General features: G+C 55.5%; 40 protein-coding genes and 1 pseudogene (1 of these 41 running past the window's edge). 22 read left to right on the top strand and 19 right to left on the bottom strand.

Annotated elements, in window-relative coordinates; genetic code table 11:
- Window positions 1–142: 142 nt before the first annotated feature.
- The gene (xthA, locus tag HA43_RS04740; RefSeq protein WP_094111096.1) at window positions 143–949 is read left to right on the top strand and encodes an exodeoxyribonuclease III; all 807 of its coding nucleotides are present in this window, start codon (window positions 143–145) and stop codon (window positions 947–949) included.
- A gap of 33 nt (window positions 950–982) precedes the next feature.
- On the opposite strand, the gene HA43_RS04735 is transcribed toward xthA, so the two are convergent.
- The 3 genes from HA43_RS04735 to HA43_RS04725 all read right to left on the bottom strand — a co-directional run bounded on the left by HA43_RS04735 (window position 983) and on the right by HA43_RS04725 (window position 3,896).
- Window positions 983–1,282 (bottom strand): YnjH family protein, encoded by a 300-nt coding sequence (locus HA43_RS04735; protein WP_094111095.1) that lies wholly within the window; start codon window positions 1,280–1,282, stop codon window positions 983–985.
- A complete protein-coding gene (locus HA43_RS04730) occupies window positions 1,279–3,198 on the bottom strand; it encodes a DNA topoisomerase III (protein ID WP_039384680.1) in 1,920 nt (639 codons plus the stop codon). Before HA43_RS04730 ends, HA43_RS04735 begins: the two co-directional genes overlap by 4 nt.
- A 146-nt stretch (window positions 3,199–3,344) precedes the next feature.
- Window positions 3,345–3,896 (bottom strand): NAD(P)H nitroreductase, encoded by a 552-nt coding sequence (locus HA43_RS04725; RefSeq protein WP_039384682.1) that lies wholly within the window; start codon window positions 3,894–3,896, stop codon window positions 3,345–3,347.
- Window positions 3,897–4,067: 171 nt separating this feature from the next.
- On the opposite strand from HA43_RS04725, the gene sppA reads away from it, so the two are divergent.
- From sppA to pncA, 3 genes are all read left to right on the top strand, one after another.
- A complete protein-coding gene (gene sppA, locus HA43_RS04720; protein ID WP_094111094.1) occupies window positions 4,068–5,924 on the top strand; it encodes a signal peptide peptidase SppA in 1,857 nt (618 codons plus the stop codon).
- 84 nt (window positions 5,925–6,008) lie between these two features.
- Window positions 6,009–7,022: an asparaginase gene (gene ansA / locus HA43_RS04715; protein ID WP_039384688.1), complete on the top strand. Its 1,014-nt coding sequence runs from the start codon at window positions 6,009–6,011 to the stop codon at window positions 7,020–7,022.
- A gap of 15 nt (window positions 7,023–7,037) precedes the next feature.
- Window positions 7,038–7,646: a bifunctional nicotinamidase/pyrazinamidase gene (pncA, locus tag HA43_RS04710; RefSeq protein WP_039384690.1), complete on the top strand. Its 609-nt coding sequence runs from the start codon at window positions 7,038–7,040 to the stop codon at window positions 7,644–7,646.
- A gap of 30 nt (window positions 7,647–7,676) precedes the next feature.
- Here the strand turns inward: pncA and HA43_RS04705 are convergent, their stop codons facing one another.
- Window positions 7,677–7,958 (bottom strand): YeaC family protein, encoded by a 282-nt coding sequence (locus HA43_RS04705; protein ID WP_094111093.1) that lies wholly within the window; start codon window positions 7,956–7,958, stop codon window positions 7,677–7,679.
- Between the two features lies 1 nt (window position 7,959).
- Window positions 7,960–8,370 (bottom strand): peptide-methionine (R)-S-oxide reductase MsrB, encoded by a 411-nt coding sequence (gene msrB / locus HA43_RS04700; RefSeq protein WP_094111092.1) that lies wholly within the window; start codon window positions 8,368–8,370, stop codon window positions 7,960–7,962.
- Between the two features lie 338 nt (window positions 8,371–8,708).
- Here msrB and gapA point away from each other — a divergent pair, with 338 nt between their 5' ends.
- Together gapA and HA43_RS04690 are read left to right on the top strand one after the other, a co-directional pair.
- Window positions 8,709–9,707 (top strand): glyceraldehyde-3-phosphate dehydrogenase, encoded by a 999-nt coding sequence (gapA, locus tag HA43_RS04695; protein ID WP_039384694.1) that lies wholly within the window; start codon window positions 8,709–8,711, stop codon window positions 9,705–9,707.
- 72 nt (window positions 9,708–9,779) lie between these two features.
- Complete coding sequence (locus HA43_RS04690; RefSeq protein ID WP_094111091.1) at window positions 9,780–10,664, top strand: D-hexose-6-phosphate mutarotase; 885 nt, start codon at window positions 9,780–9,782, stop codon at window positions 10,662–10,664.
- Here HA43_RS04690 and HA43_RS04685 read toward each other — a convergent pair.
- Complete coding sequence (locus HA43_RS04685) at window positions 10,661–11,509, bottom strand: aldo/keto reductase (RefSeq protein WP_425298523.1); 849 nt, start codon at window positions 11,507–11,509, stop codon at window positions 10,661–10,663. The genes HA43_RS04690 and HA43_RS04685 overlap by 4 nt on opposite strands.
- A 61-nt stretch (window positions 11,510–11,570) precedes the next feature.
- Window positions 11,571–12,320 carry a MipA/OmpV family protein gene (locus HA43_RS04680; protein WP_094111089.1) on the bottom strand — a complete coding sequence of 250 codons (750 nt, stop codon included), beginning with the start codon at window positions 12,318–12,320 and terminating at the stop codon, window positions 11,571–11,573.
- A 412-nt stretch (window positions 12,321–12,732) separates the two neighbouring features.
- Between HA43_RS04680 and yeaG the strand changes: the two genes are divergently transcribed.
- The 6 genes from yeaG (at window position 12,733) to HA43_RS04650 (ending at window position 21,452) form a co-directional block, all read left to right on the top strand.
- A complete protein-coding gene (yeaG, locus tag HA43_RS04675; RefSeq protein WP_065649162.1) occupies window positions 12,733–14,667 on the top strand; it encodes a protein kinase YeaG in 1,935 nt (644 codons plus the stop codon).
- Window positions 14,668–14,755: 88 nt separating this feature from the next.
- Window positions 14,756–16,033: a YeaH/YhbH family protein gene (locus HA43_RS04670; RefSeq protein ID WP_039384703.1), complete on the top strand. Its 1,278-nt coding sequence runs from the start codon at window positions 14,756–14,758 to the stop codon at window positions 16,031–16,033.
- A gap of 227 nt (window positions 16,034–16,260) precedes the next feature.
- Window positions 16,261–17,988, top strand: coding sequence for a potassium/proton antiporter (locus tag HA43_RS04665; RefSeq protein WP_039384705.1), 1,728 nt, complete (start codon window positions 16,261–16,263; stop codon window positions 17,986–17,988).
- A 76-nt stretch (window positions 17,989–18,064) separates the two neighbouring features.
- A complete protein-coding gene (locus HA43_RS04660) occupies window positions 18,065–18,298 on the top strand; it encodes a DUF1480 family protein (protein WP_039384706.1) in 234 nt (77 codons plus the stop codon).
- A gap of 375 nt (window positions 18,299–18,673) precedes the next feature.
- Window positions 18,674–20,140 (top strand): undecaprenyl-phosphate galactose phosphotransferase WbaP, encoded by a 1,467-nt coding sequence (gene wbaP, locus HA43_RS04655; RefSeq protein ID WP_094111088.1) that lies wholly within the window; start codon window positions 18,674–18,676, stop codon window positions 20,138–20,140.
- 118 nt (window positions 20,141–20,258) lie between these two features.
- Window positions 20,259–21,452, top strand: coding sequence for a multidrug effflux MFS transporter (locus HA43_RS04650; RefSeq protein WP_039384710.1), 1,194 nt, complete (start codon window positions 20,259–20,261; stop codon window positions 21,450–21,452).
- On the opposite strand, the gene dadX is transcribed toward HA43_RS04650, so the two are convergent.
- Window positions 21,445–22,515: a catabolic alanine racemase DadX gene (gene dadX, locus HA43_RS04645; protein WP_094111087.1), complete on the bottom strand. Its 1,071-nt coding sequence runs from the start codon at window positions 22,513–22,515 to the stop codon at window positions 21,445–21,447. The two genes, HA43_RS04650 and dadX, sit on opposite strands and share 8 nt — an antisense overlap.
- A 21-nt stretch (window positions 22,516–22,536) precedes the next feature.
- Complete coding sequence (locus HA43_RS04640) at window positions 22,537–23,838, bottom strand: D-amino acid dehydrogenase (protein WP_094111086.1); 1,302 nt, start codon at window positions 23,836–23,838, stop codon at window positions 22,537–22,539.
- Between the two features lie 489 nt (window positions 23,839–24,327).
- Between HA43_RS04640 and HA43_RS04635 the strand changes: the two genes are divergently transcribed.
- Entirely contained in the window at window positions 24,328–25,863 is a 1,536-nt protein-coding gene (locus HA43_RS04635) for a SpoVR family protein (protein ID WP_039384715.1), read from the top strand.
- 35 nt (window positions 25,864–25,898) lie between these two features.
- Here HA43_RS04635 and fadR read toward each other — a convergent pair whose 3' ends face one another.
- Entirely contained in the window at window positions 25,899–26,618 is a 720-nt protein-coding gene (gene fadR, locus HA43_RS04630) for a fatty acid metabolism transcriptional regulator FadR (RefSeq protein ID WP_039384716.1), read from the bottom strand.
- A gap of 285 nt (window positions 26,619–26,903) precedes the next feature.
- Between fadR and dsbB the strand changes: the two genes are divergently transcribed.
- Window positions 26,904–27,434 carry a disulfide bond formation protein DsbB gene (gene dsbB / locus HA43_RS04625; RefSeq protein WP_039384717.1) on the top strand — a complete coding sequence of 177 codons (531 nt, stop codon included), beginning with the start codon at window positions 26,904–26,906 and terminating at the stop codon, window positions 27,432–27,434.
- An 11-nt stretch (window positions 27,435–27,445) separates the two neighbouring features.
- Here the strand turns inward: dsbB and HA43_RS04620 are convergent, their stop codons facing one another.
- The 3 genes from HA43_RS04620 to HA43_RS04610 all read right to left on the bottom strand — a co-directional run bounded on the left by HA43_RS04620 (window position 27,446) and on the right by HA43_RS04610 (window position 29,156).
- The gene (locus HA43_RS04620) at window positions 27,446–27,892 is read right to left on the bottom strand and encodes a YcgN family cysteine cluster protein (RefSeq protein WP_039384718.1); all 447 of its coding nucleotides are present in this window, start codon (window positions 27,890–27,892) and stop codon (window positions 27,446–27,448) included.
- Between the two features lie 65 nt (window positions 27,893–27,957).
- Entirely contained in the window at window positions 27,958–28,617 is a 660-nt protein-coding gene (locus HA43_RS04615) for a fumarylacetoacetate hydrolase family protein (protein ID WP_039384719.1), read from the bottom strand.
- 263 nt (window positions 28,618–28,880) lie between these two features.
- Window positions 28,881–29,156, bottom strand: coding sequence for a YcgL domain-containing protein (locus HA43_RS04610; RefSeq protein ID WP_039384721.1), 276 nt, complete (start codon window positions 29,154–29,156; stop codon window positions 28,881–28,883).
- Between the two features lie 155 nt (window positions 29,157–29,311).
- Between HA43_RS04610 and minC the strand changes: the two are divergent.
- The 3 genes and pseudogenes from minC to minE all read left to right on the top strand — a co-directional run bounded on the left by minC (window position 29,312) and on the right by minE (window position 31,136).
- A pseudogene (gene minC, locus HA43_RS04605) lies at window positions 29,312–30,017 on the top strand (septum site-determining protein MinC).
- 33 nt (window positions 30,018–30,050) lie between these two features.
- Entirely contained in the window at window positions 30,051–30,863 is an 813-nt protein-coding gene (gene minD / locus HA43_RS04600) for a septum site-determining protein MinD (RefSeq protein WP_039384727.1), read from the top strand.
- Window positions 30,864–30,866: 3 nt separating this feature from the next.
- Entirely contained in the window at window positions 30,867–31,136 is a 270-nt protein-coding gene (gene minE, locus HA43_RS04595; protein ID WP_039384731.1) for a cell division topological specificity factor MinE, read from the top strand.
- Window positions 31,137–31,191: 55 nt separating this feature from the next.
- On the opposite strand, the gene rnd is transcribed toward minE, so the two are convergent.
- From rnd to yoaA, 5 genes are all read right to left on the bottom strand, one after another.
- Window positions 31,192–32,313, bottom strand: a complete 1,122-nt coding sequence (gene rnd, locus HA43_RS04590; RefSeq protein ID WP_094111100.1) for a ribonuclease D — start codon at window positions 32,311–32,313, stop codon at window positions 31,192–31,194.
- A gap of 99 nt (window positions 32,314–32,412) precedes the next feature.
- Entirely contained in the window at window positions 32,413–34,089 is a 1,677-nt protein-coding gene (gene fadD, locus HA43_RS04585; RefSeq protein ID WP_128083781.1) for a long-chain-fatty-acid--CoA ligase FadD, read from the bottom strand.
- A 205-nt stretch (window positions 34,090–34,294) separates the two neighbouring features.
- Window positions 34,295–34,888, bottom strand: a complete 594-nt coding sequence (locus HA43_RS04580; RefSeq protein ID WP_071668868.1) for a Slp family lipoprotein — start codon at window positions 34,886–34,888, stop codon at window positions 34,295–34,297.
- Window positions 34,889–34,949: 61 nt separating this feature from the next.
- Window positions 34,950–35,648 (bottom strand): tRNA (adenosine(37)-N6)-threonylcarbamoyltransferase complex dimerization subunit type 1 TsaB, encoded by a 699-nt coding sequence (tsaB, locus tag HA43_RS04575; protein WP_094111084.1) that lies wholly within the window; start codon window positions 35,646–35,648, stop codon window positions 34,950–34,952.
- Between the two features lie 52 nt (window positions 35,649–35,700).
- The gene (gene yoaA / locus HA43_RS04570; protein WP_039384744.1) at window positions 35,701–37,611 is read right to left on the bottom strand and encodes a DNA repair helicase YoaA; all 1,911 of its coding nucleotides are present in this window, start codon (window positions 37,609–37,611) and stop codon (window positions 35,701–35,703) included.
- Window positions 37,612–37,735: 124 nt separating this feature from the next.
- Between yoaA and HA43_RS04565 the strand changes: the two genes are divergently transcribed.
- Window positions 37,736–38,080: a RidA family protein gene (locus HA43_RS04565; RefSeq protein WP_094111099.1), complete on the top strand. Its 345-nt coding sequence runs from the start codon at window positions 37,736–37,738 to the stop codon at window positions 38,078–38,080.
- Between the two features lie 12 nt (window positions 38,081–38,092).
- On the opposite strand, the gene HA43_RS04560 is transcribed toward HA43_RS04565, so the two are convergent.
- Window positions 38,093–38,278, bottom strand: a complete 186-nt coding sequence (locus HA43_RS04560) for a YoaH family protein (RefSeq protein WP_039384746.1) — start codon at window positions 38,276–38,278, stop codon at window positions 38,093–38,095.
- A gap of 111 nt (window positions 38,279–38,389) precedes the next feature.
- On the opposite strand from HA43_RS04560, the gene pabB reads away from it, so the two are divergent.
- The 4 genes from pabB to HA43_RS04540 form a co-directional block, all read left to right on the top strand.
- Window positions 38,390–39,748, top strand: coding sequence for an aminodeoxychorismate synthase component 1 (gene pabB, locus HA43_RS04555; RefSeq protein ID WP_094111083.1), 1,359 nt, complete (start codon window positions 38,390–38,392; stop codon window positions 39,746–39,748).
- Window position 39,749: 1 nt separating this feature from the next.
- A complete protein-coding gene (locus tag HA43_RS04550) occupies window positions 39,750–40,316 on the top strand; it encodes a CoA pyrophosphatase (protein WP_039384751.1) in 567 nt (188 codons plus the stop codon).
- Window positions 40,317–40,504: 188 nt separating this feature from the next.
- Window positions 40,505–41,869 (top strand): L-serine ammonia-lyase, encoded by a 1,365-nt coding sequence (locus HA43_RS04545; protein WP_039384754.1) that lies wholly within the window; start codon window positions 40,505–40,507, stop codon window positions 41,867–41,869.
- Between the two features lie 229 nt (window positions 41,870–42,098).
- A protein-coding gene (locus tag HA43_RS04540) for an EAL domain-containing protein (RefSeq protein WP_039384755.1) crosses the window boundary here: on the top strand, window positions 42,099–43,045 show its 5' portion. Its footprint extends 613 nt past the window's final position; the window shows 947 of its 1,560 coding nt (coding positions 1–947); its start codon is at window positions 42,099–42,101; the stop codon falls past the right edge of the window.

Genomic DNA, 43,045 nt, shown 5'->3' with positions numbered 1-43,045 from the left:
CCTGTTCCGTTCGCTACATCCTGAAAAAACTCAGTTTGCTCTTCCCCTCTGATACTGTGCTGCCTGCTCCGCTTCGGGCATGACTTTTTGCCAAAAAGCCGTTACCATCGCGCCGCATACAGGTTATTAAAATGGCAGCGATATGAAATTTGTTTCATTCAACATCAACGGGTTGCGCGCCCGCCCTCATCAGCTGGCCGCGCTGGTGGAACAGCATCAGCCTGAGGTTATCGGCCTGCAGGAAACCAAGGTTCACGATGAGATGTTCCCACTGGAAGAGGTCAGCCAGCTCGGCTACCACGTCTTCTATCATGGGCAAAAAGGTCACTACGGCGTCGCGCTACTTACCAAAAACGCACCGGTACGGGTCATGCGCGGTTTTCCGGGCGATGACGCTGACGCCCAGCGACGCCTGATTATGGCGGAGATACCGAGCCCGGCAGGTAACATCACCGTTATCAACGGCTATTTCCCGCAGGGTGAAAGCCGCGACCACCCGCTTAAATTCCCGGCTAAAGAGAAATTCTACCGCGATCTGCAGAGCTATCTGATGGAGCACGCTGCCGCTGACAAGCCGGTGCTGATCATGGGCGACATGAATATCAGCGCCACTGACCTGGATATCGGGATTGGTGAGGAGAGCCGCAAGCGCTGGCTGCGTACCGGAAAATGCTCGTTTCTGCCGGAAGAGCGTGAGTGGATGGATCGGCTGCTGAAGTGGGGTCTTACCGATACCTGGCGCGCCAGAAACCCGACGACAAACGATCGCTTTTCCTGGTTCGACTACCGCTCGCGCGGATTTGATGACAACCGCGGACTGCGCATCGATCTGCTGCTGGCCAGTCAGCCGCTGGCCGCGCGCTGCGTCGATGCCGGTATCGATTACGCCATTCGCGGCATGGAAAAACCTTCTGACCATGCTCCCGTCTGGGCGACATTCGATCTGTAAACGTCAGGCGTGGCGCCGGCGCGCCACGCTTAACTATTTAATGATTTTCCACAGCAGCGGATTGGTCCCCAGCACCTTTTCATCCCGCGAGCACTGCAGCAGTACCCCTTCGGCCTTAACCACTGCGCCTTCTGAATAGCTGCGGTTTTCATAAATGCAGCACTGAAGGCAGCTGTTTTGCTGACGATTCTGGCCCTGCGTCCAGACTTCCGCCGGCATATCCACCACCACATCCGTATTACCCGTCCGCCCCGGCTCCGGCATCCGGTTTGCCAGCGCCGTAGTGCTGCAGACCAGCAGCGCCAGCGCCACTCCTGTTGTATACCCGCTCATTGCGTCTCCTTTGGCTTTCGCCGCTGTTTTTTGGCTTTCGCGCGCGCTGGCGAAGCGGCGGCCAGCCCTTTGAACGCCTGCAAAGAAGGTCGCTGCCGCGCCTCGCCAATCAGCGTGGTCAGCGTTGACACCAACGGCTGCATAAACTCATCATAGCGGCAGCTTTTTTCGCTAATGCGCGTCAGGGTTGACTCCCACTGCGCCGTCATATCCGGCCGCGCCGCCATTTCCGGCAGCGCATGGATCAGGGCTCTGCCCGCCTCCGTTGAGTGGATATAGCGCCCTTTTTTAACCAGGAAGGTGCGGCGAAACAGCAGTTCAATAATGCCGGCCCGCGTCGCCTCCGTTCCTAAACCATCGGTCGCACGCAGCACTTTCTTTAATTCTTTATCCTGCACAAAGCGCGCAATGCCGGTCATGGCGGATAACAGCGTGGCATCAGTAAACGGCCGCGGCGGCTGGGTCTGCTTCTCCAGCAGTTCACCGCGCTCGCACAGCAGGGTATCGCCTTTAGCGACGACCGGCAGCGGCGTGCCGTCATTCTCTTCGTCACGCTCTTTATTCCCGAGCAGCGCGCGCCACCCCGCTTCCGCCAGAAACCGCGCTTTTGCAACAAACCGGCCACCACCGATCTCCAGATCGATAACGCATTTGCGGAACTGCGCATCCGGGCAGAACTGCATCAGATATTGCCGGGCAATCAGCGCATAGATCCGGGCCTCATTGTCGCTGAGTGCGACTTTGCCGGTACGCGCGGTGGGAATGATAGCGTGATGCGCATCGACCTTTTTATCGTCCCAGCAGCGGTTTTTCTGTTCCGTATTGAAGTCAGCAGGTGGCGTGAGATCGGGCTGATGCACAGCGATCGCTTTCAGCACCGCATGACGACCGGCGTAGTGCTCATCAGGGAGATAGCGGCTATCCGAACGCGGATAAGTAATAAGCTTATGCGTCTCATAGAGGCGCTGACAGCAGTCCAGCACGCTCTGCGCGCTCAGCCCGTAACGCTTTGCGGCTTCAATCTGCAGGCTGGAGAGCGAAAACGGCAGCGGTGCGGTTTCCGATTCACGCCTGTCGTTATAGCCGGTCACCTGTGCGGGCTGTCCCTGAATACGCGCCAGCACATGCTCTGCCAGCGGCCGGTGCAGGACGCGCCCCTCTTCATCCTGCCAGGGCTCACAGGCGTCGCTTGGCACCCAACTGGCAACGAAGCGCTCCTCTTTTGGCGTGACGACATGCGCTTTCACTTCGAAATAGTCTTTGGGCACAAAGTGCTCAATCTCTTCATCCCGCCGCACGACCAGCCCGAGCACCGGCGTCTGCACGCGTCCCACCGACAGAACGCCATCATAGCCCGCGTTACGCCCCAGCAGGGTCCAGGCGCGCGTCATATTAATGCCATACAGCCAGTCAGCGCGTGAACGCGCCAGCGCTGAGACGCAAAGCGGGATGAATTCGCGGTTTTCGCGCAGCCGGCTCACCGCACGCTCAACGGCCGCCGGATTAAGATCGTTGATCAGGCAGCGCTGCACCCGCTGGCGCTTTCCGGCCGGCAGCTGCAGATAGTCCAGCACCTCATCCACCAGCAGCTGACCTTCGCGATCCGGATCGCCGGCGTGCACAATTTCGCTGGCCTGCTGCAGTAAGCCTTCTATGGCTTTCAGCTGTTTCGCTACCGAGGGGCGCGGCTGCAGACGCCACTTTTCAGGAATAATAGGCAGATCGGCCAGGTTCCAGCGGGCATAGCGGCTGTCGTAGCTATCAGGCTGCGCCTGCTCCAGCAAATGCCCGACGCACCAGGTCACCACCTGATCGTTGCCGCAGGCGATATAGCCCTCTCCGCGGCGATGCGGCTTTGGCAAAACATCTGCGATGGCGCGCGCCAGGCTCGGTTTTTCAGCAATAAATAGACGCATGGAAGGCGCAAATCCTTTCTTTTAGCTTTAACGAAAACAGTGAAACGATGGTAGCCTGGCGGTCTGCTGGAGGTAAGCTTTCTCTGCACGGATGCGGCGCTTTTGCGCACGACGCCTGCAATTCTGCCAGATTGCAGGCGAGAGAATCAAAACCAGGAGACAAACTCTGTGGTATCCGGTGCGACAACCGTGGTGCTGGCTTTAAGCTGCGGCGTGCCGAGATAGAGAAAGCCCACAATGGCATCTTTTTCTTTGCAGTTGAACGCCGCCCGCACGTGAGGATGGTCGGTCCAGGGGCCACTGCGCCAGATGCCGTTATACCCCTGAGCCAGCGCGGCCATCTGCATCGCCATAACGGCACAGCCCGCAGAGACAACCTGCTCCCACTGCGGCACTTTTTCAGAGGGCTTGTAGTCTGCAATTACCGTTATCACCATGGGCGCACGAAACGGCGCCGCCGCCGCTTTCGCGATGGCTTTTTCATCCAGCGCGCTCTCGCGGGCGGCCTGCTCCAGCACGCGGCTTAGCCGGTCCCGTCCCTCATTCTCCGCAATAACGAAACGCCACGGGCGCAGCGTACCGTGGTCGGGTGCCCGCATACCGGCATGCAGAATATTTTGCAGCACCTCACCTGCCGGAGCGGGTTCAGTCAGTCGCGAAGCTGAGCGGCGATTGGTTAATAACTCCAGTGCATCCATAAGGGTTCTCCTGTGCCTTTTGATGATGTGCTAATCCTGGCACAGCGCGATCTTTTGTAACAGTCTGGTGCGAATTCCTGCTGACTTTTCAGCCGCTGCTCTTTAGGATGATGCCGATATCGGGGTCCGCACGCCTGCTGCCGGCCCTGGCTACGTGAATATGGAGAGTTTATGCGCACATTGTGGCGAATGATTACCGGTCTGTTCCGCTGGAGCTGGCGGGTTCTGAATTTTATCCGGGAATTTATCCTTAACCTGTTTCTGATTGTCCTGATCCTGGCCGGTGTCGGCATCTGGCTGCAGCTGTCGAGCGCCGGCAACAGTGAACCGGTCCAGCAGGGAGCATTAAAAGTTGATCTTAGCGGTATGCTGGTGGATAAACCTTCAGTGAGTAACCGTCTGAGCCGCATCAGCCGTCAGCTGCTGGGCGCGAACAGCGATCGCCTGCAGGAAAACTCCTTATTTGATGTGGTTGATGCGATTCGTCAGGCTAAAACTGACAGCAATATCACCGGTATCGTGCTGGATCTGCGCGATTTTGCCGGTGGCGATCAGCCCTCTCTGCAGTATGTCGGTAAAGCGCTGCGGGAGTTTCGCGACAGCGGTAAACCGGTTTATGCGCTGGGTGACAGCTACAGTCAGGCGCAGTATTACCTGGCCAGCTTCGCGAATAAAATCTGGCTCTCCCCTCAGGGTACGGTTGACCTGCACGGCTTTGCGACCAACGGCCTCTATTACAAAACGCTGCTGGAAAAGCTGAAGGTCTCTTCCCACGTTTTCCGCGTAGGCACCTATAAGTCAGCCGTTGAACCGTTCCTGCGCGACAATATGTCACCGGATGCACGCGATGCGGACAGCCGCTGGATCACTCAGCTATGGCAAAATTATCTCAATACGGTGTCGGCCAACCGTCAGATTACGCCAGAGCAGCTCTTTCCCGGTGCGGCAGGCGTGATCAGCGGACTGGAGGCGGTACAGGGTGACACCGCTAAATATGCGCTGAATAACAAACTGGTGGATACGCTGAGCTCACGCGCGGCGGCTGACCAGGCGCTGGCGAAAACCTTTGGCTGGGACAAAGCGAATAATGACTGCCGCTATGTCAGCATCTATGACTACCGTCTGAAACAGCCAGCGCAGCAAAAAGGCAACATCGCGGTGATCCTCGCCAGCGGTGCGATCATGGATGGAGAAGAGAGCGCAGGCAATGTCGGCGGTGATACGACGGCCGCACAGATCCGTGAAGCACGCCTCGATCCCGCCATTAAAGCTATCGTGCTGCGGGTAAACAGCCCGGGCGGCAGCGTCACCGCATCGGAAGCGATTCGTGAAGAGCTGGCCGCCGCGCATGAAGCCGGTAAGCCGGTGGTGGTCTCCATGGGAGGCATGGCCGCATCGGGAGGTTACTGGATTTCAACGCCGGCAGATTACATCATCGCCGCGCCTTCTACGCTGACCGGTTCAATTGGCATTTTTGGCGTGATTAATACGGTCGAAAACAGCCTGGACGCAATCGGTGTACATACGGATGGCGTAGCCACCTCACCGCTCGCTGATGTGGCTACCACCAAAACGCTGCCTGCAGAGGTACAGCAGCTGATGCAGCTGACGATTGAGAATGGCTATCGCAATTTCATCGGTCTGGTCGCTGCGTCGCGCCATAAGACACCTGAGCAGATTGATGCGATTGCACAGGGCCATGTCTGGACCGGCAGCGATGCCAAAGGCAATGGTCTGGTTGACGCGCTGGGTGATTTTGATGACGCCGTGGCGAAAGCTGCCTCGCTGGCCAGCGTGAAACAGCCTGCGCTGAACTGGTATCAGGATGAACCCGGTATGCTTGATCTGCTGCTTAATCAGATGAACGCCTCGGCGCAGGCGGTACTGCCCGACGCGCTGAAAATCTGGCTGCCCGCACCGGTGCAGGATGTTGTCAGCGCCATGCAGTCGCAGCCGGGCCTGCTCGGTAAGCTTAACGATCCGCAAAATCGTTACGCCTTTTGTCTGAATTGCGGCAGCGTTCGCTAATTTTACAGCCCGGCCGCTGGTCGGGCTGCTTTTCCCTGTCAATCCCCTTATACTGCGCGTTTTACGGCAAGTCTGAGTACACTCATGCAAAAGAAAAATATCTATGTAGCCTACACGGGCGGTACTATCGGGATGCAGCGCTCTGCGCAGGGCTATGTACCGGTATCAGGCCACCTTCAGCAGCAGCTGGCCAATATGCCTGAGTTTCACCGGCCGGAGATGCCGGATTTTACGATTCATGAATACGCCCCGCTTATCGACTCCTCTGATATGACGCCGCAGGACTGGCAGGCAATCGCAGATGATATCCGCCAGAATTATGACGCCTATGACGGTTTTGTTATTCTGCATGGAACCGATACCATGGCTTTCACCGCATCGGCTCTCTCCTTCATGCTGGAAAATCTGGCAAAACCGGTCATCGTCACCGGATCGCAGATCCCGCTGGCGGAACTGCGCTCTGACGGTCAGCAAAATCTGCTGAACTCCCTCTACGTGGCGGCTAACTATCCGATCAATGAAGTGGCACTGTTTTTCAATAACACCCTGTTCCGCGGCAACCGTACCACCAAAGCGCACGCCGACGGCTTTAACGCCTTCGCCTCGCCAAATCTGTCGCCGCTGCTGGAAGCGGGTATCCATATCCGCCGTCTGAACACCTCTCCCGCGCCACAGCAGACGGGCGAGCTGGTAGTTCATCCCATTACCCCGCAGCCTATTGGCGTGGTCACCATTTATCCGGGTATCTCTGCAGACGTGGTGCGCAACTTCCTGCGCCAGCCGGTTAAGGCGCTGATTCTGCGCTCTTATGGCGTGGGCAATGCGCCGCAAAATGCGGAGTTCCTGCATGAGCTGCAGCAGGCGAGCGAGCGCGGAATTATCGTGGTTAACCTGACGCAGTGCATGTCCGGCAAAGTAAATATGGGCGGCTATGCCACCGGCAATGCGCTGGAGCATGCTGGCGTGATCAGCGGTTTTGATCTCACCGTTGAGGCTACGTTGACAAAACTGCACTATTTATTGAGTCAGGACCTTAGCCCCGATGAAATTCGTGCCAGAATGCAGCAGAACTTACGTGGCGAACTGACTGAAGACTGAACGGAGCAAAATGATATGAAGCGGGCATTGGTAATTATCGATATCCAGAATGATTTTTGCCCCGGCGGTCCGATGGCCGTGCGCGAAGGCGATCAGACTGTGGCGGTAGCGAATCGCTATGCGCGTGAGTTTCGCCAGCGCGGCGAATGTGTTGTGGCCCTGCAGGACTGGCATCCGGCAAATCATGGCAGCTTTGCCTCAGTGTCCGGTGAGCCTGTCTACACGCTGGGTGAGCTTAACGGGCTGGCGCAAATCTGGTGGCCGGACCACGGTATCGAAAACAGCCCGGGTGCAGATTTTCATCCCGACCTCGATCGCTCCCTGATTGACGCCGTATTTCACAAAGGTGGAGACGTTGATGTCGACAGTTACAGCGCCTTTTTCGATAACGGACACCGGCGCAAAACTGAACTGGATAACTGGCTGCGCGAACGCGATATCACGCATCTGGTTATGCTGGGGATTGCGACTGACTACTGTGTGAAATATAGCGTGCTGGATGCGCTGGAGCTCGGGTATCACGTTCAGGTCGTTAAAGAGGGCTGCCGCGGCGTGAATCTCAATCCGGAAGACAGTGACATTGCGCTGGCGCAAATGCAGGCGCAGGGTGCGGAAATAATCTGAAAAACAGGCTGGACATTCCAGCCTGTTTTCTTAGTGCAGATTGATGCGCGTGACATCCGGCTCGATGCCAAACTCTTCTTTCAGCTGCTTTTTAGATTTCGTCACAATATCTCCCCCTTTGGCAATGCTCATATGCTGAGGTGAGTCGTTATGACGCGCCTGCCACAGCATGACCAGCTGCAGACAGTGCTCGCGCTGCTCCTGCGTTAATGCAACACCATCAGGCCATTTACCCGTCTCAACGGCGGTTGCCAGACGTGCATAGATCTCAGGCGTCATCGCTTCCAGCATCGCATTCAGTTCCTGATTCATTCTATCCCTCCTGCTGTTTGCCCTGTTCGTCAGTAAAGCTCAGCGAGGCGGAGTTAACGCAATAGCGCTCACCGGTAGGCTGCGGGCCATCCGGAAAAACATGCCCCAGATGCGCGTCACAGCTGCCGCAGCGGATCTCAACCCGGTGCATGCCGTGCGAGTCATCTTCCAGGTAGCGTATCGCCTCATCGCTGACCGGCTGGTAGAAACTGGGCCAGCCACAGCCTGAATCATATTTGCTTTCTGACAGAAACAGCGGTGCCTGACAGACCAGACAGTGATAAATGCCCTCCTGCTTGTTGTGCAGCAGCGCGCCGGTAAAGGGCGGCTCGGTACCCCGATGCTGCGTGACGTAGCGCTGCATTTCCGACAGCTGGCCGATTTTTGCTTCAGATGCGGTATCTTTTGCCATTTTTGCTTCCAGAGTATCTTTCTGTAGAAATCAGCTACTATTCTAACAAACGGACAACATTGCCCGACGTTTTTTTTGTGCGAACTTTTCTGCCCTGGTCGCTGCAGCGTGGTTTTGTGATGACGATCACTCTTTGTGACAAACTTCCCTTTTCACACGCTAATCAGCGTAAGATAGACGCGCTGTAAAATCGGCGCGCAAGCGGTTGCAATACAGATTATTCCTGGCGTTGGAATTGACCTGTCGCAACAATTGACACGATTCCGCTTGACGCCTGGTAAGGTTTTTGTAATTTTACAGCCAACCTTTTATTCACTAACAAATAGCTGGTGGAATATATGACTATCAAAGTAGGTATCAACGGTTTTGGCCGTATCGGTCGCATCGTTTTCCGTGCTGCTCAGCAGCGTTCAGACATCGAAATCGTCGCGATCAACGATCTGCTCGACGCCGATTACATGGCTTACATGCTGAAGTACGATTCTACCCATGGTCGTTTTGACGGCACCGTAGAAGTACAGGATGGCGCGCTGATTGTTAACGGCAAAAAAATCCGTGTTACCGCTGAGAGAGACCCGGCTAACCTCAAGTGGGACGAAGCAGGCGTTGACGTTGTTGCTGAAGCAACCGGGATCTTCCTGACTGACGAAACCGCACGTAAGCATATCTCTGCCGGTGCAAAGAAAGTGGTTCTGACCGGTCCATCTAAAGATGACACCCCGATGTTTGTACGCGGTGCCAACTTTGATAAATATGCTGGCCAGGATATCGTGTCTAACGCATCCTGCACCACCAACTGCCTGGCACCGCTGGCAAAAGTCATCAACGATAAATTCGGTATCGTTGAAGGCCTGATGACCACCGTTCACGCCACCACTGCTACCCAGAAAACCGTTGATGGTCCGTCACATAAAGACTGGCGCGGCGGCCGCGGTGCAGCACAGAACATCATCCCATCGTCTACTGGCGCAGCAAAAGCGGTTGGTAAAGTACTGCCAGAGCTGAACGGTAAACTGACCGGTATGGCTTTCCGCGTTCCTACGCCTAACGTCTCTGTGGTTGACCTGACCGTTCGTCTGGAAAAAGCAGCGACCTACAAAGAGATCTGTGAAGCTATCAAAGCGGCTTCAGAAGGCGAAATGAAAGATGTACTGGGCTATGTTGAAGATGACGTGGTTTCTACTGACTTCAACGGCGAAGTACTGACTTCAGTATTCGATGCCAAAGCAGGTATCGCGCTGAATGATAACTTTGTGAAACTGGTTTCCTGGTACGATAACGAAACCGGTTATTCCAACAAGGTTCTCGACCTGATTGCTCTGGTTGCTGCTAAATAAGCGACCAGGCTATATCAATAAGGGTGACTTCGGTCGCCCTTTTTTTTCGACCAGATAAACAGAGGCTGAACGATGCCAAATACGCTTTTTACACTGCCTGTGACAGAGCAGATAACCCCTTACCTGTCGCTGCGTCAGCAGGATGATCTGCCGGTCGTGGTTATCAGTCATCCGAAAGTTCGTGCGGCTATCGCGCTTCAGGGCGCGCATCTGCTCGCCTGGCAGCCCAGCGGTCAGCAGCCTGTTCTCTGGCTGAGTGATAAAAGTGCATTTAAAGCAGGTAAAGCGATTCGCGGCGGCGTGCCGATCTGCTGGCCGTGGTTTGGCCCTGCCGGTGAACCGGCTCACGGATTTGCCCGCACCCAGCCATGGACGCTGACAGCACACGATGAAAATGACGATGCCGTCATGCTGACCTTTACGCTGGAAAGTAACAGCCAGACCAAAAAGCTCTGGCCTCACGACTTTACGCTGCTGGCCCGTTTCCGGCTGGCCGATCAGTGCGAGATTGAACTTGAAGCCTGGGGCGATTTCGACGCGACAGCCGCGCTGCATGCTTATTTTAGCGTAGCGGATATCGCTGAGACCGCAGTCAGCGGGCTGGGTAAGACGTTTATCGATAAAGTGGCGGATAACTCACCGGGTGAAAACAGTAGCGGCGTACAGCGCTACCCGGGACGGATTGACCGTATTTATACTGCGCCTGACGAGTGCAGCGTGATCAAAGACAGCAGCGGCGGCAGGCAGATTGAAGTTTATCATCACTATCAAAGTGACGTTGTCACCTGGAACCCGGGTCCTGAACTCTCCTGCAGCATGGCGGATATGCCGAATGATGGCTACAAGAGCATGGTCTGCGTCGAGACGGCGCGCATCACTAAGCCGCTAAAAAGCGCGGGCGAAACACCTGCCCGCCTGGGGACAACCTTACGCGTGCGCAGCGCTAAGCCAGCTTAAACCACATCCAGCGGCACGCGCTGCTGCGGAGCAGGAAACAGCTGGTCGAGCAACGCGATCTCTTCAGCGCTGAGCGTGATGCTCAGCGCCGCAGCGTTTTCCTGAACGTGCGCGACGCTGCCTGCTTTAGGTATCGCTATGAGACCCTCATGCCGGATCGCCCAGCTCAGCAGCAGCTGCGCCACGCTAATCTGCTTATCCCGTGCCAGCGCCAGCAGCTGCGCATTATCAAACAGCGCCTGGCGCAGCCGCCCCGCCTGGGCCAGCGGGCAATAAGCCATTACCGGCATGGCGCGCTGCTGGCAGAGCGGCAGCAGCGTATGCTCAATGCCGCGGGATGCAAGATGATACAGTACCTGGTTCGTCGCGCAGGAGAAGCCGCCCTCTTCTGCCCACAGCTCTTCCATATCATCGCTGTCAAAATTTGATACGCCCCAGCTACGTATCTTTCCCTGCGCCACCAGCTTCTCCATGCCGCGAAGGGTCTCCTCCAGCGGGATATTACCGCGCCAGTGCAGCAGATAAAGATCGAGGTAGTCGGTTTTAAGTCGCTGCAGGCTGCGCTCACAGGCTCCGGTGATATCAGCTTCGCTGGCGTTCCACGGATAGACTTTGGAAACCAGCCAGGCGCTATCACGTCGTCCCTGCAGCGCTTCACCCACCACTCTCTCAGCTTCCCCGTCAGCGTACATTTCGGCCGTATCTATCACCTGTAATCCGGCAGCAAGCCCCGCCTGCAGCGCAGCGATCTCCTGAGCACGCAGCGCGGGGTTTTCCCCCATATACCAGGTTCCCTGCCCGATAGCGGGCAGCGAAGCACCATTGATCCAGACGTTTTGCATCATCCCTCCTGCGCGGTACGGCTATAAAAAAACAACGCCTGATATCAGGCGTTGGGATAGTGCATCAGAAGCTGTAGCTGAGGCCGGTCCAGAGCGTGACCTGGCCGTTTTTATCGACCATCGGGCTGTCTTTAACCTCATCATCAAAGCGCGTGTAGCGCCCGGAAAAACTGGCGTTCCAGTTTTGGGTAAGCTGGTAGCTGGCGTTCAGCTCGACATAGGGCGACCAGCTGTCATCGGGCCGGTAGGTGGCGATACCGCTACGGGCACTCTCATGCGAAGAGACGCCATAGTAGTAACGGTTTTGATTTGCGCTGTTCCACAGGGCCCCGATACCGGGCGTCAGGCTGAATGCGCCAAACTCAAAGCGGTAGAGATACGTCAGATCCCAGATGATGCCATTACTGTTATTCAGCACATCACCCAGTAATGCCGTGCGCAGGATCCCCCACTCTGCAACATGACGATAGGTGCCACCCGCCATTAGCGTCATCCGGCGCTTATCCAGAGATTTCATATCGCCAAGATCGTTATCATCCGGGTCATACTGCTGTGGCGAACCGAGCAGCGTCAGCGACAGCTGATTCTGCGGGTCTTTCCACAGGTAATAGCCGCCCTGCAGGCTGCGAAACCAGAAGTTTTCGCCTTCATAGTTGATAACCGGTACGGGCAGATAGCGATCCTGTCCGCCACGATAAGGCGATTGAGCATAGATAACAGAGGCGCCCAGCGACAGCGGGTCAGCATGAGCAGTAAATGCGGTCACCAGCGCGGGCGACAGCAGCATAAGCGCAGAAAGTTTAAAGGTGTTCACTATATATTTTGCCTGTTAAGTCACTAATTGCTTTTGCAGTCTAGCGAATATTTTGCAACAGAGGCAATCTGCTGTTAACCGTAATGGCTAATTCTGCCACTCTTCACATCTTGCAGAAATTTACGCAGCTTATACCGAACAGAGTTGTTGGCATCTTTACAGGCCGTCTCCCATCCTTACAGGCGAATATTTCGCAAAACGATCGTGGCTTAAAACAATATGCGGAAATTTGCGCGTTTTTTGTGCGCTAATCGTTTAATCCTGCGCCACTTACTACTTGATCTTTATCCGATACACGCTCATAACAATAGAGAAGCAGAGAGATTTATATCCTTAAAATTGAGAGGTTGGCACCACTGTTTGTAAGGTTACGCTTATTGTTCCCAACAATTCTAACAGGACGGGCATCGCTATGAATATATTCGATCACTATCGTCAGCGTTATGAAGCTGCCAAGGACGAAGAGTTCACACTGCAGGAATTTCTTACTATCTGTAAGCAGGATCGCAGTGCATACGCCAATGCGGCAGAACGACTGTTAACGGCTATTGGTGAGCCCGTTATGGTTGATACCGCTCAGGAGCCACGCCTTTCCCGTATCTTCTCGAATCGTGTTATTGGCCGTTACCCGGCGTTTGAAGAGTTCTACGGTATGGAGGAAGCGATTGAACAGATCGTCTCTTACCTGAAACATGCGGCGCAGGGGCTGGAGGAGAAGAAGCAGATCCTCTATTTACTCGGTCCGGTGGGCGGCGGTAAATCCTCTCTCGCTGAACGTTTAAAAGCGCTGATGCAGCGCGTGCCTATCTATGTACTGAGCGCCGATGGCGAACGCAGCCCGGTTAACGATCATCCTCTGTGCCTGTTTAACCCGCAGGAAGATGCCAATATTCTGGAGAAAGAGTATGGCGTACCGCGGCGTTACCTTGGCACCATTATGTCGCCGTGGGCAGCAAAACGTCTGCATGAGTTTGGTGGCGATATCACCCGCTTTAAAGTGGTAAAAGTATGGCCATCGATTCTGGAACAGTTGGCTATCGCTAAAACTGAACCCGGTGATGAAAACAACCAGGATATCTCCGCGCTGGTAGGTAAGGTTGATATTCGCAAGCTTGAGAATCATGCGCAAAACGATCCGGATGCCTATGGTTACTCTGGTGCGCTCTGCCGCGCGAACCAGGGCATCATGGAATTCGTAGAGATGTTCAAAGCGCCGATTAAGGTGCTGCACCCGCTGCTGACTGCTACGCAGGAAGGCAACTACAACGGTACTGAAGGCATTTCCGCTCTGCCTTTTAACGGCATTATTCTGGCGCACTCCAACGAATCGGAGTGGGTCACCTTCCGCAACAATAAGAATAATGAAGCCTTCCTCGACCGTGTCTATATCGTTAAGGTGCCCTACTGCCTGCGCGTTTCAGAAGAGATCAAGATTTACGAGAAGCTGCTTAACCATAGCGATCTCACCACTGCGCCCTGCGCCCCTGGCACACTTGAAACGCTGGCCCGTTTCACTATCCTGTCGCGGATGAAAGAGCCGGAAAACTCCAGCATCTACTCGAAAATGCGGGTGTATGACGGCGAAAGCCTGAAGGATACCGATCCCAAAGCAAAATCCTGGCAGGAGTATCACGACTACGCGGGCGTCGACGAAGGGATGAATGGCCTCTCAACCCGTTTTGCCTTCAAAATTCTGTCCCGCGTGTTCAACTTTGATCACACTGAAGTGGCGGCTAACCCGGTTCACCTCTTTTACGTGCTGGAGCAGCAGATTGAGCGGGAGCAGTTTCCGCAGGATCAGGCAGAGAAATATCTGGAGCATCTGAAGGGTTATTTAATTCCGAAATATGCGGAGTTTATCGGTAAAGAGATCCAGACCGCTTATCTGGAGTCCTATTCTGAATATGGTCAGAATATCTTTGACCGCTATGTCACTTATGCCGACTTCTGGATCCAGGATCAGGAGTATCGCGATCCGGATACCGGGCAACTGTTTGACCGTGAGTCGCTTAATGCGGAACTGGAGAAGATTGAGAAACCAGCCGGTATCAGTAATCCAAAAGATTTCCGTAATGAAATCGTCAACTTTGTTCTTCGCGCCCGGGCGCAAAATAGCGGCCGTAATCCAAACTGGACCAGCTATGAGAAACTGCGCACGGTCATTGAGAAAAAAATGTTCTCCAATACTGAGGAGCTGCTGCCGGTTATCTCGTTCAATACTAAAACGTCTACCGATGAGCAGAAAAAACATGATGATTTTGTCGACCGTATGATGGAGAAAGGCTATACCCGCAAACAGGTGCGTCTGCTCTGCGAGTGGTATCTCCGCGTGCGTAAATCGTCATAATCGATCCGTAAGCCCGGCGCCTTGCGTGCCGTTAATCAGGCCGGGGAACCCTCTCCGGCCTGGCTTACACTGCAGTTGAGGGGAAACCATGGCCTATTTTATCGATCGGCGTCTCAACGGTAAAAACAAGAGTGCGGTCAACCGGCAGCGCTTTCTGCGCCGTTATAAGTCGCAAATCAAGCAGTCGATTTCCGAGGCCATCAACAAGCGTTCGGTAACCGATACAGAGAGTGGTGAATCGGTGTCGATCCCGATTGATGACATCAATGAACCCGTATTTCATCAGGGTCGCGGCGGAAGCCGCCATCGTGTTCATCCCGGCAACGATCACTTTGTACAAAATGACCGTGTCGAGCGGCCTCAGGGCGGCGCGGGCGGCAGCGGCAGTGGTCAGGGCAACGCCAGCCAGGATGGTGAGGGGCAGGATGAGTTTGTCTTTCAGATATCGAAAGATGAGTATCTCGACTTACTGTTTGAAGACCTGGCGCTGCCGAACCTGCGAAAAAATCAGCATCGCCAGCTCAATGAGTTTAAAACGCACCGTGCCGGTTTTACCTCAAACGGCGTCCCGGCCAATATCAGCGTGGTACGCTCATTACAGAACTCGCTCGCCCGACGTACGGCTATGACAGCAGGCAAGCGCCGTATGCTGCATGAGCTGGAAGCTGCCCTGCATGAGGTAGAAAACAGCGAGCCGGCGCAGCTGCTTGAAGAAGATCGACTGCGTCATGAGATTGCTGAACTGCGCGCGCGTATTGAACGGGTGCCGTTTATTGACACCTTCGATCTGCGCTACAAAAACTTTGAAAAACGTCCTGAACCCTCCAGTCAGGCGGTGATGTTCTGCCTGATGGACGTCTCCGGCTCTATGGATCAGGCCACCAAAGATATGGCCAAACGGTTCTATATTCTGCTTTACCTGTTCCTGAGTCGTACCTATAAAAACGTTGAAGTGGTGTATATCCGTCACCATACGCAGGCAAAAGAGGTGGATGAACAGGAGTTCTTCTACTCGCAGGAAACCGGCGGCACCATTGTTTCCAGCGCGCTGAAGCTGATGGATGAGGTGGTCAAAGAACGTTATGACCCGTCCCAGTGGAATATTTATGCGGCGCAGGCATCAGACGGAGATAACTGGGCAGATGATTCGCCGCTATGCCACGAGATCCTGGCGAAGCATATTTTGCCGGTGGTACGCTATTACAGCTATATCGAGATCACCCGGCGGGCCCACCAGACTCTGTGGCGCGAATATGAACACTTACAGGCTATGTTTGACAATTTTGCTATCCAGCATATTCGTGAACCTGAAGATATCTACCCGGTATTCCGGGAGCTTTTCCACAAGCAGGCTGCCGAGGCCTGAATCGTAAGCCGGTCACTGACCGGCTTTTTTATATCTGATTACGACCTGTTTACCCGCAAAACGACCCGCCTGTTGCAGGATTTTCCTGTTTAATGTCATCATAGCTCGCATAAACAAAAAACAGGAAATTAAGCGCTGACAAGCCGTTGATAAGGCATTATCTTTTGAACTTATTTGTACGAATTGTTCGTGCTTGTCAGTTTTGCCCCGGTTGCAGGAGAATGCTATTGAATACCAGCATGATTTACAGTCTTTTTATTATTGGTTCCGTGCTGGTCGCTGCAAGCATTTTACTGAGCTCATTTTCCTCGCGTCTTGGCATCCCCATTCTGGTGATCTTTCTCGCGCTCGGTATGCTGACCGGTGTGGATGGCATCGGCGGTATCGCCTTCGATAACTACCCGGTAGCCTATCTGGTCTCCAACCTTGCGCTGGCGGTTATTCTGCTGGACGGCGGCATGCGCACGAAAGCCAGCTCGCTGAAAGTCGCGCTCGGTCCGGCGCTGTCGCTGGCAACAGTAGGCGTCATGATCACCGCCGGCCTGACCGGTTTGATTGCAGCCTGGCTGTTTAAACTCGACCTGATGCAGGGATTTTTGATTGGCGCCATTATCGGCTCAACGGACGCAGCAGCGGTTTTTTCTCTGCTGGGTGATAAAGGCCTCAACGAACGCGTCAGCTCTACGCTGGAGATTGAATCGGGCAGCAACGACCCGATGGCGGTATTTCTGACCATCACGCTGATTGATATGATCCAGCAGGGTCAGAGCGGCCTGAGCTGGATGTTTGTGGTACATCTGGTACAGCAGTTTGGTCTGGGCATCGTCTTTGGCCTCGGCGGCGGGTGGGCGCTGCAGCAGCTGGTTAACCGTATCAGCCTGGCTCAGGGGCTTTATCCGCTGCTGGCGCTTAGCGGTGGCATTATCGTATTCGCGCTGACCACGGTGATGGAGGGCAGCGGGATCCTCGCGGTCTATCTGTGTGGCTTTTTACTGGGCAACAGCCCTATCCGCAACCGCCACGGCATTCTGCAAACGTTTGATGGCATGGCCTGGCTCAGCCAGATCGGCATGTTTATTGTGCTGGGGCTGCTGGTGACGCCATCCGATTTGTGGCACATCGCCCTGCCGGCCATGATCCTCTCACTCTGGCTGATTCTGGTGGCCCGCCCGCTTTCGGTACTGGTCGGACTACTGCCTTTCAAAGGATTCACCGGTCGGGAACGTATTTTTATCAGCTGGGTCGGCCTGCGCGGCGCCGTGCCGATCATCCTGGCCGTGTTTCCGATGATGGCGGGACTGGAGAATGCCAGACTCTATTTTAATATCGCTTTCTTTGTGGTGCTGGTATCACTGATGCTGCAGGGAACGTCGCTGGGTTACGCAGCGAAACGCGCCAGAGTGGTTGTTCCGCCGCTCGCCTCGCCTGTCAGCCGTATCGGGCTTGATATCCATCCGGAAAATCCGTGGGAGCAGTTTGTCTACCAGCTCAATGCCGACAAATGGTGTGTGGGCGCGGCGCTGCGCGATCTCAAAATGCCGCGTGAAACGCGCATTGCGGCGCTGTTCCGCGATAACACGCTGATGCATCCCAGCGGCGCTACCCGGCTAAAAGAGGGTGATGTACTGTGCGTCATAGGCCGCGAGCGCGATTTACCGGCGCTGGGTAAAATGTTCAGTCAGACGCCGCCGGTGGCCCTTGACCAGCGCTTTTTCGGCGACTTTATCCTCGACGCTGATGCACGCCTGCGGGACGTGGCACAGATTTATGGCCTGGAGCTGGATGATGAAACCAGCGATCAACAGTCGCTGGGGCAGCTGGTGATGAGCCTGCTCGGCAGCACGCCGGTGGTAGGCGACCAGGTGGAGTGGAAGCAGCTGACCTGGACCGTCGCGGAAAAAGAGGATAATAAAATCATGAAAGTCGGCGTGCGCGTCAGCGAAGAGCGAGAATAATCTGAGGTTTTAGCGCCCCTGAAGCGGTCAGCAGCGACTATGATTTTACTTATCAGTCAGCAAACGGGAGCAAAAAATGGGAACGGTAGTCAAAATTGGTCGCTATGAAATTGTTGATGCGGAGATGGGAGGCGATAAACCTGATACCGTCTCTATCCCCTGCCAGACTAACCCGGGCCTGAGCTATCAGCTTGATGGCTGGGATCATGAGACCAGCGTGCCGGCGTGGATTGATGGCGAGCCTGTCGATTTGAAAATTGGCCACTACGATAAAGAGCAGGATCGCTGGGTACTCAATCGCCCCGCCTGATCTCACCACACCGTCATACCTGCGTATGGCGGTGATTCCTAAAAATTGCTGAAAAAAAACGCTGTTTTTGTCCTCTTTTTCATCATCATCTCTCTGTTTTCAATAACATAGCTGATAGTCCCTCAGGTCAATAATTTCCTTTTAAGAGTAATTCCATATTAACTCCGTCAGATTCCTCTTGCATACTCGTAAACGTTGCTGCTGTTTTCGTGACTTGTATCACGTCTTATCCGGCCCTTGCCGTGCAGCGCTTGAGTGATCACTAATGGTTAGTGTGCTGATAACAAACGTTATTTTTCCTGTCAGCCATTAACCCTGAGCGCGTACTTGATTCTGGTCAGGCCATCTTTTACTTAAGAAAAGAGAGCGGGTGTTATGGCAAGTACAATTGTAATGAATGACGCAAGCCGCTCATGGAGCGGCCTGCGCAAAAATCTCATTGCTAAAGTCGCATTAAGTCTTTCCGATCTTATTGCACTTAATCTGGCGCTGTTTTTATCCGCGGCTACCGTCCAGGGGATTTGGGGAGAGCTGGACAGCTTTATTCCGCCGCAGCAGATTGAGTACCGGTTTATCGCGCAGCTTGGCCTCTCGGTACTCTGCACCGCCTGGTTCTGGGTCCGGATGCGGCACTACACCTACCGCAAACCTTTCTGGTTTGAGCTGAAAGAAGTGGTTAAAACGCTGTTTGTTTTTTCACTGCTGGATCTGGCGCTGATTGCCTTTTCAAAATGGGACTTTTCACGCATGGTCTGGGTGTTCAGCTGGAGCTGGGCGCTGCTGCTGCTGCCGCTGATGCGCGCAATGGTAAAACGGGCGATCAGCCGTGCAGGACAGTGGCAGAAAGAGACCATTATCATCGGCTCAGGCAAAAATGCCCTGGAAGCCTATGCCGCGCTGCAGAGTGAAGAGATCCTTGGTTATAACGTGCAGGCGTTTATCTCACTGGATGATGAAAACACCCCGGATAAACTCAACGGCGTGCCGGTTATCACCCGCAAGGATATTAACTGGCAGACCATGGATCGCGATAACACGCAGTTTATCGTGGCGACCGAATATGAACAGCAGGCGGTGCGCGATCACTGGCTGAAGTTTCTCTCCAGAATGAAATGCCGCTCTGTCTCAGTGATCCCGACGCTGCGTGGCGTACCGCTTTACGGTACCGATATGTCATTTATCTTCAGTCACGAAGTGATGATTCTGCGCGTCAGCAATAATCTGGCCAAGCGCTCATCGCGCTTCCTGAAGCGCACCTTTGATATTGTGGTAGCGTCGCTGCTGCTGCTGTTTCTCGCCCCGGTATTTGGCCTGCTCTGCTGGATGGTGAAACGCGATGGCGGTAACGCTATCTATGGTCATGAGCGCGTAGGTCAGGATGGTGCCAAATTTAAATGCCTGAAGTTTCGCTCTATGGTCACCAACTCGCAGGACGTCCTGCAGGCGCTGCTGGCAACCAGCGAAGAGGCGCGGGCAGAATGGGATCGTGACTTTAAGCTGAAAAACGATCCGCGCGTTACCCGCATCGGCGGCTTCCTGCGTAAAACCAGCCTCGATGAGCTGCCGCAGCTCTGGAATGTGATCCGCGGAGAGATGAGCCTGGTAGGGCCGCGTCCGGTTATCGAAGCTGAACTGGAGCGCTATGCCGGTGACGTTGATTACTACCTGATGGCCAAACCGGGTATGACCGGTTTATGGCAGGTAAGCGGTCGTAATGATATCGATTATGACACCCGCGTCTATTTTGATTCCTGGTATGTAAAAAACTGGGCGCTGTGGACCGATATTGCCATTCTGTTTAAAACCGCTGGCGTGGTACTGCGCCGCGACGGTGCCTACTGACCGCTCTCTGTGCGATGCCTGCCGTCCGGCAGGCATCGCCTTTTCACTTTAGCGCTTTCTTTTTATCCGCAGACTCATTACCCTTCTCGCCTGTTTAACAGGACGTTTCTGGTTCTTCATGCAAAAATTTACGCTTATTCTGCTGAGTCTGGTGCTGCTGGCTCCGCTCGGTATTGATCTCTACCTGCCTGTTCTGCCGCAGATTGCCGATGGCCTTAACGCCCCGGTGAGCCTGATCCAGCTTACCATCCCGCTGTTCCTGCTGGTGATGGGCATAGGTCAGCTGGTGACGGGTCCGCTGGTGGACAACTTTGGCCGCAAGCCCGTGGCGCTGGCTGGCCTGCTGCTCTATATCGTGGGCAGCGCCGTTGCGGCAACCGCCACGCTCTGGCCGGTATTTTTCCTGGCCCGCATTATTCAGGGCTGCGGCGTCTGCTGCAGCGCGGTGGTGGCATTCAGCGGCGTACGCGATCGCCTGAGCGGCGATGAGGCGGCACGCGCTTACGGATTTCTGAATGGCGCGCTAAACATCGTTCCGGCTCTGGCACCGCTGCTGGGCGGCCTTCTGGCGGAAGCCTATGGCTGGCGTGCACCTTTCTGGTTCCTGTGCAGCTATGCGCTGGCGATTGGCCTGCTGGTGATCGTGGCCTTACCGGAAACCCGGCCGGCGGATACGCTGCGGGTGAAGGGATTGCCGCTGGCGCAATATGGCGCGATTCTGCGCCAGCCGCGCTTTCTCGCTTTTGCGTTTGCCAATGCAGGCGCGCTGGGCATGGTGCTGACCTACGTCTCTCTGGCTCCGCATGTGCTGATGACTGAAGGCGGCCTGACGCCGCTGCAATTCTCATTTGCCTTTGGGGCCAACGGCTTCTGGATCATGCTGGTCAGCGCCTTTGTGAATAAAACGATCCGCAAAGCGGGCCGGCCATTTTGTCTGGCGATGGGCTTTATTACGATGCTGCTGGGGGCAATACTGCTGCTGGCGGGCGCTCACCTTCTGCCTGCTGAATGGCAGCCTCACTGGGCGCTCTATATGATCCCTGTGGCGGTCTCGGTGGCAGGCCTTGCCTTTACCGTTGGCCCGGCCACCAGCTATGCGCTGGAACCCTATCAGCAGCAGGCGGGTGTAGCCGCAGCGCTGCAGGGCTTTATTCAGATGGCGGGAGGCGCTGGCGGCAGCATGCTGATTGTTGCCCTGCCGGTCGCGGAAAAATCGTCACTGGCCCTGATGATGCTGACTGGCGCAGCGCTGGCACTGATTGCCTGGCGCTGCAGCCGTAAAATACGCGGCAGCGTGACCGCGCTTAAATAACCTCAACCGGCACGCGCGGGGCAAGCGCGCACATCAGCTCGTACCCGACCGTGCCGGCCGCTGCAGCAACGTCATCAATCTTCACGTCATTACCCCACAGCTCAACGGCGGTGCCGATACCCGCCTGCGGACAGGGTTCGAGATCGATCATCATCATATCCATCGACACCGTTCCCAGGGTGCGGGTGCATACGCCGCCAACGGATACCGGTGTGCCGGTAGGTGCATGGCGCGGATAACCATCTGCATAGCCGCAGGCCACAATACCAATCCGCTGCGCTCCGCTGGCCCGGTAGCGATAGCCGTAGCCGACGCCATCGCCCGCTGTCAGCTGCTGCACGCCGATAATTTCACTGCTCAGCGTCATAGCCGGCTGCAGCCCGGTACCGGCGATATCCTGCCAGCGACCGCTGGGTGAGGCGCCATACAGCACGATGCCGGGGCGAACCCAGTCATAATGCGTAAGCGGGTGCCACAACGTGGCGGCGGAGTTAGCGAGCGAACGCGGACAGTTCAGGCCTTCAGCTGCCTGCTCAATGCGCTGCAGTGGCCCGGCTACCCCCTCGGGATTATCGGCATCAGCGAAATGTGCCATCAGCGTGATCTTACCTACCCCCGGCAGCGCACGCAGTTTTTGCCAGGCGTTATGCACCTGTTCAGGGCGAAAACCGAGCCGGTTCATACCGCTGTTCATTTTCAGGTAAACATCCACGGGAGCAGAGAGCTGTGCGGTCGCCAGCGCTTTGATTTGCCAGTTACTGTGCACGCTGGTGGTCAGCCGGTAGCGATCGATAAGCTTCAGATCGTCTGCGTGGAAAAAACCTTCCAGCAGCAGAATCGGTTTTTTCCATCCCTGCTCGCGCAGCAGAATAGCCTCTTCGAGATTGAGTAACGCAAAACCGTCGGTGCTCTCCAGCGCCTGCCAGACGCGGGCAATGCCGTGTCCGTAGGCGTTAGCTTTGACCACTGACCATACGTGTGACTGCGGCGCGGCCTGACGCACCACAGACAGATTATGACGCAGCGCCTGTCGGTTAACCGACGCGCGCACAGGACGTGACATAGTGTTAACTCTCCGTGAGTGTTAGCGTGCGATATCCGCGCGGCGTAAAGGCGATGCGTGCGAGGCAAAACCCGGCAGATAGCGCAATACAGAGAGATCGTCTGCGGCAATCGCGGGTTTCTGACCCGATACAATATCAGCCAGTAGCTGGCCGGAACCACAGGCCATGGTCCATCCCAGCGTACCGTGTCCGGTATTGAGATAGAGATTTGTCAGCGGGGTACGTCCCACAATTGGCGTACCGTCTGGCGTCATCGGACGCAGGCCCGTCCAGAAAGAGGCCTGTTCGATAAACCCGCCTTCAGGATAGAGATCGCGCACCACCATCTCCAGCGTTTCCCGCCGTGCCGGCAACAGTTTGGTGTTAAAACCAACAATTTCAGCCATGCCGCCTACCCGGATACGGTTATCAAAGCGGGTCACAGCGACTTTATAGGTCTCATCAAGGATCGTAGAGCGTGGCGCAGCGTCAGCATCTTTTACCGGAATAGTCAGCGAATAGCCTTTCAGCGGATAAACCGGAATGGCGAGGATATCTTTCAGCAGCGCGGTCGAATAGGAGCCAAATGCCACGACGTAAGCATCCGCTTTAATCACTTCATCTCCGCACTTCACACCATAGATGCGGTTGCCTTCACGCAGTAACCGATCAACCGGCGTATTGAAGCGAAACGTGACGCCTGCCGCCATAGCCATTTCTGCCAGGCGTTGGGTAAAGAGCTGACAATCACCGGTTTCATCATTAGGCAACCGCAGGCCACCGGTCAGCTTGTGCGCGGTAGCTGCCAGCGCCGGCTCGGCACGCTGCAGCTCATGAGCCTGCAGCAGCTCATAGGGCACGCCCGCCTCTTTCAGCACGGCGATATCTTTAATGGCGCTGTCGAACTGCTGCTGAGTACGAAACAGCTGCAGCGTTCCGCCCTGCCGTTCTTCATAGGCAATTCCGGTTTCCGCCCGCAGCGTTTTCAGGCAGTCGCGACTGTATTCAGCGATACGTACCATGCGGGCTTTGTTTTCCTGATAGTGGCGCATATCGCAGTTACGCAGCATCTGCCACATCCACTCAAGCTGAAACCGGCTGCCGTCTGGCCGCATCGCCAGCGGTGCGTGGCGCTGAAACATCCATTTAATCGCTTTCAGCGGCACGCCAGGCGCGGCCCACGGCGCCGCATAGCCAGGCGAGATCTGACCGGCGTTACCGGCACTGGTTTCCAGCGCGGCGGCAGGCTGTCGATCGATGACGGTAACCTCATGTCCGGCCTGCGCCAGATACCAGGCACTTGCCACTCCCACCACCCCACTACCCAGAATCACGACACGCATAGGCCCCCTCGAGACAAAAGCATAATTAACTGGCATGAGCACCTGAGTCAGAATAATCAGGCTGCTCTGTTTATCTTAGAATTGACCCGGCTATTTCACATCTTTTTTAACATTCTGCACACTTAAATCCTTCCTGATAGCAAAGATCAGAGTTTTACCGCTTCTGAAGCGCTGACCGGAGCGCTTTGTCAGAAAAAAATCAGGGCTTTTTCCCTTTTTCAGCAGAATCACCCGCTGCTGCCTGACTGCGGTTTTTACAGTTTATTATTCTGCCTTTTGATTTGCAGCCGGATTAATATCTCATAGCATGGTGTAATCGCACTATCCGGATGATTTTCTGCCAAAAGAATTCGTTTGAGTTCCGTTATCGGATGCGAGACAGTGAACTATCCTTGATCTGTTCGCTCAGTTTTTGGGCGCTCTTTCTCAGGACGAAGCCTTCACCCGTGTGGCAGGGTCTTCCTGCCGCCTGCAAAACAGAGGTGCGCTATGACGACAATGTTTGACGAGCCAACCCGCAGCAGTAAACGACTCAGTGACGGGCCCGACTGGACATTTGAACTGCTTGATGTCTACCTGGCTGAAATCGACCGCGTGGCGAAAAGCTACGGGCTTGATACCTACCCGCATCAGATTGAAGTTATTACCTCCGAACAGATGATGGATGCCTACTCCAGCGTGGGGATGCCGATCAATTATGCGCACTGGTCGTTCGGTAAAAAGTTTATCGAAACCGAGCAGCGCTATAAGCATGGGCAGCAGGGGCTCGCCTATGAGATCGTCATCAACTCTAACCCCTGTATCGCCTATCTGATGGAAGAGAATACGATGACCATGCAGGCGCTGGTGATGGCCCACGCCTGCTACGGACACAACTCTTTCTTTAAAAATAATTATCTGTTCCGCAGCTGGACGGATGCGAGTTCAATCGTCGATTACCTGCTGTTTGCCCGTAACTATATTGCCGACTGTGAGGAGCGCTTTGGTGTCGAAGAGGTTGAGCGTCTGGTTGACTCCTGCCACGCCCTGATGAACTACGGCGTTGACCGCTATAAGCGCCCGCAGAAAATTTCACTGCAGGAGGAGAAAGCGCGGCAAAAGAGCCGCGAAGAGTATCTGCAGAGTCAGGTAAATACGCTATGGCGTACGCTGCCGCGTAAAGAGAAAGAGGCGTCGCACATAGAAGCCGCGCGCTATCCCTCTGAACCGCAGGAGAATCTGCTCTACTTTATGGAAAAAAATGCCCCTTTACTGGAGCCGTGGCAGCGCGAAGTGCTGCGCATCGTGCGTAAAGTAAGCCAGTATTTCTATCCGCAGAAACAGACGCAGGTGATGAATGAGGGCTGGGCAACCTTCTGGCACTACACGATCCTCAATCATCTCTATGACGAGGGCAAAGTATCAGAACGCTTTATGATGGAGTTTTTGCACAGTCATACCAACGTTATCTATCAGCCGCCTTATAACAGCCAGTGGTATAACGGTATTAACCCCTATGCCCTGGGGTTCGCTATGTTCCAGGATATCAAACGCATCTGTCAGGCGCCGACAGAAGAAGATCGCCACTGGTTCCCCGATATTGCCGGCTCCGACTGGCTTAAAACGCTGCATTTTGCGATGCGCGAGTTTAAAGATGAGAGCTTTATCAGCCAGTTTTTGTCGCCGAAAGTGATGCGCGATTTCCGTCTGTTCACCGTGATGGATGACGATCGCAATAACTATCTGGAAATTGCGGCGATTCATGATGAGGCTGGCTATCGCGCCATTCGCCAGCAGCTCTCTGCCCAGTATAATCTCAGCAATCTGGAACCCAATATTCAGGTCTATAACGTGGATCTGCGCGGCGACCGCTCGCTGACGCTGCGCTATGTTCCTCAGCAGCGTGCGCCGCTGGATAAAAGCCGGCGCGATGTGCTGAAACATGTTCACCGGCTCTGGGGATTTGATATTCATCTGGAGCAGCAGAACGAAGATGGCAGCATAGAACTGCTCGACCGATGTCCGCCGCGTGCGCCCGGACTCTGAGCATAAAAAAACCGGACTGAAGAGTCCGGTTTTCTTTAGCGCTTGTTACCGAGATCGTCCGGCAGATTTTTCTGCATACTGTGCCAGATCTCCCCGCTGCGGCGTCCATACACCCGTACGCACTCAACCACCTGCTCCTGCGTCGGCTGCTGCGAACACATATCCGCCAGCTGCTGATAAAAGCTGCGTGCCAGCTCGCGCGCTTCGGAATCAGAGAAATAGTGGCGTCCGACCCGCGTATAGAGCCCTTTCAGTCCGTTGAGGATCAGACCGTAAATCGGATTACCGGAAGCAAACGCCAGACCGCGGAATACCCGGTAATCAAGCTCAGCATAGGCATCAGCCTGATCCTGCTCATGCAGCGCGCTCTCCAGCACTTCGCGGGCTTTTTCCGGATGGTGACGCAGCGCACGGCTGATAAAAATAGAGGCGATGTTGCTGCGTACTGAGAGCAAATTATCAATCAGCTGCGGCACGCTGTCGTGATCGAGCCGGGCCAGCGTCTCAAGGATGTTGAGACCTGAGGTTTCCCAGAAATCATTTACGCGCGTCGGCTTGCCGTGCTGAATAGTGAGCCAGCCATCACGCGCCAGACGCTGCAGCACTTCGCGCAGGGTGGTGCGGGTAACGCCAATCAGTTCAGACAATTCACGTTCAGCAGGCAGAATCGACCCGGGGGGGAAACGACTGTTCCAGATACTCTCAATTATGTACTCTTCTGCGAATCCTGCAGGGCTCTGCGCCTTGATAACCATAGCGTTACGTTCTCATTGCGTTCTTAATCGTCATTACACTCATCATACCAGAGGGGCTATAGCGGAAATAGTCTGCCGGCGGATTAAAAGCATGGCCTGGCGCAAATTTCAGCATGCGGGCTGAATGCTTTCACCTGGCCCGGGCCGGGCAAGTGGCTATCGGGTCAGACAACCTGCCACATAAACGATCTGCGTCATTTTTATCGCTGAATTCCTGATTGCAGGCTGGCAGCGTCGGGCTTTTGGTTTACACTGCCAGGCACTGATAGCTAAGGGAAATCCACTATGTTGCGATATCTGAATCTCTGCTCGCGCGGGCGTGGCGCCTGGCTGCTGCTGGCATTGACCGCGCTGGCGCTGGAGCTGGTGGCGCTGTTCTTCCAGCACGGTATGGGGCTTAAGCCCTGCGTGATGTGTATCTACGAGCGGTGTGCGCTGTTTGGCGTAATGGCGGCAGGCGTGGTGGGCGCTATTGCGCCGCAGACTCCGCTGCGCTGGGCCAGCCTGGCCATTTGGATCTACAGCGCCGCTGAGGGCTTGCGCTTATCCTGGGAGCATACCATGCTGCAGCTGCACCCTAACCCGTTTGTCACCTGCGACTTTGCCGCACGCTTTCCGGCATGGCTGCCGCTGGACAAATGGCTGCCCGCGGTATTTGTTGCCAGCGGCGACTGCGCTGAGCGCGGCTGGACGCTCCTCGGCTGGAGCATGCCGCAGTGGATGATCGCCATTTTTGCCGCCTACCTGCTGGTGGCGATAGTGGTACTTGTCGCTCAGATATTCAGGCCGCGTCAGCGCAACCTGTTTGGCCGCTGAGGGACGCAGAATCAGCCATTCCGATCGGGTCGGTCAATAATGTGATCTTCCCAGTCGCGTACTTCACTTTCGCGTACAGCGATGTAGCGCACCGAGATCCGCTGGGCATGCATCGCTTTTTTTGATCCCGCCAGCAGCGGATGCCAGGCGGGCAGCGCTTTGCCTTCGCCAAGCAGCCGGTAGGCGCAGGTGCGCGGCAGCCAGTTAAAGGTTGTGAGGTTTTCACGCGTGAGCTTGATACAATCTTCTTCATACTCAAACCGGCGTTCGTAGTTGCGGCACTGGCAGGTTTTAATATTCAGCTGGTTGCAGGCGACATTGGTGAAATAGATCTCATCCGTATCGGCGTCCTGCAGCTTATTCAGACAGCACTGTCCGCAGCCGTCACACAGCGATTCCCACTCAGCGTCGTCCATTTGTTCCAGACGTTTGGTCTGCCAGAAAGGTTGGTCACTCATCATTGCGGTCCGGGTTGTTCAGCAAAACCGCACCTTATAAAGGTTAAGATGCGGTGATGCAAGTATTACAGCACGCGCGTGCTGATACCGTGACCCGCAAGCGATATCTCAAGTTTATCCCCTGAGCGCAGCGGGCCTACGCCCTCTGGCGTGCCGGTCAGGATCACATCGCCCGCGCGCAGCGTAAAAAACTGGCTCATATAGGCGATGAGCGGCTTGATTTTGTGGATCATATCGGACGTAGAACCATGCTGACGCCGCTCTCCGTTCACCACCAGCTGCAGCTCGCTATTTTGCGGATCGCCCGTGTACTCACCGACCGGAATAAAGCCGGAAAGCGGACAGGCGTTGTCGAACCCTTTCGCGCGCTCCCAGGGCTGACCCGCTTTTTTGAACCCCGCCTGCAGATCGCGCAGCGTAAGGTCCAGCGCTACGCCGTAACCCGCAATCGCTTTTGCCACATGCTCTTCGCTGGCCTGCTTTAACGTGGCGCCGATCAGGACAGCGAGTTCCACTTCATGATGTACGTCACCTAACGCGGTCGGGATAGAGAGCGGCTGCCGCAAATCGCATAAGGCTGTCTCAGGTTTGATAAACAGCACCGGCTCATCCGGCGTTGCGCTTCCCATTTCTTTAATATGTTTTGCATAATTACTGCCTACGCATACCACTTTGCTGACCGGAAAATCCAGCAGAGCACCCTGCCAGTTACGATGCTGATACATATTTTTCACCTGCCTGAGTTATGTCTGCGCTCTGTCGGGATGACAGAGGCTCTGTGAGTAGCGGCCGGAACGGGGCGCCAGTAAAGATAATATTAACGGTTATCGCGACAGGTGTAACAGAAATTGTCAAAAGAGATTTATCTTTCTTACGACGGCGGGCAAACAAATATTAATTGCCCACGACAGGATGGAACATGGGCAATTAATTAATCACTGAACACTGAATATATTTACAGGCTATATTTTTTACAGATGAATCTGAATTAAACTTCTTTACCCTGCTCAAGATGGACGTTGAGCAAACTTTCTACAGGCGGCGGGATCTGCAAATAAAAACCCTGCTCGCGCAGTCCCTGCTTTACCTTTTCAATGTCTGCGTTGGCCAGTCTCTCACGCTTGTCCAGCGACAGCACCATCGCTAACTGCGGCTTGCCAAAACCTTTAAGCAGCGCTTCCGGCACGCGGGAGAAATCGTCCTTTTTTTCTACATAAAGATAAGTCTGGTCGCGTTGCGGGCTTCTATAGATCACACAAAACATATTTTTTACTCGAATTAACTGTTAGCGTCACTTGCCTGAATATTACAGTAACTATAACATGCTTGCAGAACTTCGAATATTGACCCGATGATGTTAATGGCGATTTTATCGACGTTCATCTCCGGGTCAAAAAAAACAGGACTGAGCCAGGACAGATGCCGCAATCGCCAATCGAATTCAAGGGAAGCAGTTTTACCCTGTCAGTTGTTCATCTGCACCATTCACAACCCGATGTGATTCGTCAGGCGCTGCAGGAGAAGATCGATCAGGCGCCGGCCTTTTTACAGAACGCTCCGGTCGTCCTGAACATCTCAGCGCTATCCGGAGATATTAACTGGAAGCAGATGCAGCAGGCGATCAGCGCCACCGGACTGCGTATCGTTGGCGTCAGCGGTTGCAAAGATGACGCCCAGAAAAAATGGTGGCCCGCGCGGGCTTACCGGTGCTCTCTGAAGGCAAAGAGAACCGCAAAACGGCTGAAGCGCCGCCTGCGGAAGAAGCTGCTGCACCCGCTGTTGTTACCGAGAGCATCAACAAAACGCGCGTGGTGAATACGCCAGTGCGTTCCGGTCAGCAGATTTATGCCCGTAACGCCGACCTGATTGTGACCAGCAGCGTTAGCGCCGGAGCAGAACTGGTTGCCGATGGCAATATACATATTTACGGCATGATGCGCGGCCGGGCGCTGGCAGGCGCCAGTGGCGATCGTGACTGCCAGATTTTTGTACTCACCTTGCCGCTGAGCTGGTCTCAATCGCCGGTGAGTACTGGATCATGGATCAGATTCCGGCGGAATTTTTTGGTAAAGCGGCGCGCCTCTGTCTGAAAGAGGGCGCGCTTACCATCCAGACACTTAATTAGGCCCCTTTTCTTTCGTTAAGGAAATCAACATTTATGGCACGCATTATTGTAGTAACATCGGGCAAAGGGGGCGTTGGCAAGACCACGTCAAGCGCGGCCATCGCGACAGGGTTAGCGCAAAAGGGCAAAAAAACCGTTGTTATCGACTTCGATATCGGTCTGCGTAATCTCGATTTGATTATGGGCTGTGAACGTCGCGTCGTGTATGACTTTGTGAATGTTATTCAGGGTGATGCCACCCTGAATCAGGCGCTGATCCGCGATAAACGCACCGAGCAGCTCTACATTCTGCCGGCATCGCAGACGCGTGATAAAGACGCTCTGACGCGCGAAGGCGTAGAGAAAGTGCTGAACGATTTAGCCGCTATGGAGTTCGATTTTATCGTCTGTGACTCCCCGGCGGGTATCGAAACCGGCGCGCTGATGGCGCTTTACTTCGCTGATGAAGCGATCATCACAACCAACCCGGAAGTCTCATCCGTACGCGACTCTGACCGTATTCTGGGCATTATCTCCTCTAAATCGCGCCGTGCTGAAAACAGCCAGGACCCGGTCAAAGAGCATCTGCTGCTGACCCGTTACAACCCAGGCCGTGTGACCCGTGGCGATATGCTCAGCATGGAAGATGTGCTGGAAATCCTGCGTATTCCGCTGGTCGGTGTTATTCCGGAAGATCAGTCTGTGCTGCGCGCCTCAAACCAGGGCGAACCGGTGATCCTCGACATCAATTCTGACGCCGGTAAAGCTTATGCTGATACCGTAGAACGCCTGCTTGGCGAAGAACGCCCCTTCCGCTTTATTGAAGAAGAGAAGAAGGGTTTCCTGAAACGCCTGTTCGGGGGATAACCAATGGCCTTACTCGATTTCTTTTTATCCCGTAAAAAGAGCACAGCCAATATAGCCAAGGAGCGGCTGCAGATCATCGTTGCTGAACGCAGGAGGGGCGACAGTGAGCCCCACTATTTGCCTCAGCTTAAACGCGATATCCTGGAAGTGATCTGCAAATATGTCAAAATCGATCCCGATATGGTGACAGTACAGCTCGATCAGAAAGGCGACGATATTTCGATTCTGGAGCTGAACGTGACGCTGCCGGAAACGGAAGACGCGCCGAAATGAGTGTAGCGGATCGCAGCGTTTCCCCTGCGTAATAGCGCAGGGGAAAACAGCGCGCTTAAAGTGCCTGCAGAATCTTGTCGATTCCCGGCTTCAGCAGCTCGCCACGCCAGCCGTTCAGCAGTTCGGGTGGCCGGTTTGCTGATTTCAGCCCCCAGTACATGCTGAGAACCTGATTAATCTGACGGCGTGAAGCCAGCAGTTCCTGACTATATCCCGTCTCTTCGCTTACCTGCTGTACCAGCGCTTTAATCGCTTTAAAGACCTGCTTATAGTGCGGATGCTCAATAAGATTGGGCAGCGGTGCCGGTAGCGTTGCCTCATCCTGTGCCTGCGCCTCAGCGACCTGATCAATCATCGCTTTACCGTGAAAACGGATTTCATGGCCGTTGAGTCCAAGGTGATCCAGTTCACCGAGGCTGCCGGGCAGATAGCGAGCGACCTTCCACAAATTTTCTTCACGTACCACAAAATTAACCGCCATATCTTTCTGACGCGCGACCTTCAGGCGCCAGGCCGCCAGGCGCTGCAGTGCGGCCAGCTGGCGCGGACGCAGCTGCCAGGCGTTGGTAATATCGCGCCACGCCTCTTCAGGCTGCAATATATCGAGCCGGCGCTGACACAGCATGTCGCACTCGCTCAGGGCGGCCTTCATGTTGCCGGCGGCTTCAGTCTGCGCCATCAGTTCACGGGCAATAGGCAGCAGGTAGGCGACATCCGCTGCGGCATACTGGCACTGACGCTCGGTCAGCGGGCGCGCAAGCCAGTCGGTGCGGGCCTCACTTTTATCCAGTTCAATCTGGTTAAAGTGATTAACCATCGCTGCAAATCCCCAGGAGAGCGGCTGGCCGGAAAAGGCGGCCAGAATCTGCGTATCGATCATCGGCTGCGGCAGGCAACCAAAGCGATGCAGAAAGACTTCCAGATCTTCGCCTCCGGCGTGCAGGAATTTAGTCACCTGCGTATCCTGCAGCAGGGCGATAAACGGCGTCCAGTCACCAATCGGCAGTGGATCGATCAGAACCAGCTGTTCGCCATCAAACAGCTGAATCAGCCCGAGCTGAGGATAGTAGGTCCGGGTACGTACAAATTCAGTATCCAGAGCAACAGCATCATGCTGGCGAGCCAGGCGGCACACGTCAGCCAGCTGGTGGTCTTGGTCGATCAGGGTGTAATTCACGTATTTATTCCCGCTGCGCAAACCCCGCGCAGCGCTCCATGTTAAAAACAATAAAAACGCCGGTCGTAGCCGGCGTTAACCTGGGGAAGCATGGCGACACTACTGCCCTTCCCGCTTCGCCTCATCGCGCAGTTCGCGGCGTAAAATTTTGCCCACGTTTGTCTTTGGCAGCTCTTCACGAAACTCGATAATTTTCGGCACCTTGTAGCCGGTCAGCTGACGACGGCAGTGATCCAGCACCTCTTCTTTAGTCAGCCCGGGATCCTTTTTAACGATACAGACCTTCACCGCTTCACCCGAGAGTTCGCTTGGCACGCCAATCGCTGCAGCTTCACGAATTTTTGGATGCTGCATCAGCACATCTTCAATTTCGTTAGGATAGACGTTGAAGCCGGATACCAGAATCATATCTTTTTTACGATCGACAATCCGGATAAACCCTTCACTGTCCACGGTAACAATATCGCCGGTATGCAGCCAGCCATTTTTCAGCACTTCCAGCGTGGCATCAGGACGCTGCCAGTAGCCGGCCATCACCTGCGGGCCGCGGATACAGAGCTCACCCGGCTCACCCGGCGTCACATCATTATTGTGATCGTCAATAACCCGGATATCAGTAGAGGGCACCGGCAGGCCGATACTGCCGGTATGGCAGGTAATATCGTAAGGGTTAACCGATACCAGCGGGGAGCATTCGGTGAGGCCGTAGCCTTCAAGCAGGTAATGCCCGGTAAGCTTTTCCCAGCGCTCCGCTACCGCTTTCTGAACGGACATGCCTCCGCCAGCGGAGAGCCGCAGCGTGGAGAAATCGAGTTTATTAAAGTTTTCATCATTCAGCAGCGCATTGAACAGCGTGTTTACGCCGGTAATGGCGGTAAAAGGAAACTTAGCCAGCTCTTTAACGAATCCGGGTATGTCGCGCGGATTGGTAATCAGCAGATTAGTGCCGCCCAGATCGAGGAACAGCAGACAGTTAACCGTCAGCGCAAAAATATGGTAGAGCGGCAGCGCCGTTACCACCTGCTCCTGCCCGGCGCGCAGCAGTTTGCCGTAGGTGGCTTTTGTCTGCTCCAGGTTTGCCTGCATGTTGCCATGGGTGAGCATCGCGCCTTTTGCGACGCCGGTGGTGCCACCGGTATACTGCAGAAATGCCAGATCGTCATTGCTGAGCGCCGGACGCTGATAAACCATGCGTGCGCCCTGCTGCAGCGCATGCCGCAGCGGTACAGCTCCGGGCAAATGGTATTTCGGCACCAGCTTTTTGACATATTTGACCACAAAGTTCACCAGCGTCGCTTTGACCGGTGCCAGGTGATCGCCCATCCGCGTCAGCATCACGTGCTTTACCGCCGTCTCTGCCACAACTTTTTCCAGCGTGTGAGCAAAATTGGAGACGATAACAATGGCGCTGGCACCGCTGTCATTGAGCTGATGTTTCAGCTCGCGCGGGGTATAGAGCGGGTTAACATTTACCACCACCATACCGGCACGCAGTACGCCAAACAGCGCCACCGGATACTGCAGCAGATTAGGCATCATCAGCGCCACGCGATCGCCCTGCTGCAGTCCCAGCCCCTGCTGCAGCCAGGCGGCAAAGTCGCGGCTCTGCGCGTCGAGCTGGCGATAGGTCAGCGGCTGCCCCATATTGATAAAGGCAACGTTGTCGGCATAGTGCAACACCGCATGTTCAAAGAGATCGACCAGAGAGGGATAACGGTCGGCATTTATTTCTGCTGGCACATCTGGCGGATAGCGTTTCAGCCAAACTTTGGTCAAAGAGTCACCCCGATATTCTTGTTGCGTAGCCATCGCCGCCTCTGCAATCAGTGTTATTAACAATACTTTAACTGATTGTACCAGTTTGCCGGTTACGGCATTTTCAGGTTGCGAAGCCCATCACTAAATTTCGCGCGCCGGTTACGCGCCCAATAAAAAAGCCCGGCTGCGTGCACCGCAACCGGGCCGGAAAAGTATGTGGCGGCTACTCGGTCAGAATAGTCTGTACCTGAGCCGGCCCCCCCAGGTTCATCCCCCAGTAAGGGTTTGGCCCCCAGTAACCCGGATGATGCCGCGTCGGGCCATATCCGATCCAGGGATCGATTGGCTGCGGCGGCGTCATTACCTGCTGAGTCAGATGCCAGCGCTGATAGCCGCGCACATCAATCACAACAAAGTTATAACTGGCCTTGCCAATTTCACCTTTTTCGGTGCCTTTGATGGTACCCAGCACCGTAACATATTGGTTATTCACATCAACCGGATCGACAAATCCTTTGAGATCGGCATATATCCGTCCGATTGAGGCAGCCCCCAGCCGGGGCCGTGCGCTCTCATCCAGCGGCTGCGTGGCTATCTCCAGCCGCGTCAGTCCGTTGAGGTTTGTAACGCGAACCACTTTACCGCCAAAGCGTGACTCCTGCCCGGTATAGAGCTGAGGAGCATTCATCACGCGCAATAAATCCTGCTGCGGAAGCGCCGAGCTTCCTTTAATAGAATCGGGTACGCTGACGCAGCCGCTCAGCAGCAATACACACGCCAGTACGCCACCAGCGATTCCAGCACGATAACCTGGCATAAGCACATCTCCTGTAATTTTTAATTTAGACTGGAGGTGCAAAAATAAGTTGCGTGGCGACTCAGCGTCCGGGCAACTTTTTCCACGCCACTTCGTTACGCAGATAAACCGGCTCTGCATGCTCCACCGCTACGGTATCGCCTCGCTGCCACGCCTGCAGCGCCAGCGGCAGCATATCTTCAGCCGCGGGCAGCGTAACCGGGGTGGCCAGTAGCGTTGCGCCCGGCGTGGTCATCAGCTCAGGCCATGCCTGCCAGCCGGTACCTGCGGTCGCCCATTCGCCGCTCAGCGCCGCGATGCGAGCGGCGGCAGCCTCAGGCTTCAGCACCGCTTCGCTGTCGGCGCCGTGCCAGTGACCCGCATCATCGCGCTGATATTCAGCCCAGTAGACTTCACCCATGCGTGCATCAATCGCCACCAGCACACGAGTGGCACCGGTCAGCCGCCAGGCCCCCTGCGCCATCGTTGCCAGCGAAGAGACGCCAATCATGGGTAAGTTTGCGCCCAGCGCCAGCCCCTGCGCAATGCCAATACCAATGCGAACGCCGGTAAAACTGCCCGGCCCGCGCCCAAACGCCAGCGCATCCAGCGCGGTCAGGTCCAGCTGCTGCGCCTGCAGCAGCGACTGCACCAGCGGCAGAATGCGCTGCGTGTGATCGCGCGGAGCAATTTCAAAATGGGCATCGATCTGCTGCTGATTCAGCAGCGCGGCAGAACAGGCTTCTGTCGCCGTGTCCAGTGCTAAAATTCGGGCGGACATAACAACCTCAGAGAATCAAAATGGCGCGCATCTTATCACAAAGCGGCATAAATTAGTGTTCCTCAGCCTGCCGGACAAAGTCGATCGCACGCGCCAGATCGCGGGTCCGCGGCGTGGGTGGCAGGCTGTTGAGAAAGAGTTCGCCGTAGGGGCGGGAGACCAGACGCTGATCGCAAATCACCAATACGCCGCGATCGGCGGTGTCGCGGATCAAACGCCCCACCCCCTGTTTGAGGGTGATTACTGCATCCGGTAGCTGCACATCACTGAACGGATCGCCGCCGCGCAGCCGGCAATCCTCCATGCGCGCCTTCAGCAGCGGATCGTCTGGCGAGGTAAACGGCAGTTTATCAATAATGACCAGCGACAGGGCATCGCCGCGCACGTCGACGCCTTCCCAGAAGCTGCTGGTGGCAACCAGCAGCGCGTTACCCGCCTCCAGGAACTGCTTCAGCAGCTGCCCTTTGCTGGTCTCGCCCTGCAGCAGCACCGGCAGAGTCATTGATGCACGAAACTCGGCCGCCAGCTCACGCATCATCTTGTGTGAGGTGCAGAGAAAAAAGCAGCGTCCTTTATTGGCATCAATCAGCGGCTTCATCATCCGCGCCAGCTGCCGGGCCCCGCCAGGCGCATTCGGCTCCGGCATATTGCGCGGCACGCACAGGAGCGCCTGCCGGGCGTAGTCAAACGGACTGTCGAGGATCAGCGTCTGCGCCTGCTCAACCCCGAGCCGACTGGCGAAATGCCCGACCTGTTCATTCACCGCCAGCGTGGCGGACGTAAACACCCAGGCCGCTTTACGCGTATCCATCACTTCGCGAAAGCGCTCCGCTACTGAAAGCGGCGTCAGCGCCAGCGTAAAGTGCCGGCTGGTACATTCATACCAGTAGCTGAAACCGGGTTCGCTGATGGCACGTAAACGCTTCAGGCGGGTGCGATAGAGCGCCGCGCGCTCAAAGGCCGCGTCAAGCAGCGCTGAGCGTCCCAGGGAGAGTTTAATGACGTCGTAACAGAGTTCCAGCGCATCATCCAGCAGAGTAAACATGCGCATGACGTTGTTATCACTGAGCAGATCGCGCAGATTACCGCGAAAGCCGGGTTCGCCAAGCGTCAGGCGAAAATCCTGCGCACACTGCGCCAGACGATCGGCAGATTTCTGCAGCTGCTGCACATCACGCACCTCGGTGCGATAGGCAAGAATGATATCTTTGGCGAGATCCTGCAGCTGACGGCTGGAGAGCTGCTGGCCAAAATACTGGCTGGCGATATCGGGCAGCTGATGTGCCTCATCGAAGATCATCACGTCCGCTTCCGGGATCAGCTCGCCAAACCCGCCCTCTTTGACCACCAGGTCAGCCAGAAACAGATGATGGTTCACCACCACAACATCAGCATCCATCGCTTTTTTGCGCGCTTTTACGACAAAGCACTCTTTATAGAGCGGGCAGTCGCTGCCAAGACAGTTGTCATTGGTGCTGGTGACGTAAGGCCAGACAGGGCTATCTTCAGCGACGCCGGCGCAGTTGCTGATATCGCCATCTTTGGTCTCTGATGACCAGCTGCGCACGTGGATGAGATCGCCCAGCGCCTGTACGGTAAGATCGCCGCCGCTCTGGTTTTGCTGCTCCATACGTTCGAGACAGAGATAGTTAGAGCGGCCTTTCAGCAGCGCGGTTTTTCCGCTGAATTTGAGCGCCCGGGCAATGGTGGGCAAATCGCGATTGTAGAGCTGATCCTGCAGCGCTTTAGAGCCGGTAGAGACAATGACTTTCTTTTTTGCGCGCAGCGCAGGCGCCAGATAGGCGTAGGTTTTACCGGTTCCGGTGCCCGCCTCCACCACCAGCTCACCGCCGTGCGTTACCGCTGCTGTGACCGCCTGTGCCATCTCATGCTGGGCCGCACGCGGTTTGAAACCCGGAATTGCCTGCGCTAACGCGCCATCTGCTGCAAAATCGTCTGCCACACATCCTCACCTGTAACCTGAAAAACACTGTAATTATGTCAGGATTCCGCAGACGCGACCACAACAGATGACATCGCAGCCCGGTTATGGCAGGCTGGCGCAGCAAAAAACAGAGGAGAACAGCATGTCTATTACGCGTATCGATCCCGAACATCGTATGTCCGAAGCCGTGATACACGGCAATACGATCTACTACACCAGCGTCCCGGAAAATCTGGATGCCGATGCGGAGGCGCAGACGGCCGACGCGCTGGCAGTTATCGATCGTATTCTGACGCGTGCCGGATCGGACAAGAGCAATATTCTCGACGCCACGATTTTTTTGGTGGATAAAGCGGATTTTGCGGCGATGAATCGCGCCTGGGACGCATGGGTATCACCGGGCAACGCGCCGGTACGCTGCACCGTACAGGCCGGACTGATGAACCCGAAATATAAAGTAGAAATAAAAATTATCGCCGCACGTTAAGCGGCACGGGCACTATTCGTTTTCATCTTCATCTTCGAAGCGTGCCCTGATTGCCTCTCCGGTAAAGGTTTCACGAATTTCCTGCGCCACCTGCGCAATCGCCTGGCCGCTGGCCATGCCGCCCGCCATCAGTTCCTGAATTCGCTCAACCGCCTGCTGCTGCTGCTCATGAGATAGTGCCGGAAGCCCTGTAAACATACGTTACTCCAGATTAAATCGGACGGGCATTATCCCACGCGGAACAAACAGGTGCCAGTGGCAAAAAAATATGCCAGGCTACGCCTCTGCCTGTTGAATGCTGCTGAACCCATGATCGCGAAAACCCTCACGCTTACCTATAGTCCCGATGCACTGCTGAACCGCTTTGCCACGCTGGCGCATCGCCCGTGGGCCATGCTGCTGACCTCGGGTCAGGCCGATCACGCCGATAACCGCTTTGATATTCTGACTGCCGATCCGCGCGTCACGCTCACCACGCGCGGCGGGTATACCGAAACCGATGATGGCACCGGCATTCAGCGCTCCGGGGAGGATCCGCTGCAGCTGCTGCAGCGGCAGATTGACCGGCAGGGCCTGCAGCCCGCCTCCCATCCCGATCTGCCTTTTCAGGGCGGTGCGCTGGGCCTGTTTGGCTACGATCTCGGCCGCCGGTTTGAACAGCTGCCGGCGGTAGCGCAGCAGGATCTGCAGACGCCTGATATGGCAGTGGGCCTTTATGACTGGGCGCTGATTGCCGATCATCACCTGCAGCGGCTTACGCTGGTCTCTCTCAGCGATGCTGACGCGCGCTGGCGCTGGCTGCAGGCGCAGGCGGTTCCGCTGCCGCGGGCGTTTCACTTAACCAGCGCGTGGCGCTCTGACCTGACGCGCGAAGCCTATGCAGCACGCTTCAATGCTGTACAGGCGTATATTCAGGCAGGTGACTGCTATCAGGTCAATCTTGCTCAGCGTTTCGAGGCGCGCTATAGCGGGGATGAGTGGCAGGCGTTTCTGCGCCTTACGCGCGCCAATCGCGCGCCCTTTAGCGCCTTTCTGCGTCTGCCGGACAGCGCGCTGCTCAGCCTGTCGCCGGAACGTTTTCTGTCTCTGCAGCAAAACGTTATTGAAACGCGTCCGATCAAAGGCACGCTGCCGCGTCTGGCCGATGCGGAGGCCGATCGTCTGCAGGCGGAAAAGCTGGCGCACTCCGCGAAAGATCGTGCGGAGAATCTGATGATTGTTGATCTGATGCGTAATGATATTGGTCGGGTGGCTGAACCCGGCAGCGTGAGCGTGCCTGAGCTGTTTGTGGTTGAACCCTTTCCGGCAGTGCATCATCTGGTGAGCACCGTGCGGGCCCGTCTGCCCGACAGGCTGCGCGCCACCGATCTGCTGCGCGCCTGCTTTCCGGGCGGCTCAATCACCGGAGCGCCAAAAATCCGTGCGATGGAGATTATCGAAGAGCTGGAGCCGCATCGTCGCAACGCCTGGTGCGGCAGCATAGGCTATATCAGCCTGTGTGGCCGTATGGACAGCAGTATTACCATTCGTACGCTGATCGCTGAAAACAATACCCTCTACTGCGCCGCCGGTGGCGGACTGGTGGCTGACAGCGATCTGCAATCTGAATATGAAGAGACCTTCCATAAGGTTAACCGCATTCTGCCCTGCCTCAGCGATGAGAAGTAATATGACTGCCGAACTCAGCCAGTTTCTGACGCGTTTTATGCTGCAGCCTCCGCCACCCGCACGCCTGCCGGCCCCTGCCGGACGTCATGCGGCAGTGCTGGTGCCGATTATCAACAGCGCCGAGCCGGCACTGCTGCTGACGCGGCGCTCGGCGCTGCTGCGTAAACATGCCGGCCAGGTCGCTTTTCCGGGCGGCATGCAGGATGCCAGCGATACGTCATTGATCGATACCGCGCTGCGTGAAGCGCAGGAAGAGATCGGGATCGATCCCCGTCAGGTGCAGATAGCCGGTGTACTGCCGGCGGTCACCAGCAGTACCGGTTTTGCCGTCACGCCGGTGGTGGGGATCCTGCCAGCCATGCCGCTCCGTCTGAACCCGGATGAAGTCGAAAGCGCCTTTACCATGCCGCTGCGTGAAGCACTGCATCTGGCCCGCTATCATCCGCTGACGTTATATCGCGGCCAGCGTCAGCACCGGATATGGCTCTCCTGGTATAACGATTATTTTATCTGGGGCATGACGGCCGGAATTATTCGTGCGCTTGGTCAGCAGATCGCGCTGCCCTGAATGCCGTGTGTAAACTCAAAGCTGAAAAATCGATCCACTTCACAAAGGTATGGATTGATAACTATTTCTGCGGTTTATAATTAGATTATTTCATGCGAAAAGCTGTTCTTTCGCCCGCCGTGGCGATTACTATTAGCCGCAATTACGGCTCAGGCCGCAGAACCCCGTATTTGTGAGGAGCGTTACCGTTGATTAGTGTTTTTGACATGTTCAAAGTGGGCATCGGCCCATCCAGTTCACATACCGTAGGTCCGATGAAAGCGGGCAAACAGTTTGTGGATCTGCTGGCTGAGCAGGGCAAACTGCAGGATGTCACGCGCGTAGCGGTGGATGTGTATGGCTCTCTCTCGCTGACCGGCAAAGGTCACCATACGGATATCGCTATCATTATGGGTCTGGCGGGTTATGAACCTGCCACCGTGGATATTGATGCGATCCCGGCATTTATTAAAGATACGGAAACGCGTGAGCGCCTGCTGCTGGCTAAGGGCGCGCATGAGGTCGACTTTCCACGCGAAGGCGGCATGGTGTTCCGCAGTGAGAATCTTTCGCTGCATGAAAACGGTATGACGCTGTATGCGTTTGCCGGCGATCTGCTGATTCTGACGAAAACCTACTACTCAATTGGCGGCGGGTTTATCGTGGATGAAGCGCATTTTGGCCAGCCGGTGCTGGATGAAGTCGCGGTACCTTATGCGTTTCACTCGGCAAAAGAGCTGCTCAGCCACTGCAGCGAGACCGGCATGTCGCTTTCAGGACTGGTGATGCAAAATGAGCTGGCGCTGCACAGCCGTGAAGAGATCACCCGCTATTTTACCGATGTCTGGCAGACCATGCAGGCGTGTATTGACCGCGGTCTGAACACCGAAGGCGTGCTGCCGGGGCCGCTGCGCGTTCCGCGCCGTGCCGCCTCTTTGCGTCGCCTGCTGGTCTCATCGACCAAGCACTCCAATGATCCAATGAACGTTATCGACTGGGTCAATATGTTTGCCCTGGCGGTAAACGAAGAGAATGCGGCAGGCGGACGCGTGGTAACGGCCCCGACTAACGGAGCCTGCGGCATCGTGCCGGCGGTGCTTGCCTATTACGATCACTTTATCGAAAGCGTCACGCCCGATATCTTTATCCGTTATTTTCTCGCGTCAGGCGCTATCGGTATTCTCTATAAAATGAACGCCTCTATCTCCGGTGCCGAAGTAGGCTGTCAGGGTGAAGTGGGCGTGGCCTGCTCTATGGCGGCGGCGGGTCTGGCGGAGCTGCTGGGCGCCAGCCCGGAGCAGGTCTGCGTGGCCGCGGAAATTGGTATGGAGCATAACCTGGGTCTGACCTGCGATCCGGTTGCCGGTCAGGTGCAGGTGCCCTGTATTGAGCGCAATGCTATTGCATCGGTCAAAGCCATCAACTCAGCGCGCATGGCGCTGCGCCGGACCAGCGCCCCGCGCGTCTCGCTGGATAAAGTCATTGAGACCATGTATGAGACCGGTAAAGATATGAACGCTAAATATCGCGAAACCTCGCGTGGCGGTCTGGCCATCAAAGTTCAGTGTGACTGATACCTGTCCGGAGTGCGCTGGTTAAAATCAGCGCACTCATACTGATTTCTGCTTTTTTACCTACCTCGGCGTTGCCAAACCAGATATTGTAATTTTCCTGCGCAGATCCGGCAGGACGCAATTTTCATTGCCTGCTTTTTTAACGGGCAGCGCTAAACCTGGCCGTCCCGATGCCGATAACCTTCACGTTAATTTGCTCCTGGTCTGTGTCTTAACAAGGTGGTTACTGATGCTCATTCCCCAGCAATTTGTGGGTCAATTTCGCCGTAAGCGGCTGCTTATTGCGTTAGTGATCGCGACGCTGGTTTTGATCCTTACCCTGACTTTTCGTTATATCGAAGAGAAGTCACGTATTGAGCAGCAGTCTCTTAACTTTGCCAGCCGCGCCATTGAGCGCTTTGACCGTATGTTCTCGCCGCTGGACGTCTCCGCCAATAACACGCTGGGCCTGGTGGGCCTGCCCTGTTCGCTGGTGCGTTATCCGCTGATTGAAAAGATCGCTGCGCTGCAGACGGTACGCACCGTGCTGCTGGTGCAAAATGACACTATCTACTGCTCCAGCATCTATGGCGCCCGCGATATCTCTTTTAGTCAGACCTATCCGGAGCTGGCGCTCAATAATCAGCGCATGCTGCTGACCACAGATGATTATCTGCTTAAAGGCTCGCCGGTGCTGCTGCTCTGGACGCCAAAGTCGCTGGATAATCGCGATGGCTTGCTGCAGGTGGTGAATGTTGAACTGATGAGCAATTATCTGCTTGAGCCTCAGCTGCCATGGGTAGAGCGGGCTATTTTCAACGTGGGCGGTCAGAGCCTTGAGTATGGTAATCCGATGATTGAACACACGGTGCCCTCGGATGACGAGGTCGCTTACGATCAGGCATCTTTACGCTACCCGTTCACCATTACGCTCTACGGCCCTTCTCCGGCGCGCCTGGCGTTAAATACGCTGCCTTCCCAGCTGCCGCTGGCGGTGATGCTGAGCCTGCTGATTGGCTATATTGTCTGGCTGGCAACGGCCAATCGCATGAGCCTCAGCTGGCAGATCAGCTACGGCATCACCGCCAGTGAGTTTATGGTTTATTGTCAGCCGCTAATCAATGCCCGCAGCGAACAGTGTGAGGGTATTGAGCTTCTGCTGCGCTGGCATAATCCGCGTCAGGGATGGATTGCACC

This window comes from Pantoea eucrina (assembly GCF_002095385.1).
Classification (GTDB): Bacteria; Pseudomonadota; Gammaproteobacteria; order Enterobacterales; family Enterobacteriaceae; genus Pantoea; species Pantoea eucrina.
The sequence above is the reverse complement of the archived record's forward strand: the minus strand, read 5'-3'. Positions and strand labels throughout refer to the sequence as shown.

Excerpts from the sequence above, each read along its gene's own strand:
- xthA (WP_094111096.1), top strand. The coding sequence starts at position 143 with ATGAAATTTGTTTCATTCAACATCAACGGGTTGCGCGCCCGCCCTCAT.
- HA43_RS04735 (WP_094111095.1), bottom strand. The coding sequence starts at position 1,282 with ATGAGCGGGTATACAACAGGAGTGGCGCTGGCGCTGCTGGTCTGCAGC.
- HA43_RS04730 (WP_039384680.1), bottom strand. The coding sequence starts at position 3,198 with ATGCGTCTATTTATTGCTGAAAAACCGAGCCTGGCGCGCGCCATCGCA.
- HA43_RS04725 (WP_039384682.1), bottom strand. The coding sequence starts at position 3,896 with ATGGATGCACTGGAGTTATTAACCAATCGCCGCTCAGCTTCGCGACTG.
- sppA (WP_094111094.1), top strand. The coding sequence starts at position 4,068 with ATGCGCACATTGTGGCGAATGATTACCGGTCTGTTCCGCTGGAGCTGG.
- ansA (WP_039384688.1), top strand. The coding sequence starts at position 6,009 with ATGCAAAAGAAAAATATCTATGTAGCCTACACGGGCGGTACTATCGGG.
- pncA (WP_039384690.1), top strand. The coding sequence starts at position 7,038 with ATGAAGCGGGCATTGGTAATTATCGATATCCAGAATGATTTTTGCCCC.
- HA43_RS04705 (WP_094111093.1), bottom strand. The coding sequence starts at position 7,958 with ATGAATCAGGAACTGAATGCGATGCTGGAAGCGATGACGCCTGAGATC.
- msrB (WP_094111092.1), bottom strand. The coding sequence starts at position 8,370 with ATGGCAAAAGATACCGCATCTGAAGCAAAAATCGGCCAGCTGTCGGAA.
- gapA (WP_039384694.1), top strand. The coding sequence starts at position 8,709 with ATGACTATCAAAGTAGGTATCAACGGTTTTGGCCGTATCGGTCGCATC.
- HA43_RS04690 (WP_094111091.1), top strand. The coding sequence starts at position 9,780 with ATGCCAAATACGCTTTTTACACTGCCTGTGACAGAGCAGATAACCCCT.
- HA43_RS04685 (WP_425298523.1), bottom strand. The coding sequence starts at position 11,509 with ATGATGCAAAACGTCTGGATCAATGGTGCTTCGCTGCCCGCTATCGGG.
- yeaG (WP_065649162.1), top strand. The coding sequence starts at position 12,733 with ATGAATATATTCGATCACTATCGTCAGCGTTATGAAGCTGCCAAGGAC.
- HA43_RS04670 (WP_039384703.1), top strand. The coding sequence starts at position 14,756 with ATGGCCTATTTTATCGATCGGCGTCTCAACGGTAAAAACAAGAGTGCG.
- HA43_RS04660 (WP_039384706.1), top strand. The coding sequence starts at position 18,065 with ATGGGAACGGTAGTCAAAATTGGTCGCTATGAAATTGTTGATGCGGAG.
- wbaP (WP_094111088.1), top strand. The coding sequence starts at position 18,674 with ATGGCAAGTACAATTGTAATGAATGACGCAAGCCGCTCATGGAGCGGC.
- HA43_RS04650 (WP_039384710.1), top strand. The coding sequence starts at position 20,259 with ATGCAAAAATTTACGCTTATTCTGCTGAGTCTGGTGCTGCTGGCTCCG.
- dadX (WP_094111087.1), bottom strand. The coding sequence starts at position 22,515 with ATGTCACGTCCTGTGCGCGCGTCGGTTAACCGACAGGCGCTGCGTCAT.
- HA43_RS04640 (WP_094111086.1), bottom strand. The coding sequence starts at position 23,838 with ATGCGTGTCGTGATTCTGGGTAGTGGGGTGGTGGGAGTGGCAAGTGCC.
- HA43_RS04635 (WP_039384715.1), top strand. The coding sequence starts at position 24,328 with ATGACGACAATGTTTGACGAGCCAACCCGCAGCAGTAAACGACTCAGT.
- fadR (WP_039384716.1), bottom strand. The coding sequence starts at position 26,618 with ATGGTTATCAAGGCGCAGAGCCCTGCAGGATTCGCAGAAGAGTACATA.
- dsbB (WP_039384717.1), top strand. The coding sequence starts at position 26,904 with ATGTTGCGATATCTGAATCTCTGCTCGCGCGGGCGTGGCGCCTGGCTG.
- HA43_RS04620 (WP_039384718.1), bottom strand. The coding sequence starts at position 27,892 with ATGAGTGACCAACCTTTCTGGCAGACCAAACGTCTGGAACAAATGGAC.
- HA43_RS04615 (WP_039384719.1), bottom strand. The coding sequence starts at position 28,617 with ATGTATCAGCATCGTAACTGGCAGGGTGCTCTGCTGGATTTTCCGGTC.
- HA43_RS04610 (WP_039384721.1), bottom strand. The coding sequence starts at position 29,156 with ATGTTTTGTGTGATCTATAGAAGCCCGCAACGCGACCAGACTTATCTT.
- minD (WP_039384727.1), top strand. The coding sequence starts at position 30,051 with ATGGCACGCATTATTGTAGTAACATCGGGCAAAGGGGGCGTTGGCAAG.
- minE (WP_039384731.1), top strand. The coding sequence starts at position 30,867 with ATGGCCTTACTCGATTTCTTTTTATCCCGTAAAAAGAGCACAGCCAAT.
- HA43_RS04580 (WP_071668868.1), bottom strand. The coding sequence starts at position 34,888 with ATGCCAGGTTATCGTGCTGGAATCGCTGGTGGCGTACTGGCGTGTGTA.
- tsaB (WP_094111084.1), bottom strand. The coding sequence starts at position 35,648 with ATGTCCGCCCGAATTTTAGCACTGGACACGGCGACAGAAGCCTGTTCT.
- HA43_RS04565 (WP_094111099.1), top strand. The coding sequence starts at position 37,736 with ATGTCTATTACGCGTATCGATCCCGAACATCGTATGTCCGAAGCCGTG.
- HA43_RS04560 (WP_039384746.1), bottom strand. The coding sequence starts at position 38,278 with ATGTTTACAGGGCTTCCGGCACTATCTCATGAGCAGCAGCAGCAGGCG.
- pabB (WP_094111083.1), top strand. The coding sequence starts at position 38,390 with ATGATCGCGAAAACCCTCACGCTTACCTATAGTCCCGATGCACTGCTG.
- HA43_RS04550 (WP_039384751.1), top strand. The coding sequence starts at position 39,750 with ATGACTGCCGAACTCAGCCAGTTTCTGACGCGTTTTATGCTGCAGCCT.